General features: G+C 46.8%; 47 protein-coding genes (1 of these 47 running past the window's edge). 27 read left to right on the forward strand and 20 right to left on the reverse strand.

Going from position 1 to position 57,671, the window contains the following annotated elements; translation table 11 throughout:
• The first annotated feature begins 469 nt into the window (after positions 1–469).
• The gene (locus DB398_RS16805) at positions 470–1,579 is read left to right on the forward strand and encodes a hypothetical protein (RefSeq protein WP_108425625.1); all 1,110 of its coding nucleotides are present in this window, start codon (positions 470–472) and stop codon (positions 1,577–1,579) included.
• Here the strand turns inward: DB398_RS16805 and ribB are convergent.
• From ribB to DB398_RS16845, 8 genes are all read right to left on the reverse strand, one after another.
• Positions 1,576–2,715 (reverse strand): 3,4-dihydroxy-2-butanone-4-phosphate synthase, encoded by a 1,140-nt coding sequence (gene ribB / locus DB398_RS16810; RefSeq protein ID WP_108425713.1) that lies wholly within the window; start codon positions 2,713–2,715, stop codon positions 1,576–1,578. The two genes, DB398_RS16805 and ribB, sit on opposite strands and share 4 nt — an antisense overlap.
• Positions 2,715–4,223 carry an LptF/LptG family permease gene (locus DB398_RS16815; RefSeq protein WP_108425626.1) on the reverse strand — a complete coding sequence of 503 codons (1,509 nt, stop codon included), beginning with the start codon at positions 4,221–4,223 and terminating at the stop codon, positions 2,715–2,717. Before DB398_RS16815 ends, ribB begins: the two co-directional genes overlap by 1 nt.
• A 3-nt stretch (positions 4,224–4,226) precedes the next feature.
• The gene (lolA1, locus tag DB398_RS16820) at positions 4,227–4,874 is read right to left on the reverse strand and encodes an outer membrane lipoprotein periplasmic chaperone LolA1 (protein ID WP_108425714.1); all 648 of its coding nucleotides are present in this window, start codon (positions 4,872–4,874) and stop codon (positions 4,227–4,229) included.
• Positions 4,875–4,878: 4 nt separating this feature from the next.
• Entirely contained in the window at positions 4,879–7,272 is a 2,394-nt protein-coding gene (locus DB398_RS16825) for a DNA translocase FtsK (RefSeq protein ID WP_108425627.1), read from the reverse strand.
• A 62-nt stretch (positions 7,273–7,334) separates the two neighbouring features.
• Positions 7,335–7,700, reverse strand: a complete 366-nt coding sequence (locus tag DB398_RS16830; protein WP_108425628.1) for a diacylglycerol kinase — start codon at positions 7,698–7,700, stop codon at positions 7,335–7,337.
• A complete protein-coding gene (tpx, locus tag DB398_RS16835; protein WP_108425629.1) occupies positions 7,693–8,199 on the reverse strand; it encodes a thiol peroxidase in 507 nt (168 codons plus the stop codon). The genes DB398_RS16830 and tpx overlap by 8 nt, the downstream gene beginning before the upstream one ends.
• Before the next feature lie 115 nt (positions 8,200–8,314).
• Positions 8,315–9,793, reverse strand: coding sequence for a Na+/H+ antiporter NhaC (gene nhaC, locus DB398_RS16840; protein ID WP_108425630.1), 1,479 nt, complete (start codon positions 9,791–9,793; stop codon positions 8,315–8,317).
• 367 nt (positions 9,794–10,160) lie between these two features.
• Positions 10,161–11,360: an aminotransferase class I/II-fold pyridoxal phosphate-dependent enzyme gene (locus DB398_RS16845; RefSeq protein WP_108425631.1), complete on the reverse strand. Its 1,200-nt coding sequence runs from the start codon at positions 11,358–11,360 to the stop codon at positions 10,161–10,163.
• A gap of 149 nt (positions 11,361–11,509) precedes the next feature.
• On the opposite strand from DB398_RS16845, the gene DB398_RS16850 reads away from it, so the two are divergent.
• From DB398_RS16850 to lpdA, 3 genes are all read left to right on the forward strand, one after another.
• Positions 11,510–11,971: an Lrp/AsnC family transcriptional regulator gene (locus tag DB398_RS16850; RefSeq protein ID WP_108425715.1), complete on the forward strand. Its 462-nt coding sequence runs from the start codon at positions 11,510–11,512 to the stop codon at positions 11,969–11,971.
• 231 nt (positions 11,972–12,202) lie between these two features.
• Positions 12,203–13,486: a BspA family leucine-rich repeat surface protein gene (locus DB398_RS16855; RefSeq protein ID WP_108425632.1), complete on the forward strand. Its 1,284-nt coding sequence runs from the start codon at positions 12,203–12,205 to the stop codon at positions 13,484–13,486.
• 462 nt (positions 13,487–13,948) lie between these two features.
• Positions 13,949–15,352 (forward strand): dihydrolipoyl dehydrogenase, encoded by a 1,404-nt coding sequence (gene lpdA / locus DB398_RS16860; RefSeq protein WP_108425633.1) that lies wholly within the window; start codon positions 13,949–13,951, stop codon positions 15,350–15,352.
• A gap of 113 nt (positions 15,353–15,465) precedes the next feature.
• Here the strand turns inward: lpdA and DB398_RS16865 are convergent, their stop codons facing one another.
• Positions 15,466–16,662 carry an acyltransferase family protein gene (locus tag DB398_RS16865; RefSeq protein ID WP_108425716.1) on the reverse strand — a complete coding sequence of 399 codons (1,197 nt, stop codon included), beginning with the start codon at positions 16,660–16,662 and terminating at the stop codon, positions 15,466–15,468.
• A 130-nt stretch (positions 16,663–16,792) separates the two neighbouring features.
• Here DB398_RS16865 and DB398_RS16870 point away from each other — a divergent pair, with 130 nt between their 5' ends.
• The 7 genes from DB398_RS16870 to DB398_RS16900 all read left to right on the forward strand — a co-directional run bounded on the left by DB398_RS16870 (position 16,793) and on the right by DB398_RS16900 (position 27,047).
• Positions 16,793–17,326: an NADPH-dependent FMN reductase gene (locus tag DB398_RS16870; RefSeq protein WP_108425634.1), complete on the forward strand. Its 534-nt coding sequence runs from the start codon at positions 16,793–16,795 to the stop codon at positions 17,324–17,326.
• Positions 17,327–17,332: 6 nt separating this feature from the next.
• Positions 17,333–18,622: a chorismate-binding protein gene (locus DB398_RS16875; RefSeq protein WP_108425635.1), complete on the forward strand. Its 1,290-nt coding sequence runs from the start codon at positions 17,333–17,335 to the stop codon at positions 18,620–18,622.
• A 435-nt stretch (positions 18,623–19,057) separates the two neighbouring features.
• Positions 19,058–20,365 carry a tRNA lysidine(34) synthetase TilS gene (tilS, locus tag DB398_RS16880; RefSeq protein WP_108425636.1) on the forward strand — a complete coding sequence of 436 codons (1,308 nt, stop codon included), beginning with the start codon at positions 19,058–19,060 and terminating at the stop codon, positions 20,363–20,365.
• Positions 20,362–22,341, forward strand: a complete 1,980-nt coding sequence (locus DB398_RS16885) for a protein-disulfide reductase DsbD family protein (RefSeq protein WP_108425717.1) — start codon at positions 20,362–20,364, stop codon at positions 22,339–22,341. Before tilS ends, DB398_RS16885 begins: the two co-directional genes overlap by 4 nt.
• A gap of 82 nt (positions 22,342–22,423) precedes the next feature.
• A complete protein-coding gene (locus DB398_RS16890) occupies positions 22,424–24,817 on the forward strand; it encodes a penicillin acylase family protein (RefSeq protein WP_108425637.1) in 2,394 nt (797 codons plus the stop codon).
• A 120-nt stretch (positions 24,818–24,937) separates the two neighbouring features.
• Complete coding sequence (locus DB398_RS16895) at positions 24,938–26,473, forward strand: YifB family Mg chelatase-like AAA ATPase (protein ID WP_108425638.1); 1,536 nt, start codon at positions 24,938–24,940, stop codon at positions 26,471–26,473.
• Positions 26,474–26,636: 163 nt separating this feature from the next.
• A complete protein-coding gene (locus DB398_RS16900) occupies positions 26,637–27,047 on the forward strand; it encodes a hypothetical protein (RefSeq protein WP_108425639.1) in 411 nt (136 codons plus the stop codon).
• On the opposite strand, the gene DB398_RS16905 is transcribed toward DB398_RS16900, so the two are convergent.
• A complete protein-coding gene (locus DB398_RS16905) occupies positions 27,044–27,487 on the reverse strand; it encodes a sugar phosphate isomerase family (protein WP_108425640.1) in 444 nt (147 codons plus the stop codon). The two genes, DB398_RS16900 and DB398_RS16905, sit on opposite strands and share 4 nt — an antisense overlap.
• Before the next feature lie 184 nt (positions 27,488–27,671).
• Between DB398_RS16905 and DB398_RS16910 the strand changes: the two genes are divergently transcribed.
• The 10 genes from DB398_RS16910 to DB398_RS16955 all read left to right on the forward strand — a co-directional run bounded on the left by DB398_RS16910 (position 27,672) and on the right by DB398_RS16955 (position 40,217).
• Positions 27,672–28,868: an Nramp family divalent metal transporter gene (locus tag DB398_RS16910; RefSeq protein WP_108425718.1), complete on the forward strand. Its 1,197-nt coding sequence runs from the start codon at positions 27,672–27,674 to the stop codon at positions 28,866–28,868.
• Positions 28,869–28,966: 98 nt separating this feature from the next.
• A complete protein-coding gene (gene pxpA / locus DB398_RS16915; protein WP_108425641.1) occupies positions 28,967–29,710 on the forward strand; it encodes a 5-oxoprolinase subunit PxpA in 744 nt (247 codons plus the stop codon).
• Positions 29,707–30,441 (forward strand): 5-oxoprolinase subunit PxpB, encoded by a 735-nt coding sequence (pxpB, locus tag DB398_RS16920; RefSeq protein WP_108425642.1) that lies wholly within the window; start codon positions 29,707–29,709, stop codon positions 30,439–30,441. The genes pxpA and pxpB overlap by 4 nt, the downstream gene beginning before the upstream one ends.
• Positions 30,434–31,273 (forward strand): 5-oxoprolinase subunit C family protein, encoded by an 840-nt coding sequence (locus DB398_RS16925; RefSeq protein WP_108425643.1) that lies wholly within the window; start codon positions 30,434–30,436, stop codon positions 31,271–31,273. The genes pxpB and DB398_RS16925 overlap by 8 nt, the downstream gene beginning before the upstream one ends.
• A gap of 370 nt (positions 31,274–31,643) precedes the next feature.
• On the forward strand, positions 31,644–33,320 hold the full coding sequence (gene ilvD / locus DB398_RS16930; protein ID WP_108425644.1) for a dihydroxy-acid dehydratase: 1,677 nt from the start codon (positions 31,644–31,646) through the stop codon (positions 33,318–33,320).
• Positions 33,321–33,368: 48 nt separating this feature from the next.
• Positions 33,369–35,102, forward strand: a complete 1,734-nt coding sequence (ilvB, locus tag DB398_RS16935; protein WP_108425645.1) for a biosynthetic-type acetolactate synthase large subunit — start codon at positions 33,369–33,371, stop codon at positions 35,100–35,102.
• A 52-nt stretch (positions 35,103–35,154) separates the two neighbouring features.
• Positions 35,155–35,682, forward strand: a complete 528-nt coding sequence (gene ilvN / locus DB398_RS16940; protein ID WP_108425646.1) for an acetolactate synthase small subunit — start codon at positions 35,155–35,157, stop codon at positions 35,680–35,682.
• Between the two features lie 22 nt (positions 35,683–35,704).
• Entirely contained in the window at positions 35,705–37,180 is a 1,476-nt protein-coding gene (ilvC, locus tag DB398_RS16945; RefSeq protein WP_108425647.1) for a ketol-acid reductoisomerase, read from the forward strand.
• 15 nt (positions 37,181–37,195) lie between these two features.
• Positions 37,196–38,464, forward strand: coding sequence for a threonine ammonia-lyase IlvA (gene ilvA, locus DB398_RS16950; RefSeq protein ID WP_108425648.1), 1,269 nt, complete (start codon positions 37,196–37,198; stop codon positions 38,462–38,464).
• Positions 38,465–38,624: 160 nt separating this feature from the next.
• Positions 38,625–40,217 carry an NADP-dependent glyceraldehyde-3-phosphate dehydrogenase gene (locus tag DB398_RS16955; protein WP_108425649.1) on the forward strand — a complete coding sequence of 531 codons (1,593 nt, stop codon included), beginning with the start codon at positions 38,625–38,627 and terminating at the stop codon, positions 40,215–40,217.
• A 71-nt stretch (positions 40,218–40,288) separates the two neighbouring features.
• On the opposite strand, the gene leuB is transcribed toward DB398_RS16955, so the two are convergent.
• The 4 genes from leuB to leuC form a co-directional block, all read right to left on the reverse strand.
• On the reverse strand, positions 40,289–41,347 hold the full coding sequence (gene leuB, locus DB398_RS16960; protein WP_108425650.1) for a 3-isopropylmalate dehydrogenase: 1,059 nt from the start codon (positions 41,345–41,347) through the stop codon (positions 40,289–40,291).
• A 108-nt stretch (positions 41,348–41,455) separates the two neighbouring features.
• Positions 41,456–42,973, reverse strand: coding sequence for an alpha-isopropylmalate synthase regulatory domain-containing protein (locus tag DB398_RS16965; RefSeq protein WP_108425651.1), 1,518 nt, complete (start codon positions 42,971–42,973; stop codon positions 41,456–41,458).
• 20 nt (positions 42,974–42,993) lie between these two features.
• Positions 42,994–43,590 carry a 3-isopropylmalate dehydratase small subunit gene (gene leuD / locus DB398_RS16970; protein ID WP_108425652.1) on the reverse strand — a complete coding sequence of 199 codons (597 nt, stop codon included), beginning with the start codon at positions 43,588–43,590 and terminating at the stop codon, positions 42,994–42,996.
• Positions 43,591–43,671: 81 nt separating this feature from the next.
• Positions 43,672–45,081, reverse strand: coding sequence for a 3-isopropylmalate dehydratase large subunit (gene leuC, locus DB398_RS16975; RefSeq protein WP_108425653.1), 1,410 nt, complete (start codon positions 45,079–45,081; stop codon positions 43,672–43,674).
• A 262-nt stretch (positions 45,082–45,343) separates the two neighbouring features.
• Between leuC and DB398_RS16980 the strand changes: the two genes are divergently transcribed.
• The 3 genes from DB398_RS16980 to DB398_RS16990 are packed head-to-tail and all read left to right on the forward strand — an operon-like array spanning position 45,344 to position 47,170.
• Positions 45,344–46,168, forward strand: a complete 825-nt coding sequence (locus DB398_RS16980) for a sigma-70 family RNA polymerase sigma factor (RefSeq protein WP_108425654.1) — start codon at positions 45,344–45,346, stop codon at positions 46,166–46,168.
• Positions 46,169–46,211: 43 nt separating this feature from the next.
• Positions 46,212–46,802: an FMN-dependent NADH-azoreductase gene (locus DB398_RS16985; protein ID WP_108425655.1), complete on the forward strand. Its 591-nt coding sequence runs from the start codon at positions 46,212–46,214 to the stop codon at positions 46,800–46,802.
• Positions 46,799–47,170 carry a nuclear transport factor 2 family protein gene (locus DB398_RS16990; RefSeq protein WP_108425656.1) on the forward strand — a complete coding sequence of 124 codons (372 nt, stop codon included), beginning with the start codon at positions 46,799–46,801 and terminating at the stop codon, positions 47,168–47,170. Before DB398_RS16985 ends, DB398_RS16990 begins: the two co-directional genes overlap by 4 nt.
• A 30-nt stretch (positions 47,171–47,200) precedes the next feature.
• Here DB398_RS16990 and recG read toward each other — a convergent pair whose 3' ends face one another.
• Positions 47,201–49,321 (reverse strand): ATP-dependent DNA helicase RecG, encoded by a 2,121-nt coding sequence (gene recG / locus DB398_RS16995; protein WP_108425657.1) that lies wholly within the window; start codon positions 49,319–49,321, stop codon positions 47,201–47,203.
• A 46-nt stretch (positions 49,322–49,367) separates the two neighbouring features.
• On the opposite strand from recG, the gene DB398_RS17000 reads away from it, so the two are divergent.
• Both DB398_RS17000 and DB398_RS17005 read left to right on the forward strand, forming a co-directional pair.
• Positions 49,368–51,455, forward strand: a complete 2,088-nt coding sequence (locus DB398_RS17000) for a M1 family metallopeptidase (protein WP_108425658.1) — start codon at positions 49,368–49,370, stop codon at positions 51,453–51,455.
• Complete coding sequence (locus DB398_RS17005; protein WP_108425659.1) at positions 51,452–52,366, forward strand: patatin-like phospholipase family protein; 915 nt, start codon at positions 51,452–51,454, stop codon at positions 52,364–52,366. The genes DB398_RS17000 and DB398_RS17005 overlap by 4 nt, the downstream gene beginning before the upstream one ends.
• Positions 52,367–52,408: 42 nt before the next feature.
• Here the strand turns inward: DB398_RS17005 and DB398_RS17010 are convergent, their stop codons facing one another.
• The 5 genes from DB398_RS17010 to DB398_RS17030 form a co-directional block, all read right to left on the reverse strand.
• Positions 52,409–52,930, reverse strand: coding sequence for a DUF7935 family protein (locus DB398_RS17010; protein WP_108425660.1), 522 nt, complete (start codon positions 52,928–52,930; stop codon positions 52,409–52,411).
• Positions 52,931–53,003: 73 nt separating this feature from the next.
• Positions 53,004–53,777 (reverse strand): coiled-coil domain-containing protein, encoded by a 774-nt coding sequence (locus tag DB398_RS17015; protein WP_108425661.1) that lies wholly within the window; start codon positions 53,775–53,777, stop codon positions 53,004–53,006.
• Positions 53,778–53,803: 26 nt separating this feature from the next.
• A complete protein-coding gene (locus DB398_RS17020) occupies positions 53,804–55,378 on the reverse strand; it encodes an FMN-binding glutamate synthase family protein (protein ID WP_108425662.1) in 1,575 nt (524 codons plus the stop codon).
• A gap of 107 nt (positions 55,379–55,485) precedes the next feature.
• Complete coding sequence (locus DB398_RS17025) at positions 55,486–56,772, reverse strand: amidohydrolase (RefSeq protein WP_108425663.1); 1,287 nt, start codon at positions 56,770–56,772, stop codon at positions 55,486–55,488.
• An 11-nt stretch (positions 56,773–56,783) separates the two neighbouring features.
• Positions 56,784–57,323 carry a DsrE family protein gene (locus DB398_RS17030; RefSeq protein WP_108425664.1) on the reverse strand — a complete coding sequence of 180 codons (540 nt, stop codon included), beginning with the start codon at positions 57,321–57,323 and terminating at the stop codon, positions 56,784–56,786.
• 140 nt (positions 57,324–57,463) lie between these two features.
• Here DB398_RS17030 and DB398_RS17035 point away from each other — a divergent pair, with 140 nt between their 5' ends.
• Positions 57,464–57,671, forward strand: the 5' end (the start) of a protein-coding gene (locus DB398_RS17035; protein WP_108425665.1) for an ATP-dependent helicase. The gene runs 2,123 nt beyond the window's last position; the window shows 208 of its 2,331 coding nt (coding positions 1–208); its start codon is at positions 57,464–57,466; its stop codon lies beyond the right edge, outside the window.

The raw sequence follows: 57,671 nt of genomic DNA on the forward strand, positions 1-57,671 counted from the left end.
GAAGTCATAATGTGGGGAAAAGCCCAAGTGCAGGTTTCAAGTTCAAATGGAGGTGGAACTATTGGTTTTGGGTTGAATGGTCAAGGTTGAAGGGTAAAGGGTAAAGGGTGAAGGGTAAAGGGTGAAGGGTTCCGGGTTTTTGGTTTCAGGTTATGGATGTTTCAGAACGCAGTATGACGTTTGTAGCAGACTTTGTCATTCTGAGCAACGCGAAGAATCTTTTTAAGGTTGGGATTCTTCAAACACTTCGTGTTTTTCAGAATGACAAGCATTACGAATAACCCAGTAACCAAATCACCGAATAACCAAAGTCAGTTTTCTAACATTTAGTTTGATACAAATTCCATTGAAAATTGGGCCGTCTAGGGCTATTTTAGTGGGTCGATCATAAAAAGAAATACAGGATAGGGTACGGATCATAAAATCAATTATCTTCGATGGTGTGAATTGAACAACCTCTCCCTTATTTATGAAGAAAACCTCTCTTTCTATCTTCTTTTTGGGGTTTATCAACCTTTTGATCGCCCAAAAAAATGTCCATGTTATTTCACTGCTCCCTAACACCACGGAAACGACGGAGCATGTGGATTTTTATGTGTCGGATATTGTGGATAACCGGATATACAAGGACCATGTGGGCATAGCGCAAAAGGGAATGCTCAATAAAAAGGTGCAGGCCGTGTTTGAACAGTCTTTTGAGGAGGAATTGTTGGCCTACCTCAATACGGTTTTCCCGCCGGAAGCATCAAAAAAACCATTGATCTTGCGGATCAACCAATTGTTGATTTCCGAGAATACGGGTGCTTTCAAAGAAACAGGAACAGCGACCGTCAACCTGGACGTGCTCATGCATTTGGACGGAGAATACAATTACCTGGGCAGTTTTGCTTCCGAAGCCGAAAAGAACAGCATGGATGTTACCGGAAAGCACGATGATCGCATCAGGGCCATACTAAAGGAATGTTTAATGGAGTTCGACTCTGTGGAGAACAAGTATGAAGCCAAGAAAATTGTGCGTCTGGAACGGCCAGAAATCGCCAATATTTTGAAGGAAGATCCCCAAAAGGGCTATTACTATTCTTTTAACGAACTTTATAACAACACTCCAGTCCAAGATTCTACCCTTCGCATTGAAAGCAAGGACGAAAACCTTGTCAAGGTCAAAAATGCAAAAGGCAAGCCAGCATCGTATTACGGGTTCTTTGACGGAACGGATTTTTATCTAAATGCCCAAAACTATTCAGGGGAAAGGCATTTTGTGAAAGCGGCGAAAGTCAACGATTTTTTACTCTTCAATGATGTTTTCATCAACCAAGACAAGGTAAGTGGCCTAGCTTTTGCCTTCGGTATCATTGGTGTTCTCGCTTCGAACGAAAGAAGCAACACCTTGTTGGACCTGAACACGGGAAAATTTATAGTATTGACCCAAAAAAGAATAAAGCTCCTTCTTGAAAAAGAGTATCCCGAATATTACGATAGGTACACCAAATATGAAAACAACCAAACCTTGGTTCGGGGCATATTGGAACGGGTCATCAATGAAAAAGGCTATGCGTATCTTGTCAACACAGCCATTTAGTAGTTGACGTATTCCACAATCTCAAGACCGTAACCCACCATTCCCACGCGACGGGTCTGTCCGGAATTGCTCAACAAGCGGATCTTGGAAATATTGAGATCGTGCAGGATTTGGGCACCGATACCAAAATCCTTGGCGTCCATATCAATTTTTGGTGCCTTGTGGATGCCTTGGGACTGAAGTTTTTTCAATTCCGACAAACGGCTCAAGAGATTGTTGGACTGGTTGCCCTGGTTGATGAAGATCATGGCACTTCTTTCCTCGGCATTGAGCACATCGAACATACGCTGCAACGCTTCGTCCGGATTGTTGGTCAAGGTGCCCAGCATATCGTTGTTCACCAAAGTGGAATTGATTCGGGTAAGAACGGGTTCGCCAGATTTCCAACTTCCCTTCACCAAGGCAATATGCACTTGGTCGTTCGTGGTCTGTTGGTAGGCGCGTAGCCTAAAATCACCAAACCGGGTATTGATGTCAAAGGCCTCCTTGAGTTCTATCAAACTATCGTGCTCCATCCGATAGGCAATGAGGTCCTCGATGGAAACGATTTTCAGGTCAAATTTTTCGGCCACTTTCAGGAGCTCGGGCAAACGGGCCATGGTCCCGTCCTCATTCAAGATCTCTACCAAGATCCCTGCAGGTTCCAGTCCGGCCAACCGGGCAAAATCTATGGCGGCCTCGGTATGTCCCGTACGCCTCAATACCCCTCCGTTCTTGGCCCTTAGGGGAAAAATATGTCCGGGCTTGCCCAGTTCATGGGGTTTGGTATCCTTGTCCACAAGAGCTTTGATGGTCTTGGCCCTGTCGTGTACGGATATGCCCGTGGTGCACCCATGGCCCAACAGGTCCACGGATACGGTAAACTGGGTCTGGTGCAGTACGGTGTTGTTCTGCACCATCATGTTCAGTTGTAATTCTTCACAACGGCTTTCGGTCAGTGGGGCACAGATGAGTCCCCGACCGTGCATGGCCATGAAATTGATCATTTCCGGGGTGACCTTTTCGGCCGCAGCAATGAAATCGCCTTCGTTCTCCCGGTTTTCATCATCCACCACTATGATGACCTTCCCTTGACGGATGTCCTCAATGGCTTCTTCTATGGCGTGCAGTTGTATTTTTTTATCCTTGGCGACCATCATTCTTCAGAATCTTTTTTCTTCTTTTTAAATATCGATTTTATGCGGTCAAAAATATGACCAAATCCGAACAGTCCTTTGTCGGCCGTGGCCCTTTTGGTGAGCGAAACGCCCAAGGGCAACATGATCAGGGTGGACAGCCAGGCCCCTATGGCAGGGTGTATGTTGCCTTCCTTGGCATAGTTTCCTGCAAATACCCCAATAAAATAATAGGTCAAAAATAAGACAATGGCAATGACCATGGGCAATCCAAGCCCTCCTTTCCGGATGATGGCACCCAACGGGGCCCCCACGAAGAATAGGATGATGCAGGAAAGTGCCAATGCATATTTTTGGTGGAGCGACAGGATATGGCTGTTGTAGAACTTGTATCTGCTCTGCAGTTCATCCTTTTTGGCCGTTACGGTGCTCATGATGCCCGAAACGGAATTCTTGGCATTCTTTAGCACCTGTAGCCGTTGCCATTCCTCAAGATGGTCCAATAGGCCTTCAATGTCCTTGATGGAATCCTTTTGGATCTCTTTCTTCTGTTCTTCTGTTTCGATGAGTTCCAGTTTGGGGTTTTCTGCCTTTTGGAGGTTTCTTTTGGGAAGCACGGGAAAGGCACCCATACGGCTGACGATGTTCTTTGAAAAGGCCTCCACTTTCTCAAGATTGTTTTCGCGGAGCGAGTCGATATCCTTGATCAATCGGCTCACATTTTTCATCTTGTTGGTGGTGATGTTCTGGTCCTCCTCCATGTCCTGATCGTTCAGTTCGGAGATGTCGATATTGATGGTGTAGGTCTTGAAGTCCGCTTTGGCAAACGGCTTTTTGCGCTGCTCCTTCGGGTCCTTGGAAACCAGTTCCTCGTAATAGTTGCCATCCTTCAACACCAATTGGATGATGTCGGATTCCTCACTGCTGATGAGTTCGCCAGATTTGGCCTTGATTACGGTGTTGTTGATGTTCTGGTCGGTTTTTCTGTGGATGATCACATTGTCCAAAAACCGATCTTGCTCCCCGTATTTTTTGTCCACCTTGATGTTCATGCCCTCACCGGTGCCCTCAAAATCACTGAAAACCCCTTCGGTGATGGCTGCTGCCGGTTTGACCTTGGCTATGTTCCTCCTCAGGTTGAACATTTTCTGTTCGGATTTGGGTATCACATTGTTCGCAAAGAAAAAAGTGACCACGCCCAAAAATAGCACAAAAACAATAAGGCTGCGCATGCCGCGCTGCAATGAAATGCCGGAAGCCTTCATGGCCGCGAACTCATAATTTTCGGCAAAGGTCCCAAAAGTGAGGATGGAGGACAGCAATACGGTCAAGGGAAGTACCTTGTCAATCAACGTAGGGATAAAATAAAAAATGAACTTGGCAATGATAACAATGCCAAGCCCTTTTCCCGCCAAATCATCAATGAAAAGCCATATTCCCTGAAAAATGAATATGACGATCAGGATGAAGAAAGAACTGAAAAAATTGTATAGAAACCTTTTTAATATATACTGGTCTAGTATTTTCAATGCCTAGTTTCTTGTGATATAATACCCTTTGTCCTCGTATTTTTTCTCGTTAAAGGTAAACATAGCCCCCGAAATGGGTTGGTCGGTTTTGAAAGAATTAACGGTAATGGTGGTTTTTGTGCCGTTGTTCCCTGTTTGGATGAGCTTGTAGATGTGCTTGGTCTGCGTGTCGATGCCCAACAATATTGATTTGATCTCCGTGTTGGAATCGATCGGGGTCAGCTTCACATATTGAATCTTTCGTCCGCCCACATTTTGTTCGATGTCCCACTGGTAGTTGTGTCCCGTCTTGTAGAAGGTGAGCATTTTGGATGGGCTCACATTGTCGTCCTCCTCGTTCACGTCCTCAATGGTGACTTCCTCGTTCTCGGGAACGACGGTATATACCTTCTTGCCATCATAGAGCTGTTGCGCACCCAGATAGTTCAAAACGTATTTTTCCCCACTCAGGGTAACGTTGCCATTGGTGTCCTGCTTCAGGTTGGCCTCCGTGTTTTCCAAGGTGGACTGAAAATCGATATAAATGTTCTTGTAGGATTTCACCTTGTTGTACACTTCGTCCAAAAGGGCCTTGGCCTTGTCGGAGCCCTGTCCGTATGAAAAAACCGCCGAAGCGAAAAGTGCGATAAAAAGAATATGTTTCTTGATCATGGTCTTATTTTGATTCATTTTCTAAAAATTGTTCCAAAGAATAAATGTCTGGGATCAACACTTGCCGTGCCTTGCTACCCTCAAAAGGCCCCACAATTCCGGCGGCCTCCAATTGATCGATGATCCTTCCGGCCCTGTTGTATCCCAATTTTAATTTCCGTTGGATTAGGGAAGCAGAACCTTGCTGTGCCGTCACAATCACTTCTGCGGCCTCGCGGAACATATCATCCCTTTCCGAAATATCATAATCAATACCTGTGCCAGAATCTTCACCAACATACTCGGGAAGCAAATGGGCTTCGGGATAGGCACGTTGGGAACCGATGTACTCTGTGATCTTGCTCACTTCGGGCGTATCCACGAAGGCGCACTGCAAACGGGTGACATCGTTCCCTTGTGTGTAGAGCATATCCCCACGGCCGATAAGCTGGTCGGCACCCTGGGCGTCCAAAATGGTACGGGAATCTATTTTTGAGGTCACACGGAAAGCGATCCTGGCCGGGAAGTTGGCCTTGATGATACCCGTGATCACGTTTACCGAAGGTCTTTGCGTGGCAATGATCAAGTGTATGCCAATGGCTCGCGCCAACTGTGCCAATCTGGCAATGGGCGTTTCCACTTCCTTGCCCGCTGTCATGATAAGGTCGGCAAACTCATCGATCACTAGAACGATATAGGGCAAAAATTTATGCCCATCATTGGGGTTGAGCTTCCGCGCCTTGAACTTTACATTATATTCCTTGATATTCCGCACCATGGCCGTTTTCAACAGCTCGTAGCGGTTGTCCATTTCAATACAGAGCGAGTTCAGGGTATTGATGACCTTGGTATTGTCCGTGATGATGGCCTCGTCCGAGTCGGGCAGTTTGGCCAAAAAGTGGCGTTCAATTTTATTATAAAGGGTAAGCTCCACTTTTTTGGGATCCACAAAGATGAACTTCACCTCGGCCGGGTGTTTTTTATAGAGCAGGGAGGTGATCACGGCGTTCAACCCGACAGATTTCCCCTGACCTGTGGCACCTGCCATGAGCAAGTGGGGCATTTTGGCAAGGTCCACCACAAAGGTTTCATTGCTGATGGTCTTCCCGAAGGCAATGGGCAGCTCCATTTCCGCTTTCTGGAACTTGTTGGAGGCGATGACCGACCTCATGGAGACCACAGTGGCCTTTTTATTGGGCACTTCGATACCCACCGTACCCTTGCCGGGTATGGGGGCGATGATACGAATGCCCAGTGCCGCCAAGGAGAGGGCGATATCGTCCTCTAGGTTTTTGATTTTCGAAATACGGATTCCCGCTTCGGGCACTATCTCATAAAGCGTTACCGTTGGGCCGATGGTGGCCTTGATCTGCGCAATGCCGATCTTGTAGTTTTTTAGGGTGCTGACAATGCGGTTCTTGTTCTCTTCCAGTTCTTCCTGGTTGATGGTGATGCCCCCGGATGCCCCATGGTCATCCAGCAGTTCCATGGGAGGGAACTTATAGTTCCCGAGTTCCAATTTCGGGTCGAACTCCCCAAAATCCTTGACCAATTTGGCCGCTTTCACCTCGGTTTCCTCTTCCGCAGGGGTTTCTTCCACGGTCAGGTCAATATCGGACTCTTCTTCGTCTTCCGGTAGGTTGACATCCAGTCCTGCTGCCGTCTGGAGTGGGGGAATGTCCTTTTTGTGGGTGTAGGTGTCCACTTTTTCAGGGACTTGATCATCTATGCGCAGTTCGATGCCACTTTCATCAATCTCATCGAATTCATCTGTATCTGTTGTATTTACAACGGGCTCGTCTCCCTTGAAATCGGATTTGATCTTTTCCCTTTGGGAACGGAAGAAATTGGCAAAGCCTTCAGGGGTGAAGTTGAAAAGGCGCACCAGGATTACCATCAGCACGAACAACAATATCAGGAACACGCCTATCTTTCCTGTATAATCCTGAAGAAAATCGTTCATCTCATATCCAATGAGTCCGCCCAAGAGGGGGGAACTGGCCGCAAAGAAGCCCAACGCAACGGACAGCCAAATGACACCCGTGAGCCCCCATATCCATTTTCCGATAAGCCCTTTGGCCTCCAGCCCCAAAAAGAGGTAGAGCCCTGTTACGGCCAACAGTAGGGGGAAAGCGAAGGACGCGAGCCCAAACCCTTGGTACATGAAAAAATGGCTCACACTGGCCCCAAACTTGTTGAGTAGGTTGCTGGCCTCAGCGTTCCGGTTTGCGAATTCGGACAGCATGCTCTGGTCTTCCTGCCATGTAAAATAGAACGACATGAAGGAGAAGAAGAGCGCAATGCTGAGAACGATCAAAAGACTGCCAAAAATGATCTTGTTTTGCTTGGAAGGCTTAAGGGATAGCTTCTTCTTGGCAGTGGTAGGTTTGGATTTTGATGTGGTCCTTTTCTTTGCCATCAATGGTGTTTAATTCGGGGCTAAGTTACAAATTTACGTGCTCCAACAGTCCTTGGACGTTTTTATAGCAGCTTGGGGACATAGATGATGAGTCCGATGATGCTGGCAATGACGGACACGATCATCACGGCCCCGGCCGAAATGTCTTTGATCAAACCGATTTTTGGGTCCCTTTGGGGCTGGATGTAATCGGCCATTTTTTCGATGGCGGTGTTCACTCCCTCGACTCCCATGACCATTCCAATGGACAATAACTGTACCATCCATTCGGTACTGGAGATTTCAAAAAGAAACCCGGCGGCCGTCATCAAAAGTGCGATAAAAAACTGGATCTTGATGCTGGCCTCCGTCCTCAAGAGCAGGAACATGCCCTTTAGGGCATAGCCCACACTGCGGATCCTGTTCTTCAAGAAAGATTCCCTAGGCATCCATCAAAGCTTCAAGCGCAGCTTTATAGTTGGGTTCGTCCACTGTTTCGGAAACCTGTTCGGAGTAGATCACCTTGCCGTTTTCGTCTAATACTACAACGGAGCGGGACAACAAGCCCTGCAACGGACCGTCCACAAAGGTTGTATTGTAGGATGTGCCAAAATTACCGTCCCTGAAATCGGAAAGGGTCTCCACCTTGTCTATGCCTTCGGCTCCACAGAAACGCGCTTGTGCAAACGGAAGGTCTTTGGAGATGCACAATATTTTGGTATTGTCCAGCTCTGCAGCTTCTTGATTGAACTGACGGACCGACTGTGCGCAGGTTCCGGTGTCCACACTGGGAAAAATATTGAGTACCACCTTTTGTCCTTTGTAGTCCGATAGGGATACAGTGGAAAGGTCGTTTTTTACCAACTTAAAGTCAGGGGCTTGGGAACCATTTTCAGGAAGGTTGCCAAGGGTATGTATTTCATTTCCTTTGAGGGTGACTGTTGCCATGATCTATTTTTTGTTTGAGGGTCAAAAATACTCAAAAAAACCTTCTTTTCGGGAGGCTGTACCATGTTGTTGATAAAAATGATACCTCTTGAAAAATGGCTGTTTTGAAGATAGACTATTTGGTCAATTGCTTGATTTTGATCTTGAAAGCGGCGAACAACAAGGTCATGAAAGGGCTCAGCCAGTTGAAGATGGCATAAAAGAAGTATTCCCCCACACCCACACCGAGCACCCCACTATGATAGGCGCCGCAAGTGTTCCAGGGTACCAATACCGAGGTGACCGTTCCCGAATCTTCCAAGGAACGGCTCAGGTTCTCTGGGGCCAAACCACGTTCGGCATAGGCCTTGGAGAACATTTTTCCAGGGACCACAATGGCCAGATACTGGTCCGAAGCGGTGATGTTCAAGGCCAAACAACTGCCCACAGTGCTTGCAAAGAGCCCAAAGGTGGTCTTGGCCAATTTAAGAAGCGATTCCGTAATGCGTTCCAACGCTCCAATGCCGTCCATGATGCCCCCGAAGACCATGGCACAGACAATGAGCCAAATGGTGCCCAGCATGCCCGACATTCCGCCCGAGGAGAAAAGATCGTTCAGGGCAGGGTCGCTTGTGGCTATTTCGGTATCCACGGTAATGGCATTCAAAATGCCCTTGTAAGCAGACTCGAAGGTCAAACTGGTACCTCCACCAATAGTGGCCACAATGTCCGGCTGAAAAATAAGGGCGAACAATCCGCCCAATAAAGTTCCGACAAGTAGGGCCATCAAAGGTGGTGCTTTTTTGACGATCAAGAGGATAACGGCCAAAGGCACCAAAAAGAGCCACCCATTAATATTGAAGGTGGAACCGATATTCGTTAGTATGGAACTGGTGTCCGTATCGCCCGATGTGTCAATGGTAAAGCCCATGATAATGAACACGATAAGGGTGATGATGATGGTCGGGGTCGTGGTCAGGGCCATGTACCGGATGTGGGTGAACAGGTCACCGCCCGCCATGGCCGGGGCCAGGTTGGTGGTATCGCTCAATGGGGACATTTTATCCCCGAAATAGGCACCCGAAAGCACGGCTCCAGCGGTCATGCCCAAGGAAATGCCCAAGGCATCACCGATACCGATGAGCGCAATGCCCACAGTGGCCGAAGTGGTCCAGCTACTGCCCGTCGCCACGGAAATGATGGCGCAGATGATCACACAGGCTGCCAAAAATATGGTAGGGTTCAGGATCTGTAGTCCATAATAGATCATGGCGGGAATGATGCCGCTCACCAACCACGTGCCCGAAAGTGCACCCACCATAAGAAGAATGAGCAATGCCCCAGTGGTGGAACGGACATTCTCCGCCACCTCTTCAATCATTTGCTCATAGGAAACCTTATTGAAAAAACCAACGATGGCCGCTACCGCTCCGCCCATCAACAAAATGAATTGATTGGAACCGCTCAGCGCATCATCCCCAAAAACAAAGACGTTGTAGGCCAACATCGCCACAAGGGCAAAAACAGGGATCAATGCTTGGAAAATGGTGAGGTTTTTGTCCTCTACAATGTGTTCGTCTTCCCTGTACTTTGGTTTTTCCTCTTTGTTTGGCATATGGTCTGGGTTTGTTAAAAGGTAATATTACGATTTTGAACCCTGTTCTCCAAAAATCTAACAATTCAGCAATCATCCAAAAAGCCCAAGTGCAAGTTTCAAGCTCAAGAAGGGAATAGGATTGCGGGTTTTGGGTTAAAGGAGCAAGGGTAAATGTTCAAATCAAAAAACCAATTTGCAATGAACAATTATCAATAATAGAATCACCTAATAGTCAGGCCATCTAGGGCAACTGTCCCCTTGAGGGGACCTTAGGGGTGTTTTAGGAGGACACTAATTTCACGAATTAACACAAACTACTTTGGACTTCAAGCTCCAAAAATCCAAACTCCAAATCACCAAAGTCTATTATCTAATGTCTCTTTTTTCAGACAATCCCCAATTGCTCCATACAGTCCCGCATGGACAGATAGGTCTTGTGGATGTCGTTGTCAAGGCCAATGGAGAATCGGATAAGACCCTGTGAAAGTCCAAGTGCTTCCTGCTCTTCCAAGGGAATCTCGGAGGAAGTGGATGTGCCCGAGGCACTGAACAAGGTTTTGTAGAACCCCAGACTGACGGCCAAATAGCCCAACTTTTTCTCTTGCATGAGTTCCATCAAGGCATTGGCCCGGTCCACGGAGCCCACATCCATGGTGAGCATGCCACCATATCCATACTCGTGGTTCATCTGTGCTTTCATGAGTTGGTGTCCGGGGTGGCTCTCTAACCCAGGGTACACCACTTTGAGCCCGTCCTTTTCAAATTTTTCGGCCAGATAATGGGCATTTTCACTGTGTTTTTTGATGCGGATGTGCAGCGTACGCATGTTTTTGAGGATGGAAGCGGCCCGCAGACTGTCCAGCGTACTGCCCAAGAGCATGCCTGCGCCGTTGTTCACATCTTTCAAGCCCAAACAAAAATCGGTGGTGGCGCAGACGGCACCTGCCACACAATCACTGCTGCCATTGATGAACTTCGTGAGACTGTGCACCACAATATCCGCACCCAATTGGGCCGCATTGATGGTCAACGGAGAGAACGTATTGTCCACCACTAGGGGCATAGTATTCTTTTGGGCGATTTTGGACAGTGAAGGGATGTCGGCAATTTCCAACAGCGGATTGCTGACGGCCTCGCAATAGATCATCTTGGTTTTCGGGGTGATGGACTTCTCGACCGTATCCAAATCGGTAATGTCCACAAAGGACACCGAAATGTGGAACTTCTTCACGAAGTTTTTCAGGAACGCGTAGGTGCCGCCATAGATGGTGCGGCTACAGACGATATGGTCGCCTGCATCGCAAAGTTGAAGGATAACGGCCGTGATCGCCCCCATGCCACTGGCATAGACATTGGCGGATTCCGTTCCTTCCAATTGTGCCATGGCCTCTCCCAAATACAGGTTGGAAGGGGAGGAGTGCCTGCTGTACAAGTAGCAACCTTCCGTGTTTCCCTCAAACGTATCGAACATGGTCTTTGCAGATAGAAAGGTATAGGTAGATGAGTCTGAAATAGAGGGATTTACGCCTCCAAATTCACCAAAGTATTGAAGGCCCTGAATATGTTCCGCTGCTTTATAGTCCATGATGTGATTTTTTGTAAAACTAATCAGATGTAGTCTCAAAGTCAACATACTTGTATATATATAGAATTTTAGACCTATTTTAATCTACATAATAGATATTAATTCTACTTTTATCCATCTCAAAAGCATTGAACCGAAAAATAATCAGCATGGAATTGGATTTGGTGGACCAACAATTGGTGAAACTGTTACAGGAAGACTGCAAGAAGACCACAAAACACTATGCGGACATTCTCCAACTTTCCAAAACTGCGGTCTATGAGCGCATTCGCCGTTTGGAGCGCACAGGTGTGATCACCCAGTACGTGGCCTTGGTGGACAAAAAGAAACTAAAAAAGGATTTTACGGTGCTTTGCCACATCCGTTTGGTACAGCACACCAAGGACAATGTGCTGCGGTTTGAGCGGGAAGTGCTGAAACTGGAGGAAGTCTCGGAATGTTTCCACGTCGGGGGCGATTATGATTATATCCTAAAGATCAATGTGGCCGATATGAAAAGCTATCGGGAGTTCATGCTCACCAAACTCACCACCATCAATAATATAGGGAACACCCAGAGTTCGTTCGTGATCAGTGAGGTGAAGAATACCCCATCAGTGCATATCGGATAAACTGCTTTTCGATTTTCGGGTTATTGCCTTTTCAGTTGTTATTACTGCGGCAATGGCTATGCATTTGTCCCTGTTTTGAACGTACGCTATCCAGATTTTACACTTTCCAAATTTTCTCCGTCAATTCAAAAGGCCCATCCATCAATCCAAACCCATCATCCGTCAGATCGTCTCTTTCAATTTCATGAAAACTGCACACCTTGCCGTAGTTTTTAATCTAAAAAGTATGTTATGAAAAACGCAACGAAGAGTTTTGGAACAATGATTATCGCCTCCATCTTGCTATGGTCCTGTGGAAAGGATGATGGACCGACTGCCCCTGGGAATACGGCCCCGAAGATTTCCGCACAGGAGTTCACGGTGGATGAAGATCTCCCCGACACCGAACTGATAGGTGTCGTAAAGGCCACCGACGCTGAAATGGACGCATTGACCTTTAGCATCAAAACGAATGACGAGGGTCTTTTTGAGATCACTGCCGCTGGGGATCTTTCCCTTGCTGCTGGAAAAGCATTGGATTTTGAGACCGATGCACAACATGTGATTACTGTACAGGTAAGTGATGGCGACAAAACATCCACCGCCACAGTGACCATAAAGGTAGGAGATGTTGATGAATCCCTAGCTGCCGATCCAGGTTCCTTTATCACCACTTGGAAAATAAATGCCAATGGTGAGGAGTTGAAAATTGCTACGGACAATAGTCTTTCTTATGACTACACCATCGATTGGGGTGATGGGACAGAGGAGAAAATCACATTGAGTACATCTCCCACTCATATCTATGCCAGTTCTGGCACCTATACCGTTGCCATTAAGGGTGTATTTCCAAAAATCAATATGATCAATGAAGATGGATATGCACTAAAACTTATGTCCATTGAGCAGTGGGGCTCCAATTCGTGGGAAAGTATGAACGGAGCCTTTGGCTATTGTGCAAACATGGTCTATAACGCCACGGATGTGCCCGATCTTTCCAAAGTAACGGATATGTCCTACATGTTCTATGAAGCCTCTTCCTTTAATGGCGAGATTGGAAACTGGAATACTTCTATTGCAACCAGCATGGAAAGTATGTTCTTTGGGGCAACTTCGTTCAATAAGGACATCGTCAATTGGGACACTTCCAATGTGACCACCATGGCCACTATGTTCTTTGGAGCGACATCTTTTGATCAACCACTCGGGGATTGGGATGTTTCCAGTGTGACCACTATGTCAGGAATGTTCAGGGATGCTGCTGCTTTCAACCAAAATTTGGGGGGTTGGGACTTGTCCAATATCACAAGCTTGAACAATATGTTCAACAATTCTGGACTGGATGCTTTGAATTACAGTAGCATATTGAAAGGCTGGGGAGGAAAGGGCAATGTATTCATCCCCGATGGGGTCATATTGGGTGCCGCTGGGGTCAATTTCTGTAGTGATGAGGATACCGTATATTTCCGGGATACAGTATTGGTGACCCAAAATGGGTGGACCATTACTGATGCAGGATCAGTGGCCTGTCAATAGACTTTGCCAATCGTATAGTCGTTTCTCTTTTTTGAGCTGTTTGTGCCACCGGGAGGCTTTTGGGTCTTTCGGTGGTTTTTTTATGAAGTTATTTGGTTATGGGGTCATTCAGTTATTTGGATTGTTGTTGCTTGTCATTCTGAAAGCATGGAGTGTTTGAAGAATCTGATCCGGAGAGGGATTCTTTGATGGTCAGAAGTCAGAAGTGTCACGTTGAGCGTAGTCGAAACGTCGGAAGAGACGAAAGAACATAGACTATAGAAAATAGACTTGGATGATTCGGTTACTGAGTTATTGGTCAGTGCTAATTGTTCATTGTAAATTGGATTTTCCCTTTAACCTTTTACCCTTTCCCCGTTAAATCATCACCCGAAACTTTCCGCAACCCACTGTTCCAACGAAAAAACATTCGTATTTTTACACTGTTTTTAAAGAACGGATTATCCTTACAAACCATACAATATGAATCAATATGATGTAGCTGTCATTGGCTCGGGCCCCGGAGGCTATGTGGCAGCGATTAGATGTGCCCAATTGGGAATGAAAACCGCAATCATTGAAAAATACGACACCTTGGGAGGCACCTGCCTCAATGTGGGCTGTATTCCCTCCAAGGCCCTTTTGGACTCATCGCACCACTACGAGGATGCCATAAAGCACTTTGCCGAACACGGAATCGATATTCCCGGCGAAGTAAAGGTGAACCTAAAGCAGATGATCGCCCGCAAACAAGATGTCGTGGAGCAGAACACCAAGGGCATCGAGTTTTTGATGGGCAAGAACAAGATAGATGTCCTTCACGGACTCGGAAGTTTCAAGGATGCCAACCACATCACTATTGAAAAAGATGGAAAAACGGAGACCATCGAGGCAAAGAACATCATCATTGCCACGGGATCCAAACCCTCCACCTTACCGTTCATCCAACTGGACAAGGAGCGCATCATCACGTCCACCGAAGCACTCAAGCTGAAGGAAATCCCCAAACACCTGATCGTTATCGGGGGAGGGGTCATCGGTCTGGAATTGGGCCAGGTCTACAAGCGCCTTGGTTCCGAAGTGACCGTTGTGGAATATATGGACCGCATTATCCCCACCATGGATGCCGCCCTTTCCAAAGAATTGATGAAAGTACTGAAAAAGCAAAAGATGTCCTTCAACCTGTCCCACAAAGTGAAAGCGGTGGAGCGCAAAGGTAAAGAAGTCATCGTGAAGGCAGACGACAAAAAGGGCGAGGAAGTGGTATTGACCGGCGATTACTGCTTGGTCTGTGTGGGACGTAGACCCTATACCGATGGATTGAACCTGGAAGCGGCCGGTGTAAAACTGGACGACAGGGGCAGGGTAGCGGTGAACGACCACTTGCAGACCAACGTTTCCAACATCTACGCAATCGGGGATGTCATCAAAGGGGCCATGTTGGCACACAAGGCCGAAGAAGAAGGCGTTTTGGTGGCCGAACTCTTGGCCGGACAAAAACCGCACATCAACTACGACCTTATTCCCGGGGTGGTCTATACCTGGCCAGAAGTGGCCGCTGTGGGCAAGACCGAAGAGCAGTTGAAGGAAGAAGGTGTGGACTATAAAGTGGGCCAGTTTCCGATGCGGGCATTGGGTCGTTCACGTGCCAGTATGGACCTGGATGGGTTTGTGAAAATTTTGGCGGACAAAAATACCGATGAGGTATTGGGCGTCCACATGGTGGGAGCGCGTTGTGCCGATTTGATTGCAGAGGCCGTCACCGCAATGGAATTTAGGGCTTCTGCCGAAGACATTGCACGAATGAGCCACGCACACCCGACGTATGCCGAAGCTGTCAAGGAAGCAGCCTTGGCCGCAACGGACAATAGGTCAATACACAGTTAGTGTCAAGTCGAGTGATTTTTTGGAGGTAAACGACGAAAAATAGTATCGAGAACTGACGGATAATAAGATAAAAGGCATTCGGTCTATCAAGATGGGGTGCCTTTTTTATTGGATTACCCTTTTGCGGGACGAAAGAGCCTTTTGAGCACCAGCCCGGCTCTGGACAACAGTTCCTTCAGTAGGGAAACCGAAATATCCTTGACTTCGAGCGTTTGTTTCTTGGCGGTATCCCAGGCCCAAGCAATACTGGATTTGATGTCCTCTTCGTATTGGCTATACTTCAGGGCCAAAAAGGTACAAACGAACATAAACAACACTGCTCCGGGTATGGCCACGGAAGGGCTCAGCGAGTGGTGAAAGAATCGATAGAGACCCAATCCCGTCAAACTTCCATAAAGCACCATGTAGTGGATCACATAGATGGAAAGGGTGCTAGATCCAATATTCAGGATAGTGCGGTTGTTGATGAACTGCCGAAGCAATATGAACACGGCAAACACTACAAACACATTGCCCAATCGGATGAACAAGTAGTTGTTGATCTGTAGTAAGTTGAAAAGTTCCACCCCGGTCCATTCGTAAATGGCAAGGAAGGTCGGTGACAATGCATAGCACAGAACGGCACCAAGTCCCAGAGAAATGGCAATGGCCGCAGGGTAGAGGTATTTGAAATCCTTGAACCTCAAAAAGAGGATGGCGATAAAAGCCCCGATGGTGGCATATCCCAACCAGGGGATGATGGTAAACACAGAACCGTTGGCCTTGGTAAAATAATTGGCGAAAAATTCCGGTAAAAAGGAAAACGACCACTGCTTGTATAGTGGTTCAAACAGGAACAGGACCACAGTGATGCCCAAAAGCACCAAGGGAAAAACATGTTTTTTTCGATTGATGGTCAATAGATAGACCCCGATCAAGGCCAAAATGGAAAGCCCGATACAGTGCAGTACGTCCACAAAATAAAAGGAGGGGTAAATTTCCCCTTTGAGCAGCCCAAAAAGATTGGAACGCAACAAATAACCAATAAAAACGAGTTGAAGTCCGCGACGAATGCCTTTGGACACTCTTGGATTGTCCATGCCCTTTTGCGGCACACGAATGAGCAAATAAGTGAAAATGAACCCGGAAACCGTAAAGAAAACAGGCGCGGTGATCCCTCGGAAATAGAGCCAAACTCGAAAGGCGCCATTGTTGAGGTCCCTGAAGGCAGGTTCCAAAAGCCCATCGATAAAATGCCCTTGGAGCATCATCAATATGGCCCAAGCACGCATGGCATCTACAAAAAATAACCTGTTGGTCTTAGCTGTCATTCGGTTCGATATCTTTCTATATACTTGTTTTGCAAGTACTTTGGATGCTTTCCGCGCCAAAATTATACAAAATACTTACAACTCTGCCCCAATTGGGGTATTTTAGCGAAACAATCAATGATTTTTTTCTATGGCAGCGATTTTGGCATTCGCCGGAAGCAATTCTTCAACATCCATCAATTTCAGGCTTGTAAAACTTACCGCATCTATGGTGGAAGGGCATGACCTTCAATTGTTGAACATGACCAGATACCCGTTTCCCATGTTCAGCGAGGATGATGAAAAAAGAACAGGGTATTCCAATTCTTTGGTGGAGTTCAAGGAAGATATCCGGAACGCGGATGGGCTCATACTCTCTGTGAACGAGCATAACGGCAACCCATCGGCCTACTTCAAGAATGTTCTGGATTGGCTGTCCCGCTTGGACCGAAAATTTTTGGAAGGGACAAAGGTGCTCCTCATGTCTACTTCGGGAGGCAAGCGAGGGGGCATGGGCTCTTTGGGCGTGATCCAGAATATGTTGCCAAGGTTCGGGGCGGAAATTATTGCCACGTTTTCCCTGCCTTCGTTCCACGATACTTTTTCCGAGGACGGAATTCTGGAGGAGTCCTTGAAAGCAGCGCATGAAAAGACACTGCAGACCTTTTTGGATTCGTTAAAATAATGGGCATTGCGTACACAGCGTTCCTATAGTACAACATCATCTTTACAAAGTAAAAAAGCCCTTTTGGAATGGTCCAAGAGCTACACGGATGTGGTGTGGTTGGACAGTAACGGGCATCGGGGGAATTATTCTTCCTTTGAGGCTTGTCTGGCCATGGGTAGATCTGGGGAATTTTCTAGTTTGGAGGGGCTCAGGAAGCATTTTGATCATCAACCAGACTGGCTCTTTGGGTATTTTTCATACGACCTGAAAAACCAGTTGGAGGATTTGGATTCCCGCAATGTGGATGGTATTGGATTCCCGGACCTGTATTTTTTCCAACCCCAAAAAATCATCATTCTGGATGGAGACCAACTCCAGTTTCTGTATTTGGAAGCGGATACGGATGACATTGAAAAGGATTTTGAAACTATTGTCTCGTTGATGGGCGAAGATGATACCGATAACAGCAATACCTCCCCGGTTCCCATAAAGATGCGTATCCATAAAGATGCCTATTTTGAAAAAGCGAACCGATTTTTGGAGCACATCCATCGTGGGGATATTTATGAGGCCAATTTTTGTCAGGAGTTTTATGCCCAAGACGTACAAATTGCTCCTTTGGAGACCTATAAAAAGTTGAATTCCATATCCGAGCCCCCGTTTGCGGCCTACATGCGCTTGGGTGAAAGGTATCTGATGTGTGCCTCCCCCGAGCGGTATTTGAGAAAGCAGGGCGAGAAAGTAATTTCACAGCCCATAAAAGGTACCGCACCACGGGGAAAGGATGTTGCTGAAGATCTGCACATACAGGAAAAACTGGCCCAAGATGAAAAGGAAAGGGCAGAGAACATCATGATCACGGATTTGGTACGGAACGATTTGTCCAAAAGTGCCATCAAAGGAAGTGTAACGGTTGAAGAACTTTGTAAAATTTACGGATACAAACAGGTAAATCAGATGATTTCAACTATTACTTCAAGTGTAAATCCAAATACAAACCCTGTTGACCTGATAACGGAAACCTTTCCAATGGGCAGTATGACAGGCGCACCGAAGATATCCGCCATGAAGATCATAGAAACCTTGGAGGAGACCAAACGAGGTCTATACAGTGGGGCAGTGGGTTATTTTGATCCAGAAGGAAATTTCGATTTCAATGTAGTCATACGGAGCATATTGTACAACGAAAAGAACAGGTTTGTTTCGTATTCCGTCGGAAGTGCCATCACCGCAAAATCCGATCCCGAAATGGAGTACCAGGAATGCCTGCTGAAGGCGAGGGCTATGCGAAGTGTATTGGAAGAAGAAGCTTAATATTAGAGGTTTAGGGGTTAAAATTTTAAGTTCAAGTTTAAATTTCAAAAACATAGATAAAAGAGAAATAAACAAGTGATAGGACTCTAGACGATAGAAACCAAATAACTCAATAAACTACTAGGTGCTTTTCGAAAGGTGGCAAGGGCAACTGTCCCCTTGAGGGGACTTTAGGGGTGTTACTTCCAGAGTGACACGAACCGTACGAATCTTCACGAAAAAATTCAACCACCGAGCACCAAATCCCAAATTGCAGTATGCAGTTGGCAGCAGCCAATAACCAGATTACCAAAGTCCATTCTCTATCGTCTATGTTCTTTTGTCTTTTTTGACATCGGGCACCGAGCATCAAGCATCAACCACCAAATTCCAATAACTAAATAACTCAGTAACCGAATAATCCAATAACTCAACAACGAATCGTATTTTTGCGGTATGCTGGAAAAGTTCAAAAAGCATCTGGACCTCGATTTGCCCTTCTTGAAGGGAAAACGCTTATTGGTGGCCTGTAGTGGAGGAGTGGACAGTGTGGTTCTGGCCCATTTGTCCCAACGATCTGGGTTGGACATGGCTTTGGCCCATTGCAATTTTGGGCTGCGAGGTGTGGAAAGTGATGGCGATGAGGATTTTGTGCGCCTATTGGCGGAACAATTGGGTGTGGAAGTCTTGGTGAAACGATTCGACACGGAAGCGTATGCAGAGAACAACCGGGGCTCCATCCAAATGGCAGCAAGGGACCTACGCTATCAATGGTTTCAAGGAGTTTTGGAAAAAGAGGGTTTTGACTTTTTGGTGACGGCCCACCATGCCGATGACAACTTGGAGACTTTTCTCATCAATCTGTCCCGGGGCACGGGCATCGAAGGTCTTTTGGGGATTCCCGAAGTGAACGGAAAAACGGTCCGTCCCTTACTTGTTTTTTCGCAAGATGAAGTGATGGCATATGCCCATTCTGAACAAATCCAATGGCGTGAGGACAGCAGCAATGCCAGCGACAAATACCTGCGGAACAGGATAAGGCACGGAGTGTTGCCCAAACTGAAGGAGCTGCACCCCACGTTTCTCCAAAATTTTATACGGACCCAATCCCATCTGTTCCAGACCCATACTTTGGTGGAAAACCATATCCAGACGGTCAAAGCAAAGCTTTTTGTGGAAAATGCAGGAAGCATTACAATCGATATTGGGGAGTTGGAACGTTTACAACCCGCAGAGGCTTATGTATATGCACTTTTCAAGCCATATGGTTTCACCGAATGGGACGATGTGAACCACCTTTTGACGGCCATGAGCGGCAAGGAAGTGGTTTCCAAGACCCACAGATTGGTGAAGGACAGGCAACACTTGATCCTTTCAATATTGGAGAACAACCCTAGAAAATCATATCTGTTCCATGAAAATGGATTGGGATCGGATCTGCCCATCTGTCTTACTGTAGAAAGTGTGGAGAAAGTGGAAAAATCAGGGCAGAACGCCATCTTTATGGATAAGGAAAAGTTAAACTTTCCGTTGGTGTTAAGGAATTGGGAAAAAGGCGACTATTTTTATCCTTTTGGTATGCAAGGAAGGAAAAAGTTGTCCAAGTTTTTCAAGGATGAGAAGATGGATGTGGTGTCCAAGGAAAAACAATGGCTACTTTGCTCGGACAACGATATTGTCTGGGTGGTGGGCAAAAGAGCAGACGAACGTTTCAAGGTCGAAGATTCGACCCGACACATAGTAAAGATTACATGGGCTACATGAGAGCAGTACTACTTTTTTTAGGACTTTTTTTGATCAACCTTTCCCTGTTTTCCCAAACAGATGCCAATCCGGCCATTTGGAGCCATCAAGTCAACAAAATATCGGACACGGAATACGAACTTGTCTTCACAGCAAAGATCATGGACGGGTGGCACATCTATTCCCAATACACGGTCGAAGGAGGTTCCCTGCCCAGTGAATTTACTTTTGAAAAAGCAGGGGAGGACTATGAACTTGTAGGTCAAACATCAGAAAGTGAGACTATTACCGAATACAGCGACATCTTTGAGGTAGATGAAACTTTTTTTAAAAAGGAGGCCATCTTTACCCAAAAGATAAAACTGCTCGACCCGGAGGTGAACCAGATTTCGGTGAACCTGTTTTATCAGATCTGTAAGGAAGTCTGTATTCCCTTAGACCATCTTTTCCAGGTTTCATTGGATGGAAGCGACTTTGTGGCAACCACACAGGAACTGGATGGACGTAGTTTGGCCTTGGGTGAATCGTTGAAAGTGGATTTCAAGAACAAGCACCTCCTGAACCAAGGAAGTTCTGTGGACGCCGAAGGAAAGTCCAACCTTTGGATGATCTTCGGGCTTGGATTTTTGGGCGGACTCATCGCCTTGTTGACCCCATGCGTGTTCCCCATGATCCCTTTGACAGTCTCCTTTTTCACCAAACAGTCACAGAACAAGTCAAAGGGTATTGGAAATGCCGTTCTCTATGGGTTCTTCATCGTATTGATCTACTTCTTGCTGAGTTTGCCCTTCCATTTGTTCAATTCGGTGGACTCGCAGATACTGAACACCATTGCCACCAATGTTTGGCTCAATGTGTTCTTCTTCATCATTTTCGTCTTTTTTGCCTTTTCATTTTTCGGCTATTACGAATTGACCCTGCCCAGCTCTTGGGCCAATAAGATGGACTCCGCCTCGTCCAAAGTGGGAGGGGGATTGGGCATCTTTTTCATGGCGTTGACCTTGGCCATAGTGTCCTTCTCGTGCACCGGCCCCATTTTGGGCGGACTGTTGGGGAGCACTACCTTGGCAGAGGGCAATGTGGCGACCAACCTATCGGCGGGAATGGTCGGTTTTGGTTTGGCCTTGGCCTTGCCATTTGCGTTGTTTGCCATGTTCCCGGCCTGGTTGAACTCCTTGCCCAAATCGGGCGGATGGATGACCACCGTGAAAGTCGTCTTGGGCTTTTTGGAACTGGCACTTGCCTTCAAATTTTTGTCCAATGCTGATTTGGTAGGCAATTGGGGATTGTTGAAAAGAGAGGTCTTTGTGGGCATCTGGATAGTGCTCTTCGTATTGATGACCCTATATTTGTTCGGGATGTTCCGTTTTCCGCATGATGGACCAAAGAAAAAACTGACCACGACCCGAAAAATCTTTGGGGTATTGAGTTTGGCCTTTTCGGTGTATTTGCTATTGGGACTTTTCCAAGTGACCCATTTGAAACTGTTGAGTGGATTTCCGCCCCCGGACTTTTACAGTGTGGTCGAAACCGAAAGCGATTGCCCTCTTGGCCTGGATTGTTTCAAGGACTTTGAGGAAGGTGTGGCCCATGCCAAAGCCGTGAACAAACCCATTTTGTTGGATTTCACGGGATGGGCCTGTGTGAATTGCCGGAAGATGGAAGAAAATGTATGGAGCCACAGCAGCATCTATCCCCTTTTGAAGGATGAATATGTACTGATCTCCCTCTACGTGGACGATAGAAAGGAACTTCCAGAAGAAGAAAGGTTCGACTTCAAATATGATTCCGGACGGATAAAGGCCATAGAGACCGTGGGACAAAAATGGGGGACTTTCCAGACCATCAACTTCAATGCGGCCTCGCAACCTTATTACGTGCTGCTTTCCCCCAACATGGAAATTTTGAACGACGCCGTCCAGTATGTGGACGTGGAAACCTATGGGGAATGGCTAAGGTCCGGTTTGGAAAAGCACCACCTTTCCATGGACAAATAATTGGTAAGTCCTGCTACATTTTTTCATGAGGTCGGGAAATTAGTTTTACCTTAGGGAGGTAATCTACTTAACCTAAAAGGTAGTGAAAAAACTAAAAAAAGTACTTCTAGTTCTTGCAGGACTGATTCTGTTGGTCCTTATTGGAATTGCCATTTTCTTGAACGGCCTCAAGCCTGATTACAGCGGAAAAAAGACATTGTCAGGATTGGCCAGCGAGGTCAAAGTACTGTATGACACCTACGGAATCCCCCACATCTATGCGGATAATGAAGAAGATGCCCTTAGGACCTTGGGTTACGTGCACGCGCAGGACCGTTTGTGGCAAATGGAGCTCTTGAGGCGCGTGGCCAAAGGCAGACTTTCCGAAGTATTTGGCGAAGACCTCCTGAAAACCGATAAGTTCTTTCTTTCCTTGGGCATTGATGATAACTCGGCCGCAACAGTGGCCCATATGGACAGGAATGGCAAAACGGCCATTCTTTCCCAAGCATATCTGGACGGTATCAACGCATTTATCGAAAAGGGACCGACCCCTATCGAGTTTTACCTCACAGGTCTGGATAAGGAACCTTTTTCTTTGGAAGACATACACAATGCGGTGGGCTACATGGCCTTCAGTTTTGCCATGGCGCACAAAACAGACCCCCTGCTCACCAGCATGAGGGATAAATTGGGCGAGGAATACATGAAGGACCTTGCCATAGGTTCCGACACCTCCACCGTTTGGATCAAGAATTACAAAGGGATCAACACGGATTCGCTGGCTTCAAACATTACGGCCAGCGTGACGGCCGCTTTGGAAAAATTGCCTATTCCGCAGTTTGAGGGGAGCAATAGTTGGGTAATCGCGCCACAGAAGACCAAGAACGGCAAGGTGATCTTGGCCAACGACCCCCACATTGGCTTTGCCCAACCATCCGTATGGTACGAGGCGCATATCAGTACGCCCACCTATGAAAAATATGGCTATCATTTGGCAGGGGTGCCATTCCCGTTGTTGGGGCACGACAGGAATTTGGCCTATGGGCTGACCATGTTTGAAAATGATGACATCGATTTTTATTACGAAGAAACACATCCTTCAGATAGCACCAAATACAAGACCGCCGATGGATGGAAGGAGTACGGATATGTGACCAAGACCATTAAGGTGAAAGGGGAGGACGATGTGCCATTCACATACCGAAAAACGCATCACGGCCCTGTCTTGAACCAAATTGCCGATCAGATTTCTGGGGAAAGGCCGGTATCCATGTCGTGGATATACACCAAGCCAAAGAACGAGGTCATAGATGCACTCTATGGATTGAGCCATGCCACAAATATCGAAGAATTCAAAAGTGCGCTGCCCAAGATCCATGCCCCCGGACTGAATGTGATGTACGGCGACGCAGAGGGCAATGTGGGCTGGTGGGCCACCGCAAAACTCTATCAAATGCCGGACAGTCTGTCCACCAAATATATTTTGGACGGTGCTTCGGGCAAAGAAGAACCATTGCGCTATTTGGATTTTTCCGAAAACCCAAGCGCAGAAAATCCACCATGGAACTATGTTTATTCTGCCAATAACCAACCCGATTCCATTGCAGGGATGCTGTATCCCGGATATTACCTTCCGGAAGATAGGGCAAGAAGGATTGTGCAGCTTTTGGATGCCAAGGAGGATTGGGACAAAGAGGCCGTTTCCGAGATGATCTTGGATGTGACCTCTCCCGTGAACACGCAATTGGTGACCGAGCTGATCAAATTGTTCGATGTGTCCCTTTTGACCCAAGAGCAATTGGTGCTGGTGGATTCCCTTGAAAATTGGAACGGGGAATATACCTTGACGAGCACAAGCCCAACATTGTACCATCGATGTGAGTATTTTATGGTGAAGAATACCATGGAGGACGAATTGGGGACGGAAATGTTCAACCAGTTTTTATCCACCCATATTTTCAAACGACAAATTGCTTGGGGTGCCAAAATGGAAAGTGGAAAATGGTGGGACAATGTCCACACCAAAGATGTTGTGGAAACACGCAAGGACATTGTGATGAAATCCTTTGCCGATGCTTGGGAGTCCTTGGTCAGTGACTTTGGGGCTAATCCGAGCGAATGGACCTGGGACAAGGTGCACACCTTGGAGCACCAACATCCCATTGGTCAAGTGGAATCCCTTCGCAAGTATTTCAATGTGGGGCCATTTCCTGTTGAAGGCACCCGCGAAGTCATCAATAACCTGTCGTTTCCATATGATGACACCGGTTTTTACAAAGTAAGTTCGGGACCGTCTACCCGAAGGATCGTTGATTTCTCGGATATTGAGAACAGTATCAGCATATTGCCCACGGGGCAGTCTGGGAATCCGTTCAGTAAGCATTACAAGGACCAGGCAGAAATGTACGTGAAGGGCGAGTTCCGAAAAATGATGATGAACAAACAGGAAATCGAGGAAAAAGCTGAATCTGTACTCACTTTCACAAAAGAGTGATTTTTCCATCCATTGGTCCGGAAGGGCTATCCATCAATTCAAACCGCTCTATTGTCAATCAATGGGCATTTGGTAAATAGGCTTTGCCTATTTTTTGCCCTTATTTGACAAAAAATCCAAATGTTGATAAAAATTCATGGCAGTGCCGTTTTTGGCATTGAGGCGACCACTGTGGTAGTGGAAGTGAATGTGGACAAGGGCATAGGCTACCATTTGGTGGGACTGCCCGACAGCGCCATCAAGGAAAGCAATTACCGTATAGCTGCCGCATTACAGAACAATGGGTACAAGATTCCCGGGAAAAAGATAACCATCAATATGGCCCCGGCCGACCTCAGAAAGGAAGGTTCCGCTTATGACCTAACCTTGGCGTTGGGAATTTTGGCTGCTTCGGGCCAGATCAAGTCGGAGGGCATCCAAAGCTATATCATTATGGGCGAGTTGTCGCTGGACGGCAGTCTTCAACCTATAAAAGGTGCCCTGCCCATTGCCATAAAGGCTCAGCAAGAGGGATTTAAAGGATTCATCCTTCCAAAGGAAAATGCCAGTGAGGCTGCCATTGTAAAAGATCTTGAAGTCTATGGCGTGGAGAACATCAAGGAGGTGATGGACTTTTTTGATCAGGACATCCCTTTGGTACGAACCCATGTGGATACCCGTCGGGAGTTTTACGAACATCTCAATTTTCCAGAATACGATTTTGCCGATGTGAAAGGTCAGGAGAGTATTAAAAGGTGTATGGAAATTGCGGCGGCCGGTGGGCACAATATCATTTTGATAGGTCCGCCGGGAGCAGGAAAGACCATGTTGGCCAAACGGTTGCCTTCCATTTTGCCTCCAATGACCTTGCATGAAGCACTGGAAACGACCAAGATACATAGTGTGGTGGGAAAAGTGAGGAACAAGGGACTGATGAGCCAACGCCCGTTCAGAAGCCCGCATCATACCATTAGTTCCGCTGCATTGGTCGGTGGGGGCAGTTATCCACAGCCTGGGGAAATCTCCTTGTCGCACAACGGCGTACTTTTCTTGGATGAGCTTCCCGAATTTGAGCGTAGGGTCCTCGAAGTAATGCGACAGCCCATGGAAGACAGGGAGGTCACCATTGCACGGGCCCAATATACGGTCACCTATCCCAGCAGTTTTATGTTGGTGGCGAGCATGAACCCAAGTCCAGGCGGGTATTTCAACGACCCCGACGCACCTGTCACTTCTTCACCTGCGGAGATACAACGCTATTTGGGTAGAATATCGGGGCCTTTGCTGGACAGGATCGACATCCATATTGAAGTGACCCCAGTGCCTTTCGAAAAACTCTCCGAAGAACGAAAAGGGGAGAGCAGTATGGAGATCAGAAAAAGGGTGGAGGCGGCAAGGGACCTTCAGACTGCTCGCTTTTCGGCATGGGAGGACATCCATTACAATGCGCAGATGGATAGCAAGCACATCCGGCAGTTTTGCCCTTTGGGCGAATCTTCCAAGGAATTGTTGAAGAACGCCATGCAGCGGCTGAACCTTTCGGCACGGGCCTATGACAGGATCCTGAAAGTGTCCAGAACGATTGCCGATCTGGAAAACGAGGAAAACATCAACCAGAACCATATTTCGGAAGCCATCCAATACAGAAGTCTGGATAGGGACGGTTGGTTGGGATAGCCTCGTTCTTGATACATCAAAAAAATAGGCCTGTAGTGATGGAATTGGCAATGGAACGGTCTTTTAGGGAAAGAAGTGTAAAAAATACGTTAAACATTCTTACTGATCTGTATTTGAGTAAGTTATAATGTATTTTTGCCGCCGTTTTCTAAAATTCATAAGAATGCAATGTGTGGAATTGAACCCAGTGGGCAACTTTGACCCGTGGGAGCAGGAGAAGATCGATGAGTTGCTACATCAAGATATAACAAGTTCTTTAAGCAATAGACTGGTATTCGAGAACGAAAGTGTCAAGCTATGGGACCTTCATTTGGCCCCGGGCGAACGAATTCCTTTCCGAAAGCATAATACCAACTACGGTTGGGTCTGTACTACCGGGGGATTGGCCCTTACCCGATATGGGAACGGCAAGATAGACATGATAAAGCTGAACCCCGGGGACACCGAGTATTTTGAGTACAGGGGCAAAAACTACGTGAACGACCTGGAGAACATCGGTGAACACCCCATTATCATCAACATCTTGGAGTATAAAGAGACCAAAAAGGACAGCAGGTTCCAGTTTTGTGACTAAATAGCCTTGATGTTTGCCTTGAGCCCGGAGATGATTCCCAGAATGTTCTGAACGGTATCGTCCAAGTAGTAGGCAATGGCCAAATGGGGGATCCGTATCGTGGTAAACCCGTTTTTGAACGAATGCATGGCATCCTCAAGATCGCTTATGGCCTGCTCATGGGTGATCCTATTGTAGTCCCGGTCTATTTCAATATTCAGTTTTACACGTGAGATGGCAATATCCACCGATTTTTTTCCATCCCACCATTCCAACATGGGGTAGGCACCCGCTTCTTTCAACGCATAAAAAAGATGGATCGCTTCTGGGGGAGTATCGTTATCGAGGATGACTTTTTTGATAAGTCGTGTATGTCTTTCGCAAAGCTGAACACCTAGGGAATCCATGGATGCCCTGTACTGAGGATGATCAATACTTTTGCCACAATCCTTACAGGTCATAAGTGTGTTTGTCAAGTTTAAGTTTTGTAGTACGATTTGGTAATCATAATAACTTTCGCTTTTGCAAATTCGTATAATCGGTCGATGTAAAACACCCTACTTTTAGACGAAATACATTTTTTTGGATGAAATACATGGTTTGTCCCAATATCCTGTTAAATTCATTCCATCAACCAACGGAGGAATGTTTAAAAAAATAGGACCGGGAGTATTGGTCGCCGCGGCCTTTGTGGGGCCGGGAACCATTGCCATGTGTACTTTGGCCGGAGCACGTTTCGGATATGCCCTTATCTGGGCCTTGGCCGTCTCCATTTTGGCCACCATTGTACTGCAGGGAATGGCAGGCAGGATAGGGGTGGTCACCCAAAGTGGACTGGTGGATGTGGTTCGCCAGGAACTGAAAGTGCCTTGGATGAAGAAAACAGTCATCACCGTGGTTTTGGCCGCCATACTCATTGGCAACGCTGCCTATGAAGCAGGGAATATTGGAGGTGCCACTTTGGGATTGGAACAATTGGTGGGCCATGAATGGACAAAACCGTATTTGCCCATGCTGATTGGAGTTTTTATCTTCCTCTTGCTCTGGTTCAGTTCGTATAAGATATTGGAACGCATTTTTGTGGGGCTGGTGGGCATCATGGGAGCTAGTTTTATTGTTTGTGCCATCATTACCCAACCTTCTTTTACGGAAATCGTGAAAGGGATGTTCGTGCCCAGCCTGCCGGAAGGAAGTTTGTTCACGGTGATCGCCTTGGTAGGGACCACGGTGGTGCCCTACAATCTTTTCCTGCATACCTCTTTGGTGAAGGAGAAGTGGAAATCCGTAGGTGGGATAAAGGAAGTCAAATGGGACACGATCGTATCCATTGCCTTGGGAGGAATTGTATCCCTGGCCATTTTGGTGACCGCCTCTGCGGCTCCCATTGCCGATGTGAACCAAGTTTTGGACATGGCAAAGGGGTTGGAGCCCCTCTTCGGGAAAATGGCCGTTTACTTTATGTCCGTTGGACTATTGGCGGCTGGGGTCACTTCGGCCATCACCGCGCCATTGGCCGCCGCCTATGTGGCCAGTAGCTGTTTTGGGTGGTCTGGCGGCATGCAGGACAGGCGATTCAAATGGACCTGGGCCTTTGTGCTTTTCTGTGGGGTGGTCTCCTTGTCGTTCGACATCAAACCTATCGAAGTGATACAGTTCGCCCAAGTCGCCAACGGGCTTTTGTTGCCCATAATGGCGATGCTGTTGCTCTGGGTGGTGAACAAAAGGGCTGTTATGGGGCAGTTCAAGAATACAATGCTTCAGAATGCCTTCGGACTGGCCATTGTGCTGTTCAGTATTTTTCTGGGGATAAAAAGCATTTTGAAAGTTGTGGGAGTGTTTTGATTTAGTCAGAAGTGTCACGTTGAGCGTAGTCGAAACGTCGGAAGTCGGAAACCAATAACATAATAACCCAATAACTAAGTGACATATCAACCTAACAAATGAAAACATGGCAAATGGACATCAACTGTGACGTTGGGGAAGGAATGGGCAACGAGGCCGATATTTTCCCCTTCATGAGCTCGTGCAATATTGCCTGTGGTGGACATGCAGGTGATGTGCAGAGCATGGGGGAGGTCATTTTATTGGCCCAAAAGTACCATGTAAAAATAGGCGCCCATCCATCGTACCCCGACAAGGCCAACTTTGGAAGGGAAGTGATGGACATTCCTGCGGATGTGCTTATACAAAGTATAAGGGAACAATTGGATACATTTTTTGCCATTCTAAAAAAGGAAGGGGGCCAACTGCATCATATCAAGGCGCATGGTGCATTGTACAACCAAACCGCAAAGGATGTTGGGGCGGCCGATGTTTATTTGGAGGCCATCAAAGAATATAGGGGCAAGGCCATTGTGTATGCCCCATTCGGGTCTGTGGTGGCAACTAAGGCAGAAACCATGGGTTTTGAGGTATGGCACGAAGCCTTCGCGGATAGAAATTACAACCCAGACTTGAGTTTGGTCTCCAGAAAAAGCAATAAAGCCCTTATTGAAACTCCTAAAAAGGTTTTGGACCATATATTGCCCATGATAAAAGAAGGGACTGTTGTCACTGTGGATGGAAAAATCCAAAAAATAGAGGCAAAAACCCTCTGTGTGCATGGGGATACTCCTTCGGCATTGGAAATATTGACGTATCTTTCACGGGAATTACCCAAACATCAGGTGAACCTAGAAAAGTGAAAAGTTACCCCATCACCATCAAACCATTTGGAGAACGGGCCGTCTTGATTGAATGGCCCAACAAAGTTGAAGAATCCATTCTGACAGACATCCTCGATTTCATGGATGCCTTCAAGCAGCGCAAACTACAAGGTTGGGAGATGTCCGTGGCCTACAATTCCTTGACCATGGTCTATAATGAGGACCATTTGGATTTCGAAGAGATCAAAAAGCTCGCTTTGGACTGCCATGCCGAACAGGTAAGCCCAGCCATCAAAAGAAAACGGCATTTGTGGACCATTCCAGTGTGTTATGACCTGGAATTCGGGATCGATATCGAAGAGGTTTCAAAAACCTTGGACCTGTCTGTAGAAGAACTCATCCTTCAGCATACATCCCACCAATATGTGGTCTATGGCATTGGTTTTTTACCAGGTTTCATGTATTTGGGCGGACTCCCACCATCCCTTGAGATTCCGAGAAGGGCCGAACCTCGGTTGGAAGTGGTCAAAGGTTCCGTGGGATTGGCGGCAAAACAAACGGGAATTTACCCGCAGGACTCACCAGGCGGTTGGAACATCATCGGAAATTGTCCGGTCACCTTGTTCGACCCCAATGCAAAGGAACCTTGTTTTGTAAAGGTCGGGGACAAAATCCAGTTTGAAAAAATATCGAAAGCAGCATACGAACTGCACAAAATAGAAGGAGAAGTGGGCATTTATAAACCAGAAAAAGTAGCGTTGGATGCTTAAAGTGTTGAAATCCGGTTTTTTTGCGACCATTCAAGATTTGGGGAGATTTGGATACCGTGATATCGGTGTTCCCATTTCCGGAGCAATGGATGTACTATCGGTGAAAAAGGCCAACCTCTTGTTGGAAAACGACCCCAATGCCGCCGTTATGGAAATCACCATGACAGGCCCCACGCTCCAATTTGATGAGCCTACCTATATCTGCCTCTCCGGGGCCCATATTGCCGCCACCCTGAACAACCAACCCATCGAAAACTACCAAGTGGTGAAAGTGGACAAAGGGGATATCTTGTCCTATGGCAGGTTGGACGATGGTTTTAGGGGCTATTTGGCCGTAAAAGGTGGTTTTCAGACCGATATGGTCATGGGGAGCCGTTCACAATATGTTCCGGTGACCAAGAAAAAAAGGCTCAAGGATGGCGATGAGGTGAAATATGGAAAAATGCTCGCATACAGTCCCATTATTTCCGAAGTGAAGATTGAGGAGCATTTCCATAAAAATTATTTGGAAGTGTATAAGGGTCCTGAGTTTTCCATCCTGTCCGATGCCCAACTCACCGAGATTTTTACAAAGACGTTCACCGTTTCCAAGGAAAATAATAGGATGGCCTACCAACTTTCGGAGACCATAGTAGGGCATTCCCATTCCATGCTCACCTCGGGCACATTGCCGGGCACGGTGCAGTTCACCCCGGCCGGAAAATTGATCGTCCTGATGAAAGATGGACAGACCACAGGGGGATATCCGCGTATCTTACAACTTTCAGAAGCCTCTATCTGCGTACTGGCCCAGAAAAAATCAGGGGACAAACTTAGCTTCAAATTGGTGTGAGTTCTACTTCTTTTTTTGATCGGATGGTAGAATCGAACCCAAATTTTTCGTAACATTGAAGCATGAAAAGAAATAATCCAGTCATCAGCGTGGTCATTATTGTTCCAAATCTGGAATGATACAGACGTGCTGTTGATGGAAAGGGCCTGTATCAAAAGCTGATGCAGGCCCTTTTTCTTTACCGGTAAAAATAATTGAATGTTGGATTTTAAAATGATTTAAGTAGTTGATTTACAGTAATTAAAGTTTATTATGTTCCAAATGGATTTAAACAGCCCTTTTCTGTTAAAAATCTAAGGCTTTATAAACATCTATCTTTGGTTTGCAGAGATAAATTCAGTAGAACGCTGCATTAGAATGAAATTTGATAATGGAATTGAACAAGTTTAGCAAGAACGTGACCCAAGACCCTACGCTGCCGGCCGCACAGGCCATGTTGCATGCGTTGGGGCTCACAGATGAAGATTTACAAAAACCATTTATTGGAATAGCCAGCACCGGTTATGAAGGGAACCCTTGTAACATGCACCTGAACGGATTGGCCAAAGAGGTAAAAAGGGGAGTGGAGTCTTCCAATATGGTCGGACTCATCTTCAATACCATCGGCGTTAGTGATGGAATTTCCAACGGGACCCCTGGAATGCGTTATTCCTTGGCTTCGAGGGACATTATTGCTGATTCCATCGAAACCGTGATGCAGGCCATGTATTATGATGGACTGGTGACTGTTGTGGGTTGCGATAAGAATATGCCCGGGGCCCTTATGGCCCAATTAAGGCTGAACAGGCCTTCCATTTTGGTGTATGGAGGCACCATTGCCCCAGGGTGCCATAACGATAAGAAATTGGATATCATTTCCGCTTTTGAGGCCTACGGTCAAAAGGTGGCGGGAACCATAGATGAAACCGAATTCAAGGCGGTAATCCATAAAGCTTGTCCCGGTGCGGGAGCCTGTGGTGGTATGTACACCGCCAATACCATGGCCTCGGCCATTGAGGCGATGGGGATGTCATTGCCCTTCAACTCTTCCATTCCGGCGGTGAACTCGGCTAAAGGTGCTGATTGTGAATCTGCAGGAGAAGCCATTCTCAACCTTTTGGAAATGGATTTGAAGCCCAAGGACATCGTCACTAAAAAAGCGTTGGAAAATGCCTTTAGGTTGGTAACGGTTTTGGGTGGCTCCACAAATGCCGTATTGCATTTTATGGCCATTGCACATGCTGCTGAGGTGGATTTCTCTTTGGAAGATATTACACGCATTAGCGAATCGACCCCGTTGTTGGCCGATTTGAAGCCCAGTGGAAAATACTTGATGGAAGACCTTCATAAAATTGGTGGTGTGCCCGCTGTATTGAAATATATGTTGAAGAAAGGCATGCTGCATGGGGATTGTATGACAGTTACGGGCAGAACATTGGCAGAAAACCTGTTGGATGTTCCCGATTTGGCCGAAGGCCAGGATATCATCAAACCTTTGGAGCAGCCCATCAAGGAAACAGGGCATATCCGTATCCTGTACGGCAACTTGGCATCCGAAGGTGCCGTGGCCAAGATCACAGGAAAAGAAGGATTGAGTTTCACGGGAACCGCAAGGGTTTTCAATGGTGAAATAGAAGTAAATGAAGGCATCCACAATGGAAAGGTGCAGAAAGGTGACGTTGTGGTCATTCGTTACGAAGGACCCAAAGGTGCGCCCGGCATGCCCGAAATGCTGAAACCTACCTCTGCCATCATGGGTGCAGGTCTTGGAAAAGATGTGGCCTTGATCACCGATGGACGGTTTTCCGGAGGTTCGCACGGCTTTGTAGTGGGACACGTTTCCCCTGAAGCACAAGTTGGAGGCGGCATCGCATTGGTCAAGGATGGGGACACCATCACCATAGATGCGGTAAAGAACACCATCAACATGGATATTTCAGATGAAGAACTGGAAAAGCGAAGAAAAGAGTGGAAACAGCCGGAACTGAAAGTGAAATCGGGCAGTTTGTACAAATATGCCAAGATGGTCTCATCAGCATCCAAAGGATGTGTAACGGATATGATTTAACAACAAGCTCCAGAAGAGCATAGCGGGACAATCCCAAAATATAAGCTTATGGAAACATTAAAAGCGGAAAAGAAAGACACGAAAAAAAAGACAGCGATCCGTATCACCGGAGCTGAGGCCATCATCCAATGTTTGTTGGCGGAGGGTGTGGATTTGATATATGGTTACCCTGGTGGGGCCATCATGCCCGTGTATGACGAATTGTATAAGTTTCAGGATAGGCTGACCCATATCCTTACCCGACATGAGCAAGGGGCTACCCATGCAGCACAGGGATATGCCAGGGTAAGTGGAAAAGTTGGCGTGGCCATGGCCACTTCCGGTCCTGGAGCCACGAACTTGGTGACGGGTATCGCCGACGCCCAGATAGATTCCACGCCTATGGTCTGCATCACTGGCCAGGTAGCGCGGCATTTGTTGGGTTCCGATGCCTTTCAGGAAACGGACATTGTGGGTATCTCTACCCCGGTGACCAAATGGAACTACCAGATTACCCGTGCAGAGGAAATCCCTGAGATCATGGCAAAGGCTTTTTATATCGCCAAGTCAGGACGACCAGGGCCTGTGTTGGTGGACATCACCAAGAATGCCCAATTCGACGAGTTGGATTTTGTGTATGAAAAATGCACAGGAGTGAGAAGCTACAAACCAGCTCCAAAGCCCGATATGAGTGCCATTGAAAAGGCAGCGGAATTGATCAACAACGCCAAAAAGCCCTACATCGTTTTTGGACAAGGGATTATTTTGGGTGAGGCCGAGGAGCAATTGAAGGCATTGGTGGAAAAAGCAGGGATTCCTGCTGCTTGGACCATTTTGGGTCTTTCCGCAATGGATACCGATCACCCATTGAATGTGGGCATGGTGGGCATGCACGGCAATTATGGACCCAATGTCCTGACGAATGAATGCGATGTGCTTGTTGCCATCGGAATGCGTTTTGATGACCGTGTGACCGGAAACCTCGCCACTTATGCCAAGCAGGCCAAGATCATCCATTTTGAGATAGATCCTGCCGAAGTGAACAAAAATGTACCTGTGGATGTGGCTGTTTTGGGCAATGCCAAGCAAACCTTGGAACTATTGTTGCCCTTGGTCAATAAAAAGGAACACAAGGAATGGTTGGCCGAGTTCGAGAAAAAGAGACAAATCGAATACGATACCGTAATCGATAAAGATATCTATCCTACCAAGCCGGGCCTTTCCATGGGTGAGGTCATTGAACAGATCAATGTGGCTTCTGGGCATAAGGCGGTGATTGTTTCCGATGTGGGACAGCATCAGATGATAGCCTGTAGGTATGCCAAATTCAAACAGACCAAGAGCAATATCACCTCTGGTGGACTGGGAACCATGGGATTTGCCCTTCCGGCAGCCATCGGTGCTAAAATGGGTGCCATGGATAGGGAAGTAGTCGCCATTATCGGTGACGGTGGGTACCAGATGACCATTCAAGAACTTGGGGTCATCTTCCAGCACAACTTGCCCGTAAAGATTGTGGTCCTCAACAACGATCACTTGGGCATGGTGCGCCAATGGCAGGAACTTTTCTTTGAAAGACGTTATGCATCCACCGTAATGACCAATCCTGACTTCGTGAAAATAGCCGAAGGCTATCACATCAAGGCCAGAAGGGTAGTGGAGCGGTCCGACCTGAAGGATGCCGTGCAAGAAATGATGGCCTCCAAAGACCCTTATTTCTTGGAAGTTAGGGTAGAGAAGGAAGACAATGTGTTCCCAATGGTTCCGACAGGGGCTTCCATCTCCGATATCTTATTGAAATAATAGGGATGGGTCCAAACCTGGCCCTTCATAGTAGTAAAAACAAAATGTAAGCATGGAAAAACAATGGTTTACCATTTCGGTTTACTCCGAAAATCATGTAGGTTTGCTCAATAGAATATCGGGAATATTCTTAAAGAGACACATCAATATAGAAAGTTTAAACGTTTCAAAATCAGAGATTGAAAATGTTTCAAAATTCACGATTGTAATTTTTTCCACCGAAGATTGGGCGGTAAAGATCGTCAATCAGATTGAAAAGCAGGTGGAGGTCATCAAAGCTTATTACCACACCGACGAAGAGACCATTTACCAAGAATCGGCCTTGTTCAAGATCGCATCGAACCTGCTGTTCGATGAGCGTCAGATTCAAAATATCATTAAAGAACACCATTCGCAGATCGTAACCGTGAGTCGAGAGTTCTTCGTATTGGCCAAAACGGGTCGTCGACATGAGATTGACGAAATGCATGAGGCGTTGGAGCCTTATGGCATCATGCAATTTGTGCGCACGGGCCGGATAGCTGTCAGTAAGGCCGCTATGCCCATCACCAATATATTAGCAGAATTTCAAAATCAATAAATAGTAAAATCAGATACATAAAATGGCAAATTACTTCAACACACTATCGCTTCGCGAGCAATTGACCCAACTGGGAAAATGTAGGTTTATGGACCCCAGCGAATTTGCTGATGGTGTTACCGCTTTGAAAGGAAAGAAAATCGTGATTGTGGGCTGTGGTGCCCAAGGATTGAACCAAGGGTTGAACATGAGGGATTCCGGATTGGACATTTCCTATGCGCTCCGTGCCGCCGCCATCAAGGACCAAAGACAATCCTTTAAAAATGCCAAAGAGAACAATTTTACTGTTGGAACCTATGAGGAATTGATCCCGACTGCCGACCTGGTCATCAACCTGACCCCGGACAAGCAGCATACTAACGTGGTGGGAACGGTTATGCCCTTGATGAAAAAAGGTGCTACTTTGTCCTATTCCCACGGATTCAATATTGTGGAGGAAGGAATGCAGGTCCGTGAAGACATCACCGTGATCATGGTGGCCCCCAAAAGCCCAGGTTCCGAAGTGCGCGAAGAGTACAAAAGAGGTTTCGGTGTGCCAACTTTGATTGCTGTGCACCCAGAGAACGATCCAGAGGGCAAAGGTTTGGAGCAGGCCAAGGCTTATGCTGCCGGTACAGGTGGCGATAAGGCAGGTGTTCTGGAATCTTCTTTCGTGGCGGAGGTGAAATCGGATTTGATGGGAGAGCAGACCATTCTTTGTGGACTGTTGCAGACAGGATCTATCCTTTCCTTCAACAAAATGATTGAAAAGGGAGTTGATGCCGGATATGCCTCCAAATTGATCCAATACGGATGGGAGACCATCACCGAAGGATTGAAACAGGGTGGAATCACCAATATGATGGACCGTTTGTCCAACCCTGCCAAGATAAAGGCCTATGATTTGGCCGAAGAATTGAAAGTGATCATGCGTCCCTTGTTCCAAAAACATATGGACGACATCATGAGCGGTCATTTCTCCAAGACGATGATGGAAGATTGGGACAATGGCGATAAAAATCTATTGGATTGGAGAGCTGCCACAGGCGAAACTGCTTTTGAAAAGACGCCTGCGGGCAATGTGTCCATTTCCGAGCAAGAATATTACGATAACGGTGTGTTGATGGTCGCTTTTGTAAAATCCGGGGTTGAATTGGCCTACGAGACCATGACGGAATCAGGAATCATTGGAGACTCTGCTTACTACGAGTCGCTTCACGAAACCCCGTTGATCGCAAACACCATCGCCAGAAAGAAACTGTTCGAGATGAACCGTGTCATTTCCGATACCGCAGAGTATGGTTGCTATCTCTTTGACCATGCTTGCAAGCCTCTGTTGACCGATTTCATGAAGAAAATTGAAACCGATGTCATTGGGAAGAAATTTGGTGAAGGAAAGGACAATGGTGTGGACAACATCAAACTTATCGCTGTAAACAAGGCCATCCGTACCCATGATGTGGAAGTGGTAGGCGCAAGACTCCGTGCCTCCATGACGGCCATGAAGCCCATCGCATAAATTATATTTGGCCCCATGAGCAAAGAAACTGTGGAAACGTATTTTCCGCAAACAGCGGATATTTATCAAGCGGCAAAAAACATCGCCCAGGTGGCGGAAGAAACTCCTTTGCAGCAAAGTATCCGCTATTCCAAGGCTTATGGGGCCAATATTTTTTTCAAACGGGAAGACCTTCAGCGGGTCCGAAGCTATAAGATCCGTGGGGCCTATAACAAGATCGCTTCTTTGTCCAAGGAAGAATTGGATAGGGGCGTGGTCTGTGCCAGCGCGGGAAACCATGCCCAAGGTGTGGCGTTTGCCTGTAGCCATTTGGAAGTGAAAGGCACCATTTACATGCCCGTAGTGACCCCAAAGCAGAAGATAGACCAGACCAAGATGTTTGGTGGCGATTGGGTGAAAGTGGTCCTGGAAGGGGATACGTTCGATGATTCCAACAGGGCAGCCCAAAGCTATTGTGAGCAGGAGGGAAAGACCTTTGTCCACCCGTTTGATGATGAAAAGATCATTGAGGGGCAGGCAACCGTGGGTCTGGAAATCCTTCAGCAAAGCGATGTCCCCATCGACTACCTTTTTGTGGCCGTGGGCGGGGGAGGTTTGGCCTCTGGACTGTGTGGCACGTTTCACGCATTGTCCCCAAAGACCAAGATCATTGGAGTGGAGCCTGAAGGGGCGCCTTCGATGAAAAGGTCCATTGCCGAAGGAAATTTGGTGCAGTTGGGAGCCATTGACAAGTTTGTTGATGGAGCTGCCGTTCAACAAGTGGGGCGATTGACTTATGCCATTTGCCGGGATCATTTGTATGGAATGGAAACCGTGCCCGAAGGAAAGGTCTGCCAGACCATTTTGGACCTGTATAACCGGGATGCTATTGTGGTGGAGCCTGCCGGGGCATTGACCATTGCGGCCCTTGATGATTTTGCGGAGGATATCAAGGGTAAAAATGTGGTCTGTGTGGTCAGTGGGAGCAATAACGACATTACCCGCACTGCCGAGATCAAGGAGCGTGCACTGCTGTATGCCAACCTCAAACACTATTTTATAGTGAGGTTTCCGCAACGACCTGGGGCGTTGAAAGAGTTTGTGGCCGATATTTTGGGTCCGGACGATGACATCACCCATTTTGAATATTCCAAAAAGTCGAGCAGGGAGAATGCACCTGCCGTTGTGGGGATAGAGCTCAAGTCCGCTGATGACCTGGAGCCCTTGGTCCAACGCATGAAGGCCAACAATTTTTTTGGGGACTATCTCAACGACAAACCTGACCTGTTCCAGTATTTGGTGTGATTTCCACAACAATTTCCCTATATGTTTTGATATTGGGCCAGCTTAATCGTTTTTGTGTTGAAACCCATGGGAATGAGATCCTTCCCAAATCTTTTTATGTTAGCTTTGTATAGTGCTACCGACCATTATTTGAGAACACTAATTCTATAAACATCAATTTATGTCAAAAACCAAGACCGTAATACCAGAAGCGTTTCAAATCAAGGAAGAAATCCATCAAAAGACCTATTTGGTGAACGGTGAGCTCCGCAAATGGAACGGGGCGACAACCCCTGTGGTATCTACCATATCATCCACTGAAGAATATATACCAACCGTTTTGGGCAGTATTCCGGACATGGGTGAAGCTGAAGCTTTGGAGGCTTTGGATTCTGCAATGGCGGCCTATGACAAGGGAAAAGGAATTTGGCCCACCATGAAGGTCAAGGATCGTATTGAGTGCATGGTGACCTTCGTGAAAAAGATGGAGAAGAAGAGGGAGGAAGTGGTCAAACTGCTGATGTGGGAAATCGGAAAATCCAAGCCAGATTCGTACAAGGAGTTCGATCGTACCGTTGAGTATATTTATGATACGATTGAGGAATACAAACAATTGGACCGTAACAGTGCCAAGTTTGACAAGCATGATGGGGTATATGCCCATATCCGTAGGGGTCCGTTGGGCGTGGTTTTGTGCCTTGGTCCCTACAATTATCCCTTGAACGAGACCTTTGCTCTGCTTATTCCGGCCATTATCATGGGGAACACGACCGTTTTTAAACCGGCCAAGCATGGAGTTTTGCTCATTACGCAGCTTTTGGAGGCATTTCAGAGCAGTTTTCCCAAAGGAGTGGTCAATATCCTTTTTGGACGTGGAAGAGCTGTGGCGGCGCCTATAATGAAGACAGGAAAAGTGGATGTATTGGCCTTGATCGGCAATAGCAAATCGGCCAATGCACTGCAAGACCAACACCCCAAAAGCAATCGACTTCGTCTGGTGTTGGGATTGGAGGCCAAGAACCCGGCCATTGTGCTGCCTGATGCTGATTTGGACCTGACCATCAACGAATGTATCGCCGGTACGCTGTCCTTTAACGGGCAACGTTGTACTGCGCTTAAGGTGGTGTATGTGCACGAGGATATCAAGGACGAATTCCTGAAACGTTTCACGGAAAAAGTGGATGCCCTTAAATATGGAAATCCATGGGACGATGGGGTGAGCCTTACACCACTACCAGAGCCGGACAAGCCTGCCTATATCCAAGAACTTTTGGACGATGCGAAAGCGAAAGGTGCCAAAGTCATCAACAAAAAAGGAGGAAAACATTTTGATAACTACATATGGCCTGCGGTGCTCTATCCGGTATCGAAGGATATGAGGGTGTATGAAGAGGAGCAGTTTGGACCAATCATTCCTGTGCTTTCCTTCAAGGATATCGAAGAGCCTTTGGATGATATGGCGGAGTCCAATTATGGGCAACAGGTGAGTCTGTTCGGCAAGGATGTATATACCTTGTCTCCGTTGATCGATACACTGGCCAACTTGGTGTGCCGAGTGAACCTGAACAGTTCTTGTCAACGTGGTCCGGATGTGTATCCGTTCACTGGAAGAAAGGATTCGGCACAAGCCACATTGAGCGTACATGATGCGCTAAGATCTTTTTCTGTCCGAACTTTTGTGGCCTTCAAGGACAATGAAGTGAATACCCAAACCGTGGAGCAGTTGTTGGAGGCCAAGGTGAGCAACTTCTTGAGCACGGATTATATTTTGTAGAAAAGTAAACTGAAGTAAATAAAAAGCCCCGAACTATCGGGGCTTTCTTTTTTGGTCTATGCGGGGGTTGATTAAATATTTTTGGCCAGCCAGTCCCCGACTTCACTGGTTTTGTATGCTTTTCCGCCATCGGCAAGGTCTTCGGTGACCACGCCTTCGGACAGTGATTTGTTCACCACTACACGGATGGCTTCGGCCTCGTCCTTCAAACCAAAAGCAGTCTCGAACATCATGGCTGCAGAAAGTACGGTGGCCAATGGATTGGCGATGTCCTTTCCGGCCGCTTGTGGATAAGATCCGTGGATAGGTTCAAACAAAGAGGTTTTTTCTCCCAAGGAAGCCGAGGGCATCAACCCCATGGAACCGGAAATCACGGATGCCTCATCGGTGAGGATGTCCCCAAATAGGTTTTCGGTGATCAATACGTCATAGGAACTGGGCCATTGTACCAAACGCATGGCCACGGCATCCACAAACTCGTAAGAAACCTGTACTTCTGGATATTCCTTTTCCAGTTTTTGGACGGTTTCCCTCCATAGGCGTGATGTTTCCAGTACGTTGGCTTTGTCCACACAACACAGCTTTTTGGAACGCTGTAGGGCCATTTCAAAACCTTTTCGGGCCAAACGCTCAACTTCGGCACGGGTGTAGGTGCAAGTGTCGTATGCAGTATTGTCATTGTCTTCGCGGCCTCTTTTTCCAAAATAGATACCTCCGGTCAATTCCCGCAAAAAGACCAAATCGGTACCTTCAATACGTTCCTTTTTCAAAGGCGATTTGTCAATCAAAGAAGGAAAGGTGAACGTGGGGCGAACATTGGCGAACAATCCCAATTTTTGGCGCATTTTCAACAAACCTTGCTCGGGGCGGACCTTGGCGGATGGGTCGTTGTCGAAGCGTGGGTGTCCGATGGCCCCGAACAATACGGCATCAGCGGCCACGCATACTTCGTGGGTTGTATCGGGATAGGGTTCTCCAACAGCATCGATGGCAGCGGCTCCTGTAAGGGCAGGTGTCCAGTTGATTTCATGTCCGAACTTTGCAGCTACGGCATCGGATACTTTTACGGCTTGGTCGATCACTTCTGGGCCAATTCCATCCCCGGCCAAGAGGGCTATGTTTAATTTCATTTATCTTCGGTTATTCAGTTATTGAATTACTGGGTTATTTAGTTATTCCAATCAGTCTTTTGTCTTTACTCTTTTTTTTTTTTGCTCTTGTGTTTGAACTTCTGTCCGTTATACTAGGTTGAGCATTTTTTCCGTGGCCTTTATGGCGGATACCGTTTGGTCGGAATCCAACCCACGGGTAATGAAATCCTTTTCCTTGGTCTGCCAAGTGATTATGGTTTCGCAAAGCGCATCGGAATTGCTGCCAGGAGGTATGCGCACGGCATAGTCCACCAACTTGGGAAGCTCCCGGTTCTCTTTTTTGTACACCTTTTTCAGGGCGTTGATGAAGGCATCAAACTGACCATCGCCTTGGGAACTTTCCTCGTACAGTTTCCCTTCAATCTCAATGGAAAGGGTAGTGGAGGGTTTTAATCCTTTGGAATGGGTAAGTACATAAGACTTTACAAACACCTTTTGCTGATACAGGTTGCTGTCCAGTACATCCGAGATGATGTAGGGCAGATCGTCCTTCGTGACCCGTTCCTTTTTGTCGCCAAGTTCAATGATGCGTTCAGTGACCTTTTTCAGTTCGTCATCGTTCAGGGTGAGTCCAAGTTCCTGCAAATTCTTTTGGATATTGGCTTTTCCTGAAGTTTTTCCTAGGGCATATTTTCGCTTTCTGCCAAAACGTTCCGGTAATAAATCGTTAAAGTAAAGATTCTTTTTGCTATCTCCATCTGCATGTATACCAGCAGTTTGTGTAAAAACATTGTCTCCAACAATGGGCTTGTTGTCAGGTATGCCAAAACCGGTAAATGCCGATACCAGTTTACTCACTTTATACAATGAGGATTCTTTGACACCTATGGTGATTTCCGGCAGAAAATCGTTGATCACGGCCACCACGCTGGCCAATGGGGCATTTCCTGCTCGTTCACCCATACCGTTGACGGTCAGGTGTAATCCATGCACTCCCGCTTTTACCGCTTCCATGACATTGGCGACACTAAGGTCGTAATCATTGTGCCCATGAAAATCAAAATGGGAGTCGGGGTATCGTTCAATGATTTCTTTGAAAAACGCGCCTGTCTCTGTATGTGTGAGCACTCCCAAGGTGTCGGGCAGCAAAATCCGTTTGACAGGTTGCTGGGTCAAAAAGTCCAAAAACTGAAAAACATACGCCTTGGAATTCCGCATTCCGTTGCTCCAATCCTCTAAGTACACATTGGTTACGATACCGAGTTCTTGGGCTTTGGAAATCACATTTTCAATCTCCTTAAAATGCTGTTCTGGAGTCTTTTTAAGTTGATGTGTTAAATGATTTATTGAGCCTTTGGTGAGCAAGTTCTGTACCTTTGCGCCGGCCTCGACCATCCAATTCAAGGATACACCATTGTCCACAAAAGTGAGCACCTCTACTTTGGAAAGATAGCCTTCAGAGGCTGCCCATTCCGTAATGTTTTGGACGGCTTTCAGTTCTCCTTCGGAAACACGGGCAGAGGCCACTTCAATCCGATCCACCTTGAGTTCTTCCAATAGCAACTTGGCCAAGGTGAGTTTTTCGGAAGCTGAAAAGGAGACCCCAGAGGTTTGTTCACCATCCCTAAGGGTGGTGTCCATGATTTCAATGGTACGTTTTTTCATTCGCTATGCAGTAGCCCAATTTAAAGGGGAGTGTTCTCGGCAAAGACCTCTATGTCCTTTTTGATGTTCAACAAATAATCTATGTCATCAAAACCATTGAGCATGTTCTGTTTTTTGTACCCATTGATCTCAAAGTTTTCACTTTCGCCAGTGGCCAAAATGGTAATGCTCTGCTCGGACAGGTCTATTTTCAGTTCCGTTTCGGGATCGGCCTCGATGGCGGTAAAGATCTTGTCCAGAAAACCGGCGCTCACCTGAACGGGCAACACACCTACATTCAAGCAGTTGTTGCGAAAAATATCGGCAAAAAAGCTGGACACCACGCATCGGAACCCATAATCGTAAACGGCCCATGCAGCGTGTTCCCTAGATGAACCAGAACCAAAGTTTTTGCCACCTACCAAGATTTTTCCGGAGTAGATGGGGTTGTTCAGTACAAAATGCTCTTTTGGACTTCCGTCAGCGTTATACCTCCAGTCCCTGAACAGGTTATCGCCAAATCCTTTTCGCTCCGTGGCCTTTAGGAATCGAGCAGGGATAATCTGGTCGGTATCCACATTCTCTATGGGCAATGGTACCGCTGAACTTGTCAATATGTTGAATTTATCGTATGCCATTTCTCTATCAGTTATCAATGTTCAATTAACAATTGATTTTGTATTGCTAATTGTTCACTGGTCATTGTTTGTTGTAAATTGTTATGCAAATGCTTCTTCCATGAGTTCCCTTGGATCGGTCACCTTTCCGGTCACAGCAGCGGCGGCAGCCACCAAAGGACTTGCCAATAGGGTTCTGGCACCTGGGCCTTGTCGTCCCTCAAAGTTTCGGTTGGAAGTGCTCACCGCGTATTTGCCTGCGGGAACTTTATCGTCGTTCATGGCCAAACAAGCGGAACAACCGGGTTCCCTAAGTTCAAATCCAGCCTCGTGAAGGATGTCCAAGATACCCTCTTCTTTGATGGCTTCTTCCACCCTGTGCGAACCGGGTACCAGCCAAGCGGTCACATTTTCCGCTTTCTTTCTTCCTTTGATGATGGAGGCAAATGCCCTGAAATCCTCAATTCTACCGTTGGTGCAGCTTCCTAGGAACACAAAGTCGATGGGTTTGCCGATCATGGCATCGCCTTCGTGGAACGCCATATACTCCAATGATTTTTTGTAGGTGGCCACACCACCTTCCACGGCCTCGGCCAATGGAATGTCGTTTTTGATGCCCATACCCATTCCAGGGTTGGTGCCGTAGGTGATCATGGGTTCTATTTCGGAAGCCTCAAACGTAAGTTCCTTGTCAAAAACAGCATCGCTGTCAGAATAGAGGGTTTTCCAGTATGCCATGGCGTTGTCCCAATCAGCACCTTTAGGTGTGTATTCACGACCTTTGATGTATTCGAAGGTCTTCTCATCGGGAGCGATCATACCGCCGCGGGCACCCATTTCGATACTCAGGTTGCAAACGGTCATACGGCCTTCCATGGACATGTTCTTGAACACATCTCCTGCATATTCCACAAAATAACCGGTGGCGCCGGAAGTGGTCAGTTTGGAGATGATGAACAACGCAACATCTTTGGGTGTAACGGCCTTGCTCAGGCTTCCGTTGATGTTGATGCGCATTTTCTTGGGCTTTGGCTGCATGATGCACTGCGTGGAGAGCACCATTTCCACCTCGCTGGTCCCAATTCCGAAGGCGATGGCACCAAAAGCACCATGTGTTGATGTATGTGAGTCCCCGCACACGATGGTCGCGCCGGGAGCTGTGATTCCATTTTCCGGACCAATGACATGGACAATACCATTTTTCTCATGTCCAAGACCCCAATAAGGGATATTGTGCGCTGCGGCATTTTCCTCCAAGGCCCTTAATTGGTTGGCGGATAGTTGATCCTTTACGGGTAAATGTTGGTTCAGGGTAGGGGTGTTGTGATCGGCGGTCGCGAAGGTCCGCTCGGGATACAGCACCTTGATGCCCCTGTTCTTCAATCCTAGAAAAGCCACGGGACTGGTGACTTCATGTACCAAATGCCTGTCTATGAACAGCACATCCGGGCCATTTTCAATATGTTTTACCACATGGGAGTCCCACACTTTGTCAAATAGTGTCTTGCTCATTGTATCAATCAAATTTTGTAAGCTTTCAAAGTTAAGATATGAATGCAAATCTATTTTTAAAAGCCCCATAAAATTACGATGTTCAACGGCTGTTTCAATGAAATTTTCGGAATGTTAACAAATGTCTCGGGCTCGATGTAAATTATCACAACCGAAGAATTGACCCTCCGTTTTTTTCATATAAATCGGACCCTTTCCTGAAAAAAAACGATTATGTTGTCACGTTTTATACTGCTATCTTGTTTTCCTATATAAAACCCCAATGGAAAACATTCATAAAACCCTGACAACCTATGCCTATAATATTTCAGGCTCCATGGAAGATGCCAAGGATGTGGTTCAGGATGTTATTGAAAAATATATAGGAGCCGATAGATCACATATTGAGGATGAACGGAACTATCTGATCAAATCGGTGATGAACCATGCCATAAACCTGAAAAAACGAAAATCCTACAAGTCCAAATATGGCGAATGGCTTCCCGACCCTGTGGACCTGAACCAGGCCGATAGCCATATCATAAAGGAGCAAACAGCTTCGTATTCCCTTTTGGTGCTGATGGAGAAGCTGAACGCAATGGAACGTGCCGTGTTCATCTTGAAAGAGGGTTTTGCCTATAAGCACAAAGAGATTGCGGATGTATTGGATATCCAGACCGATCATTCGAGGCAACTGTTCCTTCGGGCAAAGAAATCACTAAAGAAGACCAACTATATTGAAAAAAGAAAGGAGCCAGAAGTGCTGGAAGCCTACATAAATGCCATTGCTAATGCAGATCTGGACAAACTTGAATCATTGTTGGTAGGGGATATCGAACTCATGGCCGACGGAGGCAGCACTGTCAAGGTCATCACAGGAAGCCTAGTTGGGGCCAACAGTACGGCAAAACTGCTCCAAAATGTGTATGGACTGTTCTTGCAGGACAAAAAATACTTTATCACCGAAATCAATCATCAACCTGCGGTCGTCTTCCATGAAAATGACAAGGTCTATAATTGCCAGATCTTGGTTTGTGATAACCATCGCATTGCCAGCCTGTATTCCATTGTAGATCCACAAAAATTAAAATTGCTAAAAGTCCGGTAAGCTGTCACGTTTTTTTCATTGGGATTGTCTTCAATAAAAAAACATGATGCAAACTTTATTAAGAATTGACAGTAGCCTACGGGAAGAAGGATCGTTTAGCCGCAAGTATGGGGACATTTTTCTTCAAATGTGGAAAGAAAGGAACCCCGGTTCAAAGATCAATTATAGGGACCTCAACAAGGAACGGATACCCCATTTGACCCAAGAAGTCACACAGGCCTTTTTTGCCGACACCGAAGATGATGGATTACTGGAGACTTCGGACATGCTCTGTGATGAGATAAGGGAAAGTGATGTGTTGTTGCTGACCTGTCCGATGTACAATTTTGGAATTCCTTCCACACTGAAATCCTATTTTGACCATATCATCAGGGTGAATCAAACGTTTCGATATCATGGCGACCAAGGCTATGAGGGTCTGTTGAAAAACAAAAAGGCCTACCTGATCACCTCGATGGGAGGAAAAAAGACCGATCCAGAAATATCCGAACCTTTTGAGCAATACCTACAACAACTATTGAGCTTTGTCGGGATTGAAGACGTTAAAGTGGTTTCCATAAATGGGACCGCATCGGCGGATTTCATTTTGGACCAAGAAATACATTATATAAATCAAATAGAACAAATGATATGAATCAGACCATTCAAATAGAGCAGGCCGTAAAAGATTTTATCGGGGCAGGGGACACGAACGATATCCAACTACTGGATCGAGTGTTGCACAAAGATTATCAAAATGTGCAAGATGGTTTTTTCGATAATCAGGGCCTATACCAGTTCTCCAAGGAAGAATATAAACGATTGGTAGAGGAGAAAACGTTTGGAGGATTACCTCGAACCATGGAGATTAACACCATTGAAGAATACGGAAGCCATTTAGCTGTGGTGAATGTTACTTTGGAAAGCGAGGCGCTGTTGTTCAATTCTGTGATTGTGGTCGTCAAGAAAAGCTCGGATTGGCAGATATTGAACAACTTTCCTAAAATTGTTGGAAAAGGATAAGATCTTATTTTTGGGATGCGCCCGGTTTGCTCAACTGATATAGTTCCAAATCGTCTTTTGGGCCATCATTCGGGTAAAGGCCCGGAGCACAGGTGCATTTTCCTCTTTTTCCAGTTTGGGGTCGTTTTTCAGCAATTGCAGGACATGATACCGAGCGGTCTGTAAAATTTGGTTGTCCTTGACGATGTCCGCAATCTTCAGGGTGAGCAAACCACTCTGCTGGGTGCCCATCAAATCGCCCGGACCGCGAAGTTTAAGGTCCACTTCTGCAATTTCGAAGCCATCGTTGGTGCTGGTCATGGTCTGCAAACGGGTTTTGGCGTCTTCGGACAGTTTGTGGCCCGTCATCAAAATGCAGAAACTTTGCTCGGCACCACGGCCCACACGCCCACGTAACTGGTGCAACTGTGAGAGCCCGAAGCGTTCCGCACTTTCAATGATCATCACAGAGGCATTGGGCACGTTCACCCCGACTTCGATGACCGTAGTGGCCACCATAATCTGGGTCTCGCCTTTTACGAAGCGCTCCATTTCATAGTCCTTGTCCGCAGGTTTCATTTGTCCGTGCACAATGGAAATCTGATATTCCGGTTGCGGAAAATCCCTGGCAATGCTTTCGTAGCCGTCCATCAGGTCCTTGTAATCCATCGCTTCCGATTCTTGGATCAGCGGATATACGATGTACACCTGCCTGCCTTTTTTGATTTCCTCTTTGAGGAAGCCAAACACTTTTAGGCGATTGTTATCAAATCGATGTACGGTAGTAATAGGTTTTCGACCGGGGGGCAGCTCGTCTATGACCGAAACATCCAAATCCCCATACAAGCTCATGGCCAAGGTTCGGGGAATAGGGGTTGCCGTCATCACCAAAATGTGAGGTGGTGCCCCTCCGCCTTTTGGGCTACTTTTATGCCACAATTTGGACCGTTGGGCCACCCCGAAGCGGTGTTGCTCGTCCACAATGGCCAGTCCTAGGTTGTGGAACTGGACCTTATCCTCCAAAATGGCATGGGTGCCTACCAAAATGTTCAGGTTGCCGTTTTCCAATTGGTTATGCAATAAGGTCCGCTCTGATTTTTTAGTGGAACCCGTCAACAGGGCAATCTTGATGTCCATGTTCACCAAAAGTTCCTTGAGTCCATTGTAATGCTGGGTCGCCAAAATTTCCGTAGGGGCCATCAAACAGGCTTGGAACCCATTATCGATGGCCAATAGCATGCACATCAACGCCACGATGGTCTTCCCGGACCCTACATCACCCTGCAACAAGCGGTTCATTTGCGCATTGCTGCCCATGTCGTTGCGGATTTCCTTGATGACCCGTTTTTGGGCTTCCGTGAGTTCAAAGGGAAGGTGGTTTTCAAAAAAAGTGGTGAAATGTTCCCCCACATTTTCAAAAGGCAATCCCTTGATTTTTTGTTTGCGGAGCATTTTTTTGGAAATCAATTGCATCTGCACAAAAAACAGTTCCTCAAATTTCAACCGGAATTGTGCCCGCGCCAAAAGCTCTTGGTTTTTGGGAAAATGGATGTTGAACAATGCCTCCGCCTTCGGGATCAGCCGAAGCTCTTCAAGAATATCTTTGGACAATGATTCAGGAAAATAGCCTTTGGATTCCAACAAGAGTTGCTGCACCATTTTGGAAACCACCCTGTTGGTAATTCCCGAAGCACTCAGCTTTTCGGTGGATGGAAAGATGGGCTGCATGGCAATTTTCAGCCCTTGCTGGTGTTTGTGCAACAGTTCCATTTCCGGGTGCGGTATGGAAAACGTGCTGCCGTATTGCGAAACCCGACCGAACACCACATAGGGTTCGTTGATTTTCAAACTTTCCTTGATCCATTTATGGCCGCGGAACCAAACGAGTTCCATTTGTCCCGTTTCGTCCACAAAGGTGGCCACTAGCCGTTTGCCTCGCTTTTGTTCCACCATTTTCAGGTGGATGATCTTCCCGACCACCTGCACATCGGCACCACTGGGTTGCAATTGGTTGATCTTGTAATAACTGGTGCGGTCCAAGTAGCGGTTGGGAAAAAGATGGAGCAGGTCCCGATAGGTCTCAATGCCCAGTTCGGCCTTTAGAACATCGGCCCGGCTGGGACCGACACCTTTGAGATAGGCTATGGGAGTTTGTAGAAAATTGGGATTCATCGAACTAAAATATGTAATTTGGAAGGACTTTTGATACGATGATGGCATGAAGCTGAGCCCGACTCTTACTTTTTTCCTATTTGTGCATTTACTGAACGCCCAAGTTCAGGATAAGGTGGATTTTATCCGGGCGGAAGTTTATATTGAACCAAATCCCAAAGAAAAGAAGATTTCTGGGACAGTTAGATATGAATTCAAAGTGCTGGATGATGTAGATTCAATTTTCATTGATTCCAAAAAAATAGATTTCACTTCAGTTATGTTGGATTTGAAAAGAGTTGATTCAAACTATGATGGGGAAAAATTAACTGTTAAAAGTAAGCTGAAAAAGGGAAATACTCATTATTTGGTCATCAGTTACAATACGTTTCCTAAACAAACTGTCTACTTCTTAGGGTGGGATGATGGAATTGATGGAAATGAACAGATTTGGACGCAAGGTCAGGGAAAATATACCAGTCACTGGTTGCCCAGCCTGGATGATATGACGGACAAGATTGAATTTGATTTAAATATATCATACCCACTAAAGGGAAGTTTGATTGCTAATGGAAATCTAACGAAAGTAGCTAGTAACCACAAAGGAGGGGTTTTGGCTTCTTTTGACATGCAAAAACCCATGAGCAGTTATCTCGTCGGTTTTGCCATTGGGGATTTCCATAAAAAAGAGCTCAAATCTTCGTCCGGAGTGCCCATTGAACTGTATTACGAACCCAAGGATAGCCTAAAAGTAGAGCCCACCTACCGCCATACCCAACATATTTTTGACTTTTTGGAGAAGGAAATCGGTGTGCCTTATCCGTGGCAGAATTACAAACAGGTACCTGTTCAGGATTTTTTATATGCAGGCATGGAAAACACCACCTGCACCATTTTTTCCAACCAATACGTGATTGACTCCACGGCTTTTGTGGACAAAAACTACGTGAATGTCAACGCGCATGAACTGGCCCATCAATGGTTTGGCGATCTTGTTACCGAAACCAGTAGCGAGCACCACTGGCTGCACGAAGGTTTTGCCACGTATTATGCCTATTTGGCCGAGAAAGATTTATTCGGGGAAGACCATTTCTATTGGCATTTGTTGGGAACGGCCGAAGCTTTGAAAAGCATTTCGGAGGACGACCAGGGCGAGGCACTCAGGAACCCAGGTGCGGGCAGCCTCACGTTTTATGAAAAAGGAGCCTGGGCCTTGGCCATGCTGCATGAAAGGGTGGGGGACTCCAATTTCAAGCAGGGCATCCGCAACTATCTCCAAAAATATGCCTATCAAAATGTGACCATTCCCAATTTTATGGAGGAAATGGAAAACGTTTCAGGCATGGACCTTTCCAATTTTGAACAGGAGTGGCTGGAAGACCCCAATTTCCGATATGCCGAAGTCCAATCGTTTTTGATGAAAAAAAATACCTCCATCAAGCGCTTTTTTGAATTGAAGGAAAAAATAGGGGAACGACCGGAAACAGCTGGAAATCAGTTGGAGGACGTCTGGGACTCCTTAGGCTCCAGCCAACTGAAACAACATCTGGTCTTGGCGTACGCAAACCATTTTTCGCCCGAGTTCCTATCGACCATTCTCCGTACGGGCGACCTCAACGTGAGACAGGCTGTTATTCTTTCTCTGGAAAAAATACCTGCGGAAATACAAAAAGAGGCAGAAAGCCTTCTTTTGGACCAAAGCTACACGACGATAGAAAGTGCTTTGTACAAACTCTGGGGAGATTTTCCCGACAATAGGGAAAAATACCTTGATGATACCGAAGAATTGGAGGGGTTTCCCAATAAGAACTTGCGGGTGTTGTGGTTGACCTTGGCGTTGGTGACCCCGGGCTACAATCCGGGAATGAAACCTTCCTATTTTGAGGAATTGAACGGGTACACAGGCCCCGAGCACCATTTTGAGACCCGCTTGTTGGTCTTCCAATACTTGACCACCATAGGAGGGTATACTGATGAGACCTTAAAAAATTTGGTGGAGGCCTGTGGCCACCATGTGTGGCATTTTAAAAAATCAGCTAGGGATATTTTGAAGGAATTTTTAAAGAACAAAGACGGTTTGGCCCGGGTAAAGGCAATTTATCCATTGCTGAACCAACAAGAAAAGCAATATTTGGACAAAACTTTGGGAGAATGAGGGCATTGGTCATTTCAGGAGGAGGAAGCAAAGGTGCTTTTGCAGGTGGTGTGGCCCAATTTCTGATCCAAGAGGCGCAGCATAAATATGATCTTTTTGTGGGCACTTCCACGGGCAGTCTTTTGATTTCGCACTTGGCACTGAACAAATTGGACAAGATCAAGGAAATCTACTCCTCTGTGAATCAAGATAGTATTTTCAACAACTGTCCGTTTGTCATCAAAAAGAAGAATGGGGTGGAGGTCATTGCCATAAACCACTGGAACGTGGTGAAAAATTTCATCCGAGGGAAAAAGACCTTTGGGGAAAGCGAGAACCTCCGAAAACTCATTCGACAGTCCATTACCGTGGAAGAGTTCAATGAACTCAAGGAAAGCCATGCGGATGTGGTGGTGACGGTGTCCAATTTATCACTGAACCAAGTGGAATATAAGTCTGTGAACGAGTGTACCTATGACGAATTCTGCGATTGGATCTGGATTTCCTCCAATTACACACCCTTTATGAGTTTGGTCAAGAAAGATGGCTGCGAATATGCCGATGGCGGTCTGGGTAGTCTGGTACCTATCGAAGAGGCCTTTAACCGTGGGGCGACCGAAGTGGATGTGGTGGTCCTGCACACCGAGGTGAACTACATGAACCGCATGTCCTCCAAAAACCCGTTCGACCTGATCACCACCATTTTCAGTTTTATGTTGGACAGGATCGAGAACCAGAATATCCGTATTGGTAAATTGGTGGCCAGTCAAAAGGATGCCATCATCAATTTTTATTACACCCCAACGGTGCTTACCACCAATTCATTGGTGTTCAATAAGGAACGGATGACCTTGTGGTGGAAACGGGGCTATCTGTATGCCAAGAACAAGAACGAGGAAACCAGTCCTATCGACCCTGAACATCAGGAATAAACCCCAGTCCTTTTATTGGAAATGAATGCTTTTTGGACAACATTAGTTCCAAAGATCTCCCACCTCTTTTTTCACGAAGGCCAATGCGGTATTGGAAGGTGATTGCTTTTCCATGGTCTGGTTGAGGATGTCCTCCCGAAGTTTGTCAGGGGAATCCGTCTCGCTCATCCCGGCAGATCGGATGATCTGGATAGTGGCATTTTTGGCCGTTTTGATGATGTTCCAGCATTCATCGGACATATAGATCTGTTGTGAAAGATTGTGCTCGAACTCGGTCTCGATCTGTTTGATCAACAAATTCTCGTAATCACTTTTGCTTTTGCTGATTGGGGCCACCCTTACCACAAGGCTGTTCAAGGTGATACGCTCCAGAAAAAGGGCCATTCGTTCATAGGCCTGTAGGCGAACCGGAAGTGTATCTTTTTGGGAGTCCTTGTGCAACAGGAAGCGTCTTCGGCCTTCTTCGTTTCGGGTGTGCAACCTGAAAAAATAGAACGCGATCACACCGGTCACAACGGCAGGCAATAAATAGGCAAATAGCTGAAGGATTTCATCTCCACTCATAGGATAGTTGGTTTTTTATTGATTTTACATTACCATGAACGCACCAAAATCCCAAAAAGTATTTCAGAGTGCCTTATTGTGCCGCTTTGGCACTTTCCTTGGCCTTGGCATAAAAACCTTTGTAATCGGGCTGTAACCTTATGTTGATGCCTTCCTTGAAGTTGCCATCCTTTACGGAGATGTTGATTTGGTCCGAAGGGATTTGAAGCACATCCACCAACTCCTTGGCAACAGCGGACGCCTGGTCAAAAGTAGGGCCGAACTCCCCGGTAATGTTGAGTCCTTCCACTTGGGTCCTGAAGGATGGGTTGGACTTGATGACTTTGGCCACATTTACCAACCACGCCTTTCCGGCCTCCGTTAGCTTTGTGGAAGTGTCCGAACCAAAAAGGACATCCAGTTTATTGGAAATGACGATACCGCCTTCGGCAACATTGACGTTGGCATTTTCGCCCAAGGTCTGTTTTATCCGGGTCAGGGAAACAATGGCAGTGGAATCGTTGGCGGAAATCATGTCGTTGATGCCGCTAAGTTGTTTTTCCTTACGGGCAAGGGCGGCCATGGCCTTGTTCACGTTCTCCGAGTTTTGCTTGGAGAGCTCTGAGAAATTGCTCAAGTTGCCCAAAAGCGTGGCGTTCGCATCGCGGAGCCCAATGTTTTCGGTTTCCAGGGTCTCTGCTTTTGCGTTGCTGGACGAAATTTCGCGCTTGGCCTTGGCCAGATCCTGTTCCACTTCGGATATTTTGGATTTTAGGTTGTCGATTTCGGCAATCAGGTCACTTTTTTTCTGTGCGAACACTCCTGTGGAAAGAACAAGCAATAGTATGATGGATGATCTAGTTTTCATAAAAGGTAAAATATTTGGGGGCTAAGTTATAATGTTTTTTCATATGTTGGTTTACCGCCCAGGTGTTGGCAATCGTAAAGTTCCTGCATGGATTGGAACCCTACTTGCTCTTTCTGGTATTTGTAGACCGTTCTTAAATTGCTGCTAAGATAATCATCGTCCACGTTCACTTGGATATCTTCCATATGAAATTGACACGGGTGTTCATATCCGGCTGCATGGGTAATTTCCAACAGCTCCTTTCTGAAGGTTTTGAAGTATTGGGCCAACCTATCCGATTTCAAGGGCACATTGATTCCGTTCTGGAGCCATTTGCTCTGGGTGGCCACGCCCGAAGGGCATCGGTTGGTATGGCAAACCTGTGCTTGGATGCAGCCTATGCTCATCATGGCCTCCCGGGCCACGTTGATGCAGTCCGCTCCCATGGCAAAGGCCATGGCCGCTTTCGCCGGAAAACCCAATTTACCGCTACCGATGAACACGATGCGGTCCGTGAGCCCTCTGTCCAAAAAGATTTTATAAATCGAAGTGAAACCATAGGTCCATGGCAGGGAGACATGGTCCGCGAAACTGGGAGGTGCAGCACCGGTTCCTCCTTCGCCACCGTCAATGGTGATGAAATCCGGCCCTTTGCCCTTCTTTTTCATCAGGTCGGCCAACTCTTCCCATTGTTCCACCTTCCCAACAGCGCCTTTGATGCCCACGGGAAGTCCTGTTTCTTCTGCAATGGCTTCAATAAGTTCCAAAAGCTCTGGAATATTGCTGAATGCCTTGTGGGTGGGAGGGGAGATGACGTCCTTTCCGATTTCCACCCCACGGATCTCGGCAAGCTCCTTGGTGATTTTGGCCCCTGGTAGCACACCGCCCTTTCCGGGTTTGGCCCCTTGGGACAATTTGATCTCCACAGCCTTGATGCAGGGATTTTCGTCCACCAAGATCTTCATTTTTTCCATGGAAAAGTTTCCTTCCTTGTTCCTGACCCCAAAATAACCCGTCCCAAAGTGAAAGATCACATCTCCACCTTTTCTGTGGTATGGCGAAAGTCCACCTTCACCGGTATTGTGATAGGCATGACATTTTTCAACTCCCTTGTTGAGGGATTCCACCGCGGCAGCGGATAGGGAACCAAAACTCATGGCGGATACATTGATGACCGATGCGGGCCTATAGGGTTTTCTGCGCTTGTTGTAGGCCCCCATCACCTTGGCGCAGGGCAGAAAATAGGGATTGGCAATGTTGGGGTGTTTTTCAGGGACCTGAAACCCGATCATGGCATTCTTTACAAAAATGTGCTGGTGGGCATAGATGTCCCTGTCCGTTCCAAAACCTTCATAATTGTTTTCCTTTTTTGCCGAGGCATAGATCCAGCTGCGTTCAATGCGGTTGAATGGCAGCTCCTCACGATTGTTTGCCACAAAATATTGGCGCATTTCAGGTCCAATGCTTTCCAGCCAGTACCGCAAATGGCCCACTATCGGAAAATTATGACTGATCGTATGTGCCTTTTGAAAGAAGATGTCGCGGATGGCGACGATCAATAAAAAGATAAGAATCCATCCCCACCAAGAGATCGATAACAAAAAATCCAAGATTGTTTCCATGCAAAGTTTTCAGGTACTGGTTACAAATATCTACCCCACGGTCCAAAATCCAAATAAATCTCGATAAAGGGCGCTGAATGTTTTTGTTGGAAATATGACCCTTTTGCCTATTTGGTCCTGTCCAGAAAATCCAATGCAATTTCTGTCATGGCTTTCACGCCCAACAACAGTCCACTATCATCGATTTTAAAATCAGGGGTATGGTGCGGGAAATGGTCGTTGGGTCCGGCATTGGGGTCTTTTCCTCCCAAAATGAAGAAGAAACCGGGAATTTTTTCCTGATAGAACGAAAAATCCTCTGCTCCGGTGATGGCCTTGATCAGATGCACATTGCCGTCTCCGGCCACATCTTTCAAGCTGGGAAGGGAGGCTTCGGTCAGGGCGAGGTCGTTGTAGGTGATGGGGACACCTTTGTCAATTTCCACAGTGGCTTCGGCCCGGTACGCCTTGGCAATAGTGGCGGCCATTTCCTTCATGCGTTCGTTGATCTGTTTTTGCATGTCGTAGTCCAAGGTGCGGATGGTGCCGATCAGCTCTGCACTTTCTGGAATAATATTGTTCCGTACACCACCACTTATTTTTCCAACGGTAATGACTGCTGCTTCCTTGGTGAGTTCCATTTCACGGCTTATGATAGATTGGAAACCATCCACGATTTTGGCGGCCACAAAAATAGGGTCCACACCGCCCCAAGGAGCAGAGCCATGTGTCTGCTTCCCTTTGATGGTTACCACAAAACGCTGTGCTGCGGCCATGGCACCGCCCGGTTTGTAGGCAATCTGCCCTACGGGAAGATAAGAGCCAATATGGAGTCCGTAAACCGCATCCACTTTTGGGTTTTCCAGGACGCCTTCCTTCACCATGAGTTCGGCACCGCCTTCCTCACCGGGCGGCGGGCCTTCTTCTGCAGGTTGGAAAATGAATTTCACCGTACCGCGGATCTTGTCCTTGTTTTTGGAAAGTACCTCGGCGACCCCCATCATAATGGCGATGTGGGTATCGTGGCCGCAGGCATGCATTACGCCCACTTCTTGACCTAAATATTCTGAGGTTACCGTGGACTTGAACGGGAGGTCGTTTCTTTCGGTAACGGGGAGCGCATCGATATCCGCCCTGAGCGCCACCACTTTTCCGGGACGATTGCCTTTCAGTATGCCGACAACACCTGTATGGGCCACCCCGGTCTGTACCTCAATGCCCAATGCTCTTAGGTGGTCGGCTATTTTTTCCGCGGTCTTGAACTCCCGGTTGCTCAGTTCCGGATGCTGGTGGATGTCCCGCCGCCATTCGATCACTTTGGATTCCATGGCAGCGATTTCTTTTTCCAGACCGTGGTTTTGGGCATGGACAAAAAAACTTATCAGGAGCAAGGCAGAAGAAATGTAAAATTTCATAACGTATTGATTTATAGTTTAATGAGGTGAAAACCTTCATTTTGTAGTTGAATGCTCGCCGTCATGGCCGACAGTGCAATCTTCACGCCGGGAATCAAATCCTTCTTTGGGAAATCCCGGGAGAATGAGGATTGGCCACAATAAATGATCTCCACATCAGCGTCCAACAAGGCCATGATAAGGCCTGAATTGGGGTTTGGGACCCCAAACCGTTTGTGGTATGCCTCATCATGGGCAATATCTTTTGAGGCTTGGTTATGGACAATTATAGCGACTTTGAGTTGTGATTTGGGCACCCCACTTTGGGCATGCATGTTGAGGAATCGGGCGGCTGTTTCCAGTTTCTTGTTGATCTCATCATGGGAACTTGGACTGTCCATGACATCAAAGACCACCTTGAATTCTTGAGCGGTATCGGTTTTGAAATCGGGGTTTTCAATATTCCAGACCTCACCATAAGCTTCTATGATGGGCCCTACCTTTTTTTCTTGTGAAAGGCCAGAAAAGCAACAGAAAACCAAAAATAGTAGTGGGAAGTAGCGATGGATCATAGGGTGAAAAAAGCTTGAGGCTTAAATATATTTAAAAATCAAGTGCCATCCGCCCCGGTGTTTATAAATATTGAAAGGATGATTTTAGCAAAAGGTCATTATTGGTTAATTTCACGCCTACTTTTTAAAGACCCTGGCCATTGAGTACTTTTTTGGATGAATTGAATGATGCGCAGCGTGCCCCAGTCCTTCACAAGGACGGTCCGTTGATGGTGATTGCAGGAGCTGGCTCTGGAAAGACCCGTGTGCTTACCTTTCGTATTGCGCATTTGATGGAACAAGGGGTGGATTCCTTCAATATCCTGGCCCTTACCTTTACCAACAAGGCTGCCCGTGAAATGAAAAAAC

This window comes from Flagellimonas amoyensis (genome assembly GCF_003058265.1).
In the GTDB taxonomy this organism is placed as follows: Bacteria; Bacteroidota; Bacteroidia; order Flavobacteriales; family Flavobacteriaceae; genus Flagellimonas; species Flagellimonas amoyensis.

Excerpts from the sequence above, each read along its gene's own strand:
- DB398_RS16805 (WP_108425625.1), top strand. The coding sequence starts at position 470 with ATGAAGAAAACCTCTCTTTCTATCTTCTTTTTGGGGTTTATCAACCTT.
- ribB (WP_108425713.1), bottom strand. The coding sequence starts at position 2,715 with ATGGTCGCCAAGGATAAAAAAATACAACTGCACGCCATAGAAGAAGCC.
- lolA1 (WP_108425714.1), bottom strand. The coding sequence starts at position 4,874 with ATGATCAAGAAACATATTCTTTTTATCGCACTTTTCGCTTCGGCGGTT.
- DB398_RS16825 (WP_108425627.1), bottom strand. The coding sequence starts at position 7,272 with ATGGCAAAGAAAAGGACCACATCAAAATCCAAACCTACCACTGCCAAG.
- DB398_RS16830 (WP_108425628.1), bottom strand. The coding sequence starts at position 7,700 with ATGCCTAGGGAATCTTTCTTGAAGAACAGGATCCGCAGTGTGGGCTAT.
- tpx (WP_108425629.1), bottom strand. The coding sequence starts at position 8,199 with ATGGCAACAGTCACCCTCAAAGGAAATGAAATACATACCCTTGGCAAC.
- nhaC (WP_108425630.1), bottom strand. The coding sequence starts at position 9,793 with ATGCCAAACAAAGAGGAAAAACCAAAGTACAGGGAAGACGAACACATT.
- DB398_RS16845 (WP_108425631.1), bottom strand. The coding sequence starts at position 11,360 with ATGGACTATAAAGCAGCGGAACATATTCAGGGCCTTCAATACTTTGGT.
- DB398_RS16850 (WP_108425715.1), top strand. The coding sequence starts at position 11,510 with ATGGAATTGGATTTGGTGGACCAACAATTGGTGAAACTGTTACAGGAA.
- DB398_RS16855 (WP_108425632.1), top strand. The coding sequence starts at position 12,203 with ATGAAAAACGCAACGAAGAGTTTTGGAACAATGATTATCGCCTCCATC.
- lpdA (WP_108425633.1), top strand. The coding sequence starts at position 13,949 with ATGAATCAATATGATGTAGCTGTCATTGGCTCGGGCCCCGGAGGCTAT.
- DB398_RS16865 (WP_108425716.1), bottom strand. The coding sequence starts at position 16,662 with ATGACAGCTAAGACCAACAGGTTATTTTTTGTAGATGCCATGCGTGCT.
- DB398_RS16870 (WP_108425634.1), top strand. The coding sequence starts at position 16,793 with ATGGCAGCGATTTTGGCATTCGCCGGAAGCAATTCTTCAACATCCATC.
- tilS (WP_108425636.1), top strand. The coding sequence starts at position 19,058 with ATGCTGGAAAAGTTCAAAAAGCATCTGGACCTCGATTTGCCCTTCTTG.
- DB398_RS16885 (WP_108425717.1), top strand. The coding sequence starts at position 20,362 with ATGAGAGCAGTACTACTTTTTTTAGGACTTTTTTTGATCAACCTTTCC.
- DB398_RS16895 (WP_108425638.1), top strand. The coding sequence starts at position 24,938 with ATGTTGATAAAAATTCATGGCAGTGCCGTTTTTGGCATTGAGGCGACC.
- DB398_RS16900 (WP_108425639.1), top strand. The coding sequence starts at position 26,637 with ATGCAATGTGTGGAATTGAACCCAGTGGGCAACTTTGACCCGTGGGAG.
- DB398_RS16905 (WP_108425640.1), bottom strand. The coding sequence starts at position 27,487 with ATGACCTGTAAGGATTGTGGCAAAAGTATTGATCATCCTCAGTACAGG.
- DB398_RS16910 (WP_108425718.1), top strand. The coding sequence starts at position 27,672 with ATGTTTAAAAAAATAGGACCGGGAGTATTGGTCGCCGCGGCCTTTGTG.
- pxpA (WP_108425641.1), top strand. The coding sequence starts at position 28,967 with ATGAAAACATGGCAAATGGACATCAACTGTGACGTTGGGGAAGGAATG.
- DB398_RS16925 (WP_108425643.1), top strand. The coding sequence starts at position 30,434 with ATGCTTAAAGTGTTGAAATCCGGTTTTTTTGCGACCATTCAAGATTTG.
- ilvD (WP_108425644.1), top strand. The coding sequence starts at position 31,644 with ATGGAATTGAACAAGTTTAGCAAGAACGTGACCCAAGACCCTACGCTG.
- ilvB (WP_108425645.1), top strand. The coding sequence starts at position 33,369 with ATGGAAACATTAAAAGCGGAAAAGAAAGACACGAAAAAAAAGACAGCG.
- ilvN (WP_108425646.1), top strand. The coding sequence starts at position 35,155 with ATGGAAAAACAATGGTTTACCATTTCGGTTTACTCCGAAAATCATGTA.
- ilvC (WP_108425647.1), top strand. The coding sequence starts at position 35,705 with ATGGCAAATTACTTCAACACACTATCGCTTCGCGAGCAATTGACCCAA.
- ilvA (WP_108425648.1), top strand. The coding sequence starts at position 37,196 with ATGAGCAAAGAAACTGTGGAAACGTATTTTCCGCAAACAGCGGATATT.
- DB398_RS16955 (WP_108425649.1), top strand. The coding sequence starts at position 38,625 with ATGTCAAAAACCAAGACCGTAATACCAGAAGCGTTTCAAATCAAGGAA.
- leuB (WP_108425650.1), bottom strand. The coding sequence starts at position 41,347 with ATGAAATTAAACATAGCCCTCTTGGCCGGGGATGGAATTGGCCCAGAA.
- DB398_RS16965 (WP_108425651.1), bottom strand. The coding sequence starts at position 42,973 with ATGAAAAAACGTACCATTGAAATCATGGACACCACCCTTAGGGATGGT.
- leuD (WP_108425652.1), bottom strand. The coding sequence starts at position 43,590 with ATGGCATACGATAAATTCAACATATTGACAAGTTCAGCGGTACCATTG.
- leuC (WP_108425653.1), bottom strand. The coding sequence starts at position 45,081 with ATGAGCAAGACACTATTTGACAAAGTGTGGGACTCCCATGTGGTAAAA.
- DB398_RS16980 (WP_108425654.1), top strand. The coding sequence starts at position 45,344 with ATGGAAAACATTCATAAAACCCTGACAACCTATGCCTATAATATTTCA.
- DB398_RS16985 (WP_108425655.1), top strand. The coding sequence starts at position 46,212 with ATGATGCAAACTTTATTAAGAATTGACAGTAGCCTACGGGAAGAAGGA.
- DB398_RS16990 (WP_108425656.1), top strand. The coding sequence starts at position 46,799 with ATGAATCAGACCATTCAAATAGAGCAGGCCGTAAAAGATTTTATCGGG.
- recG (WP_108425657.1), bottom strand. The coding sequence starts at position 49,321 with ATGAATCCCAATTTTCTACAAACTCCCATAGCCTATCTCAAAGGTGTC.
- DB398_RS17000 (WP_108425658.1), top strand. The coding sequence starts at position 49,368 with ATGAAGCTGAGCCCGACTCTTACTTTTTTCCTATTTGTGCATTTACTG.
- DB398_RS17005 (WP_108425659.1), top strand. The coding sequence starts at position 51,452 with ATGAGGGCATTGGTCATTTCAGGAGGAGGAAGCAAAGGTGCTTTTGCA.
- DB398_RS17010 (WP_108425660.1), bottom strand. The coding sequence starts at position 52,930 with ATGAGTGGAGATGAAATCCTTCAGCTATTTGCCTATTTATTGCCTGCC.
- DB398_RS17015 (WP_108425661.1), bottom strand. The coding sequence starts at position 53,777 with ATGAAAACTAGATCATCCATCATACTATTGCTTGTTCTTTCCACAGGA.
- DB398_RS17020 (WP_108425662.1), bottom strand. The coding sequence starts at position 55,378 with ATGGAAACAATCTTGGATTTTTTGTTATCGATCTCTTGGTGGGGATGG.
- DB398_RS17025 (WP_108425663.1), bottom strand. The coding sequence starts at position 56,772 with ATGAAATTTTACATTTCTTCTGCCTTGCTCCTGATAAGTTTTTTTGTC.
- DB398_RS17030 (WP_108425664.1), bottom strand. The coding sequence starts at position 57,323 with ATGATCCATCGCTACTTCCCACTACTATTTTTGGTTTTCTGTTGCTTT.